39 protein-coding genes are annotated in these 51,044 nt (G+C 44.8%); 19 read left to right on the top strand and 20 right to left on the bottom strand.

The window, feature by feature from the left end:
* The first annotated feature begins 180 nt into the window (after positions 1-180).
* Positions 181-2,241 carry a gliding motility-associated C-terminal domain-containing protein gene (locus WD077_00440; GenBank protein ID MEX0965678.1) on the top strand — a complete coding sequence of 687 codons (2,061 nt, stop codon included), beginning with the start codon at positions 181-183 and terminating at the stop codon, positions 2,239-2,241.
* A gap of 71 nt (positions 2,242-2,312) precedes the next feature.
* Here the strand turns inward: WD077_00440 and WD077_00445 are convergent, their stop codons facing one another.
* Entirely contained in the window at positions 2,313-3,737 is a 1,425-nt protein-coding gene (locus WD077_00445) for a hypothetical protein (GenBank protein MEX0965679.1), read from the bottom strand.
* Between the two features lie 210 nt (positions 3,738-3,947).
* Here WD077_00445 and WD077_00450 point away from each other — a divergent pair, with 210 nt between their 5' ends.
* Both WD077_00450 and WD077_00455 read left to right on the top strand, forming a co-directional pair.
* The gene (locus WD077_00450) at positions 3,948-4,970 is read left to right on the top strand and encodes a histidine kinase (GenBank protein MEX0965680.1); all 1,023 of its coding nucleotides are present in this window, start codon (positions 3,948-3,950) and stop codon (positions 4,968-4,970) included.
* Positions 4,967-5,656: a LytTR family DNA-binding domain-containing protein gene (locus tag WD077_00455; protein ID MEX0965681.1), complete on the top strand. Its 690-nt coding sequence runs from the start codon at positions 4,967-4,969 to the stop codon at positions 5,654-5,656. The genes WD077_00450 and WD077_00455 overlap by 4 nt, the downstream gene beginning before the upstream one ends.
* A gap of 109 nt (positions 5,657-5,765) precedes the next feature.
* On the opposite strand, the gene WD077_00460 is transcribed toward WD077_00455, so the two are convergent.
* The gene (locus WD077_00460) at positions 5,766-6,080 is read right to left on the bottom strand and encodes a hypothetical protein (GenBank protein MEX0965682.1); all 315 of its coding nucleotides are present in this window, start codon (positions 6,078-6,080) and stop codon (positions 5,766-5,768) included.
* Positions 6,081-6,198: 118 nt separating this feature from the next.
* Between WD077_00460 and kbl the strand changes: the two genes are divergently transcribed.
* Positions 6,199-7,386 (top strand): glycine C-acetyltransferase, encoded by a 1,188-nt coding sequence (kbl, locus tag WD077_00465; GenBank protein ID MEX0965683.1) that lies wholly within the window; start codon positions 6,199-6,201, stop codon positions 7,384-7,386.
* Between the two features lie 334 nt (positions 7,387-7,720).
* Positions 7,721-8,770, top strand: a complete 1,050-nt coding sequence (locus WD077_00470; protein MEX0965684.1) for a YncE family protein — start codon at positions 7,721-7,723, stop codon at positions 8,768-8,770.
* Between the two features lie 292 nt (positions 8,771-9,062).
* Here WD077_00470 and WD077_00475 read toward each other — a convergent pair whose 3' ends face one another.
* Together WD077_00475 and WD077_00480 are read right to left on the bottom strand one after the other, a co-directional pair.
* Positions 9,063-9,920: a bifunctional class I SAM-dependent methyltransferase/HIT family protein gene (locus WD077_00475; protein ID MEX0965685.1), complete on the bottom strand. Its 858-nt coding sequence runs from the start codon at positions 9,918-9,920 to the stop codon at positions 9,063-9,065.
* On the bottom strand, positions 9,913-10,836 hold the full coding sequence (locus tag WD077_00480; protein ID MEX0965686.1) for an HNH endonuclease: 924 nt from the start codon (positions 10,834-10,836) through the stop codon (positions 9,913-9,915). The genes WD077_00475 and WD077_00480 overlap by 8 nt, the downstream gene beginning before the upstream one ends.
* Before the next feature lie 619 nt (positions 10,837-11,455).
* Here WD077_00480 and WD077_00485 point away from each other — a divergent pair.
* Positions 11,456-12,985, top strand: coding sequence for a trypsin-like peptidase domain-containing protein (locus tag WD077_00485; GenBank protein ID MEX0965687.1), 1,530 nt, complete (start codon positions 11,456-11,458; stop codon positions 12,983-12,985).
* A 691-nt stretch (positions 12,986-13,676) separates the two neighbouring features.
* On the opposite strand, the gene WD077_00490 is transcribed toward WD077_00485, so the two are convergent.
* The 5 genes from WD077_00490 to WD077_00510 form a co-directional block, all read right to left on the bottom strand.
* The gene (locus WD077_00490) at positions 13,677-15,695 is read right to left on the bottom strand and encodes an ATP-binding protein (GenBank protein MEX0965688.1); all 2,019 of its coding nucleotides are present in this window, start codon (positions 15,693-15,695) and stop codon (positions 13,677-13,679) included.
* A 4-nt stretch (positions 15,696-15,699) separates the two neighbouring features.
* The gene (locus WD077_00495) at positions 15,700-16,887 is read right to left on the bottom strand and encodes an AAA-like domain-containing protein (protein ID MEX0965689.1); all 1,188 of its coding nucleotides are present in this window, start codon (positions 16,885-16,887) and stop codon (positions 15,700-15,702) included.
* Between the two features lie 93 nt (positions 16,888-16,980).
* A complete protein-coding gene (acs, locus tag WD077_00500) occupies positions 16,981-18,888 on the bottom strand; it encodes an acetate--CoA ligase (protein MEX0965690.1) in 1,908 nt (635 codons plus the stop codon).
* A 111-nt stretch (positions 18,889-18,999) separates the two neighbouring features.
* Positions 19,000-20,028, bottom strand: a complete 1,029-nt coding sequence (locus WD077_00505; GenBank protein MEX0965691.1) for a GntG family PLP-dependent aldolase — start codon at positions 20,026-20,028, stop codon at positions 19,000-19,002.
* 35 nt (positions 20,029-20,063) lie between these two features.
* Positions 20,064-20,672, bottom strand: a complete 609-nt coding sequence (locus WD077_00510; GenBank protein MEX0965692.1) for a rhomboid family intramembrane serine protease — start codon at positions 20,670-20,672, stop codon at positions 20,064-20,066.
* A gap of 153 nt (positions 20,673-20,825) precedes the next feature.
* On the opposite strand from WD077_00510, the gene WD077_00515 reads away from it, so the two are divergent.
* The gene (locus tag WD077_00515; protein MEX0965693.1) at positions 20,826-21,470 is read left to right on the top strand and encodes a hypothetical protein; all 645 of its coding nucleotides are present in this window, start codon (positions 20,826-20,828) and stop codon (positions 21,468-21,470) included.
* A gap of 49 nt (positions 21,471-21,519) precedes the next feature.
* Here WD077_00515 and WD077_00520 read toward each other — a convergent pair whose 3' ends face one another.
* From WD077_00520 to WD077_00565, 10 genes are all read right to left on the bottom strand, one after another.
* Positions 21,520-22,449 carry an aspartate carbamoyltransferase catalytic subunit gene (locus tag WD077_00520; GenBank protein MEX0965694.1) on the bottom strand — a complete coding sequence of 310 codons (930 nt, stop codon included), beginning with the start codon at positions 22,447-22,449 and terminating at the stop codon, positions 21,520-21,522.
* A 149-nt stretch (positions 22,450-22,598) separates the two neighbouring features.
* Complete coding sequence (locus WD077_00525; protein MEX0965695.1) at positions 22,599-24,164, bottom strand: LysM peptidoglycan-binding domain-containing protein; 1,566 nt, start codon at positions 24,162-24,164, stop codon at positions 22,599-22,601.
* A gap of 2 nt (positions 24,165-24,166) precedes the next feature.
* Positions 24,167-25,594: an Asp-tRNA(Asn)/Glu-tRNA(Gln) amidotransferase subunit GatA gene (gene gatA, locus WD077_00530; protein ID MEX0965696.1), complete on the bottom strand. Its 1,428-nt coding sequence runs from the start codon at positions 25,592-25,594 to the stop codon at positions 24,167-24,169.
* A gap of 2 nt (positions 25,595-25,596) precedes the next feature.
* Positions 25,597-25,842, bottom strand: a complete 246-nt coding sequence (locus tag WD077_00535; protein ID MEX0965697.1) for a twin-arginine translocase TatA/TatE family subunit — start codon at positions 25,840-25,842, stop codon at positions 25,597-25,599.
* A gap of 78 nt (positions 25,843-25,920) precedes the next feature.
* Complete coding sequence (locus tag WD077_00540; GenBank protein ID MEX0965698.1) at positions 25,921-26,286, bottom strand: rhodanese-like domain-containing protein; 366 nt, start codon at positions 26,284-26,286, stop codon at positions 25,921-25,923.
* A 257-nt stretch (positions 26,287-26,543) separates the two neighbouring features.
* Complete coding sequence (locus tag WD077_00545; GenBank protein ID MEX0965699.1) at positions 26,544-26,945, bottom strand: thioesterase family protein; 402 nt, start codon at positions 26,943-26,945, stop codon at positions 26,544-26,546.
* The gene (locus tag WD077_00550) at positions 26,942-28,621 is read right to left on the bottom strand and encodes a T9SS type A sorting domain-containing protein (GenBank protein ID MEX0965700.1); all 1,680 of its coding nucleotides are present in this window, start codon (positions 28,619-28,621) and stop codon (positions 26,942-26,944) included. Before WD077_00550 ends, WD077_00545 begins: the two co-directional genes overlap by 4 nt.
* Before the next feature lie 72 nt (positions 28,622-28,693).
* Positions 28,694-31,633 carry a glycoside hydrolase family 3 N-terminal domain-containing protein gene (locus WD077_00555; protein ID MEX0965701.1) on the bottom strand — a complete coding sequence of 980 codons (2,940 nt, stop codon included), beginning with the start codon at positions 31,631-31,633 and terminating at the stop codon, positions 28,694-28,696.
* Positions 31,634-31,810: 177 nt separating this feature from the next.
* Positions 31,811-32,572, bottom strand: coding sequence for a phosphosulfolactate synthase (locus WD077_00560; GenBank protein ID MEX0965702.1), 762 nt, complete (start codon positions 32,570-32,572; stop codon positions 31,811-31,813).
* Positions 32,573-32,582: 10 nt separating this feature from the next.
* A complete protein-coding gene (locus WD077_00565) occupies positions 32,583-33,983 on the bottom strand; it encodes a tetratricopeptide repeat protein (protein ID MEX0965703.1) in 1,401 nt (466 codons plus the stop codon).
* Between the two features lie 80 nt (positions 33,984-34,063).
* Here WD077_00565 and WD077_00570 point away from each other — a divergent pair, with 80 nt between their 5' ends.
* From WD077_00570 to WD077_00605, 8 genes are all read left to right on the top strand, one after another.
* Positions 34,064-37,027 carry a M1 family metallopeptidase gene (locus WD077_00570; GenBank protein ID MEX0965704.1) on the top strand — a complete coding sequence of 988 codons (2,964 nt, stop codon included), beginning with the start codon at positions 34,064-34,066 and terminating at the stop codon, positions 37,025-37,027.
* A 118-nt stretch (positions 37,028-37,145) separates the two neighbouring features.
* Positions 37,146-38,918, top strand: a complete 1,773-nt coding sequence (locus WD077_00575; protein MEX0965705.1) for a DUF885 domain-containing protein — start codon at positions 37,146-37,148, stop codon at positions 38,916-38,918.
* 195 nt (positions 38,919-39,113) lie between these two features.
* Positions 39,114-39,854, top strand: a complete 741-nt coding sequence (locus WD077_00580) for a TIGR04255 family protein (protein MEX0965706.1) — start codon at positions 39,114-39,116, stop codon at positions 39,852-39,854.
* The gene (locus WD077_00585; protein MEX0965707.1) at positions 39,790-40,308 is read left to right on the top strand and encodes a hypothetical protein; all 519 of its coding nucleotides are present in this window, start codon (positions 39,790-39,792) and stop codon (positions 40,306-40,308) included. The genes WD077_00580 and WD077_00585 overlap by 65 nt, the downstream gene beginning before the upstream one ends.
* Positions 40,305-40,661, top strand: coding sequence for a hypothetical protein (locus tag WD077_00590; protein ID MEX0965708.1), 357 nt, complete (start codon positions 40,305-40,307; stop codon positions 40,659-40,661). The genes WD077_00585 and WD077_00590 overlap by 4 nt, the downstream gene beginning before the upstream one ends.
* 519 nt (positions 40,662-41,180) lie before the next feature.
* Positions 41,181-41,555: a hypothetical protein gene (locus tag WD077_00595; GenBank protein ID MEX0965709.1), complete on the top strand. Its 375-nt coding sequence runs from the start codon at positions 41,181-41,183 to the stop codon at positions 41,553-41,555.
* A gap of 283 nt (positions 41,556-41,838) precedes the next feature.
* On the top strand, positions 41,839-42,264 hold the full coding sequence (locus WD077_00600; GenBank protein MEX0965710.1) for a DUF1801 domain-containing protein: 426 nt from the start codon (positions 41,839-41,841) through the stop codon (positions 42,262-42,264).
* A gap of 585 nt (positions 42,265-42,849) precedes the next feature.
* Positions 42,850-47,958, top strand: coding sequence for a YCF48-related protein (locus tag WD077_00605; GenBank protein MEX0965711.1), 5,109 nt, complete (start codon positions 42,850-42,852; stop codon positions 47,956-47,958).
* 72 nt (positions 47,959-48,030) lie between these two features.
* Here WD077_00605 and WD077_00610 read toward each other — a convergent pair whose 3' ends face one another.
* Positions 48,031-48,315: a type IX secretion system membrane protein PorP/SprF gene (locus WD077_00610; protein MEX0965712.1), complete on the bottom strand. Its 285-nt coding sequence runs from the start codon at positions 48,313-48,315 to the stop codon at positions 48,031-48,033.
* 427 nt (positions 48,316-48,742) lie between these two features.
* Between WD077_00610 and WD077_00615 the strand changes: the two genes are divergently transcribed.
* From WD077_00615 to WD077_00630, 4 genes are all read left to right on the top strand, one after another.
* Positions 48,743-49,222 (top strand): response regulator transcription factor, encoded by a 480-nt coding sequence (locus tag WD077_00615; protein ID MEX0965713.1) that lies wholly within the window; start codon positions 48,743-48,745, stop codon positions 49,220-49,222.
* A 116-nt stretch (positions 49,223-49,338) separates the two neighbouring features.
* Positions 49,339-49,851 (top strand): DUF4199 domain-containing protein, encoded by a 513-nt coding sequence (locus tag WD077_00620; protein ID MEX0965714.1) that lies wholly within the window; start codon positions 49,339-49,341, stop codon positions 49,849-49,851.
* Positions 49,852-49,935: 84 nt separating this feature from the next.
* Positions 49,936-50,361 carry an SRPBCC domain-containing protein gene (locus WD077_00625; protein MEX0965715.1) on the top strand — a complete coding sequence of 142 codons (426 nt, stop codon included), beginning with the start codon at positions 49,936-49,938 and terminating at the stop codon, positions 50,359-50,361.
* Positions 50,362-50,660: 299 nt separating this feature from the next.
* Positions 50,661-50,960 (top strand): antibiotic biosynthesis monooxygenase, encoded by a 300-nt coding sequence (locus tag WD077_00630; protein ID MEX0965716.1) that lies wholly within the window; start codon positions 50,661-50,663, stop codon positions 50,958-50,960.
* Positions 50,961-51,044: the final 84 nt, after the last annotated feature.

Here is a 51,044-nt window from a genome sequence, read left to right on the forward strand (position 1 = left end):
AAACAATACCTTTAACAAAATAAATGTAACTTTTTTCTAATCTGTTAAAGTAGAAATAATATGCATTTTTAAAATTTAATAGTGAAGATGCTTAAAGGCCAAAGTATGTATTCTGTCCCTTTTGGAAATTTTCATTTGGGAGACGCAACCCCATTTTCATCACGTACGTCAAATAGGTGTATGCGAAACTTCTTTCTTTATATCTTATTCCTGATGCCGGTGGCCGGAATATGCCAGCAGGTGGATATGAAGCAGTTCAGGCCGGAGGGTTATACGCTTACTCACCACGCTTATCTTCAGAAGCAGGACGACCAAAACCTGTTGATCGCTGCTACGGCCATACGCCATTCGGCCCTTGCTGATGAATGGCAACAGCCGGTGCTTATGAGCGTAAGCCAAAATGGTGAGGTAAACTGGGCCTGGTCTTACGAATATTATGGTGACAATTTCCAGGTAAGCGATCTGGAGGTGGGAGCCGATGGCACCATTTATATTGCAGGTGCAGGCAATCTTATCCGCGCCACTCCTCCTACTCCATTTTTAATTGCCACGACCGCCCAGGGAAAACTGAAGTGGTGCCGTTTTTACCTGGACCGGTTTAGCGAGGTGGAGGTGCGCGTGGAGAGCGCGGCCAATGGAAACCTTTACATGGGCATGGATGGGTCATTGGAATTGGCCAGGATCAACCCCGCCACTGGAAACCCGATATGGGTGAAGGATTATCCCTGTAACAGCGGAACGGTGGATATGAAGGAGTTTCTTGTGGGCAAGGATGGTTCCCTGATAGTCCTCGCTGAACTCGAAGATCCCAACCATCTTTTTCTGAAGCATCTCGTGATGAAAGTAAACCCTGATGGCTCCGTTTCAAAAGCCAGGATAATTTCAGTTGGCGATTATAATCATGCCCTGGACCTTACGATTACGCAGGACATGAAGGTGGTGATAACGGGGCAAGGCCAGGACTGGACCGAGTACTTGATGGCCCTGGATTGGGATCTTGAGGAAGTTTGGGTATCCAAACCTTTCGGCAACCAAACTTACTTTTCAAGCTATGTTGCCGCAACTATAGAAACCAGTGAAGGTGAACTTGTCACTTCAGGAACGATTCCTTACGATTTTGCACCTCATCCTCCGGGATTAACATTTTATTCGGTAAAGGAAGGAGAATTTCAACCGGGCAAGCAGAAGAGCAGTCGGTTGGGCAGTACTTACTTCGACCACCTTGGCGCAGAAATGGTGGCTGCGGAGGATGAGGTATTCCTGGCTGTGCTCTCCAAACCAAATTATATGAGCGAATGGGCCATCAGCCTCGGCAGTTTTTCCAATGACTTTCGCTTTTGCAGCGCAACCGATCCACTGTTGGTGCCACTGGAAGGATTAACCACCGCATGGACTGACTGCATCATGAATATTAATGACTTACCGGCTACAGCCGGTACTGAACTGATTCTGAATGAATTTGCGGTGACTGTGGTAGATTCGGCAATATGCGACTCATCACAGTTTCCCTGTGCTGTTGAAATTTCATTAGGCCCCGATACGACTATATGCGGGGGCAAAAGCCATTTGCTGAATCCCGTCTTGCCTGCTGGCTACAAGGCGTTGTGGAGCACAGGTGCCACTACTGATTCTATTCTTGTTACCGCTTCCGGAACCTACTCGGTAATGACGTGGGTGGACAATGCCTATGGCTGCGATACCCTTTATGACACAATTACGGTGATAATGCCGCCACTCCCGGAAGCCCGCTATAGTTTCACGCCCGAAATGCCGGAGCCTGGCGAGATAGTTCTGTTTACAGACGGTACAGCAGGGGCTGTCAGCCGCAAGTGGTATTTCGGGGATGGAGGCACCTCCATTGACAGCCTTGCCCGCTACTCCTATCCATTAGCCGGGGAATACAGGGTGAAGCTGGTGGTTGCCGACAGCTTTGGTTGCCATGACAGTGTGCTTTTTAAAATCCGTCCCTACGCATTCTCCTGGTTTATGCCCACTGCTTTTTCCCCCGACAATAATGAGGTGAATGAGGGCTTTGCACCGGTTGGTATTGGCATCAGCCGCTATGAACTTGAAATATTTAACCGGTGGGGCCAGCAGGTATTTTACGGCAATAACACTGCATTTGACGGTACGTCAGGGGATAATCCCCTGCCCGAAGGCGTTTACCTTTACAGGGTAAGAGTATGGGATGTATTTAATAAATGGGAAACCGCTTCGGGCAACGTCACGCTGGTGAGGTAAGCGCTTTTAATATTTTCTCTTACGTACGGGAGCGTGCCTTTCTGTACTTTGGAACTGGCGGGATCGAAAAGCTAATTTTCTAACGGAATCCATTTTCCTGTAACCGTTTCGCCATTTTTCAGGGTTACTTCCACCAATAGCAAACCTTGTGAATTTAAAGGGGCTTTAAACATTGTCTTGCCCTGCGGAATATCCTCCTTGTGCAGCATTTGGCCCTGAAGGTTGTAAACCCTCAACTGCCCTTTTGAAGGGGTATGAATCATTAAATGGTTAGCAAACTGCCGGATGACCTGATCATGCATTTCGTCAGCCAATCCAGAAGTTGCATCAGATACCTTCACCATCATAATGTCGAAATTATTAGTCTGAGACCAGCCGCCCCTGCCTGCGCCAATTACCGAGCCTTCGGTGGTAGCGGTTACTGCATGGCAGTGATTCACGGTCTGAAAGTCGCCAACCCCTTTTGTCCAGAGCGTATCTCCATTCTCATTCGTTTTGATGAAAAGGAATTCAAACCTCGTGGATGTTAGCCGATAGCCACCAATGATGTAATTTCCATCAGCCGTGCTCTTAATATCATTGCCTGACATCCCCTGTCCAAGGCCGAAGGATTTGTCCCAAATTAGTTCCCCGTCCGGATTCACTTTTATAAAAAATAATCCCTGGGGCCTCGGATCCAGATTGATGTAATTATTTACTCCGGTTAATACATAATTGCCATCATTGGTGGGTTCAATTGACCAGAACCAGTCCTGATCTTCAGATGAGCCGTACACCTGCCGCCACTGCTCTTTACCGTCCTTATCTACTTTTACAATCCATCCATCATCCAGCGAACCAGTTGCAAAAGACCAGGTTCCACCCGTAAATATATAACCGCCATCTGCGGCTTCAACAGCATCCCATGCATCATCCAGTTCAGTACCACCAAAGGTTTCATCCCACAGCAGGTTTCCAGCAGTATCAACCTTCAGCAGCCATGCATCCAGATTCCCTGCGCCTTTGCTGTCTGTAATTCCGGTGATCAGCAAATTGCCGTCACTAAGCTTGAGCAAGTGATGCCCTTCATCCCTGCCGGTGCCCCCAAAGTTTTTCCTCCAAAGCTCGTTTCCATTCTTGTCAGTCTTTATCAGCAATACATCCTGAGAGCCGTTGGCAGAATAACTTTGAGTATAGCCGGTTGCCATGTATGCGTCATCATATTCCACCACGGAGATCAGGACGTCATTCATTCCTCCGCCATATTGTTTTGTCCAGATGATCTCTCCATCCTTATCAGCCAACGTTAGAAATCCATTGTAGATGTAATTATTAGTGGTGTTCCGGACACTCAACCCTCCGGCAATCAACATATTCCCTTCTTTGGTTTCAATAATATCCTGGGCTGCGTCCATTCCGTCATCACCCCATTGAATATTAAAGGAGATATGCTGAGCTGCAGTGATTGAAGTACCAAAAATGCTGAGGGCCAATAAAAGCAGTACGTATGATCTCATGATTTATCTGATTTAATTATTAAAATGAATTGCAGATTTATAGCAATGAGAATTTACCTCAAAATATATTAGACCAGGCAGCTTAATTCATAGACAAACTGAATGAAAACACGCGCTTTTGCCGGTTGTCTACTGAAACCGGCCACTTGTCTATTGTAGACTGCGTTGCTCCATTTCTCAGCAGGATAATGCTAATTTGGCCGGGCAGCAATGAAACATTTATACTCCGGTAATTCACGATTTATTTGGCATGGCCTGGTGTGGAGCATTTATCTTGTGCCCATCGCAAACTGGCTGTTCAATCTGCTTCACTGGCAGGCGGCAGCCCTTGCCCTCGCGGGGCACGTCCTTCCTATAATGCTGCTGATTTACTTCAACCTTTATCAATTGCTTCCTAAATACCTGATTCATGAAAACCGGACAACTGCATATATCGTAAGGATTGTCCCTTTTCTCCTGCTTGTCTCGGCATTCGTCACTTTTTGGCAAATTTGGTCAATAAGCAATTATACATTTTCTGAAAATAGCGTTGCAGTTCTTTTTATTAAATGGGGCAAATCCTTGGTGGCTTTAACGGTTATGGTTGCTTTAACTTCAGGACTAAAGCTTGGGAAACAGTGGTGGCTTCAAAGAAAGCGGTTGAAGAATATAGAACTGGAAAAGGCCAAAGCCGAGGTAAAATTTCTGAGGGCACAGCTCAATCCTCATTTTCTTTTTAATACGCTAAATAATCTTTACGCCCTGGCGTTACAGCAGTCGGCCAAAACCCCGGACATGATCCTGAAGCTGGCCGGACTGATGGAATACATCATGTACAGCAGCCAACAAGAAAGTGTGTCACTTGAAAAAGAGATCAGTTTCCTTGAAAATTACATTGCACTGGAAAAGCTGAGATTGCCTGTTGATTCAAAAATCCGCTTCAACATTCAGGGAAAGATCAATGGGCAAGGCATTGCTCCGCTGTTATTTCTTCCTTTCGTGGAGAATGGCTTTAAGCACGGATTCACCGGCAACCGTGCAGGAAATTATTTGAAGATTGACATCCGGGTACAAGCAAAGAACCTGGAGTTCAGCATGGAAAACAAACTCCGCACTAACCTTAAAAATGGAAGTGGAATTGGTTTGGAGAATTCCACCAATCGTTTAAAGCTGATGTATCCGGAAAAGCATCATTTAAATATTAACCAGGAAAAAGAAACTTATAGGGTGGAGTTAAAACTAGAATTACGATGAAATGCCTGATCGTGGATGATGAGCCATTGGCTCGTGAAGTGGTCAAATCTTATATCGGCAAACTGCCGTTCCTGGAGTTTGTGGCAGAGTTTGCAACTGCTACCCATGCTATGGTTTACCTGCACCGTCATGAAGTTGACCTGATTTTCCTGGACATCCAAATGCCCGACATGAGCGGACTACAATTCCTGAACGCACTGCAAAAAAGACCCAAAGTAATCATGACCACGGCTTACCGGGAGTATGCTTTGGATGGCTTTAATTTAGGTGTGGTAGATTACCTGCTGAAGCCTATTCCCTTTGAAAGGTTTGCCAAAGCCGTAGAGAGAGCCGTGGCAAATACTGCGGTACCTGCACCTGTGCATGAAGCACCCAAAGTGCTGATGGTGCAAACCGGTAAAAAACTGGTGAAGCTGGAGCAGGAAGCCATTATCTATATTGAAGGAATGAAGGATTATGCCCGCCTTCATTTGCGCGACAAGCGGGTGATCACCAAACAAACGTTGATCAGTTTTGAGAGGGAACTTCCCATCCAATTTTGCAGGATACATAAATCCTACATTGCTAATCTTAACTTACTGGAAGAGATGGAAGGACGCCAATTAAAAGTTGCTGGCATAAATCTGCCTATTGGTAAAAGCTACCAGAAAGCACTTAAGGAAAAGATTGAGGGGCTGATGATTTGAGAATTCCGGGAATTAGTTAGAAAGTAAAGATCTCGCGGCTCTTGTGCTTATTCTAATTCGATCTGCCATTCCAATAGGTTCATCAGACCATATTTCTGTGCCAATACTGTCATTGTGCTTTCCGATTTAATGAACGAATTAAATTTCTCCCTTTCTCAGTTAAACGATATTGTTGATTACTGCTTTGGGGCTTATCTGGGATGGTTAGTTCGATGTATCCATCATCAATAGCAGGTTGCAAATATGTTGACCGAAAATGCTCCCTGTCTGAAAGTCCGGTTCTTTCTTGCAATTCTTGACGTTTATGCTCACGATCAAACACTTTCAATAGCACAATGACTTGCTGGGTGACTTGCGGGGTGACTTGCTGGGTGACCTTCTTGCCGATGGAGTTGCGTGTACGGGTAGCAAGTTTGTCTATCATCTGCTGCGGCTTAGGTATGCCCTCTTACTCTGAAAGCCAGCCAGGCATTCCACCGCGCTGCAAGGGTTGCGATAAATAATATCTTTGACGCCTCAATACAACCAAACAAACACGAGCTATGGCTGACATCAGGCAACGACTACAAAAGGAACTGGACGAGATAAAGGAAGCCGGACTATACAAATTCGAGCGCATCATCACTTCGGCACAAGGGGCGGAAATTTCGCTGACCGGTGGCAACAAGGTGATAAACTTCTGCGCCAACAACTACCTGGGCCTTAGCTCGCACGATGAAACACTGAATGGCGCGCACAAAACGCTGGATACCCGCGGGTTCGGCATGTCTTCCGTCCGGTTTATTTGTGGTACCCAGGACATACATAAAGAACTGGAGCAGAAGATTGCCGAATTTATGGGCACTGAGGATTCCATACTTTATGCTGCGGCTTTCGATGCAAATGGGGGCGTGTTCGAACCGCTTTTTGGAGAGGAGGACGCAATTATTTCGGACACGCTGAACCACGCCTCGATTATTGATGGCGTGCGGCTTTGCAAGGCTGCGCGTTTCCGCTACAAGCACAACGACATGGCCGACCTGGAAGAGCAGCTTAAGCAGGCTGCCAATGCCCGCCACCGCATTATCGTTACGGATGGCGTGTTCTCAATGGACGGCACCATTGCCCAGCTCGACAAGATTTGCGACCTGGCCAATAAATACGATTCGCTGGTGATGATTGACGAATGCCACGCCTCCGGCTTTATGGGAAAAACCGGTCGCGGCACGCACGAACACCGTGGGGTGGTTGGCCGCATTGACATTATTACCGGAACACTGGGCAAAGCACTTGGCGGTGCATCGGGCGGGTTTACCGCTGCCTCAAAGGAGATTGTGGAGATGCTGCGCCAGAAGTCGCGCCCATACCTCTTCAGCAACTCCCTAGCACCCTCCATCGTAGGCGCGTCCATTGCCGTGCTCGACATGCTGAGCAAAACCACTGACCTCCGCGACAAGCTCATGGAAAGCACCACCTACTTCCGCAAAGCAATGACCGATGCCGGTTTCGACATCAAGCCGGGCGAGCACCCCATCGTACCCGTCATGCTCTATGAGGCGCCCCTTGCACAAAAAATGGCCACCCGGCTACTGGAAGAAGGAATCTATGTCATCGGCTTCTTCTACCCCGTAGTGCCCAAAGGCCAGGCGCGCATCCGTGTACAACTTTCTGCCGCCCACGAGCAGGCACACCTGGACAAGGCGATCAAGGCTTTTACTAAGGTGGGGAAGGAGCTTGGGGTGATTAAGTAAATATTTCCCATTCCCGCTTTTTTCCTGACCAAGGATTCATCTAAAACCCCAGCCTATCACGCTGGGGTTTGCATTTAAGCCCCATTTCAAAAGCGGGTACTGCCAAGCTATAATACACCAATCTATTTCGGTGCAGTTAAAAGGTATCGCCACTGTTCTGGCACAACTCATCTTACCATTAATCCTCACAAAATCGTCACGCCCCGGTAACTTAATTATAACTTATTATAACGAATCTATCATATTGTAAATTAGTGTGTTATGTGGAGAACTAATATTGCCAGCGGATCCTTATGCTCGTATTATCAATTCAATTCACTTAAAAAGATTAACAATGAAAACTATCTTAAACGCAATGTTTCTGATGTGCCTGATGGCGCTCACAAGCTGCTCAGATGAAATGGTGCTGGACAATACTGCTGCAGACCCGGCCGACAAGAAAACGATGAAAGAGCGCGTGGTTGTGGCCAACCGTGCTTCCGGTGATATTTCCGTGATTGATGCCACGACCAATACCGTGATTGGAACCTACGCCATGCCTGACGGTGGCGAACCCATGTATGCCGTGCACATTCCACAGGCAAAGGCCGTTTTTGTGGGCGACCGTGCAAACGATCGGGTCGTGGCTTTTGATGAGGACGATTATTCCGTGAAAGGCACTGTGGATGCCGGGAGTGGCGTCTTTCACATGTGGGCCTCGCCAAACGGCAGCCAACTTTGGGTGAACAACGATATCGACAACACCACTACGATCATCAATCCGGCCTCCATGCGTGTAAAAGGCACGACACAAACCCCGGCAGATTTGGTGGACTTGGGCGGAAAGCCGCATGATGTGTTTGTGGATCCCGATAAAAAGCACGCCTACGTGAGCGTATTGGGCGTGAACGGCAGCAATGATTACATTGTGAAGTACAACACCAACCAATACCAAGAGGTAGACCGTGTGGCCGTGGGCAAAGACCCGCACCTCTTTGCCGATAATGTGAACAACCTGCTCTATGTGCCCTGCCAGGGAAGCAACTCCATTTACGTAATTGACCGCAGCAGCATGAGCGTGGTGCAAACGCTGCCCTTCAATGGTGCCCATGGCATCTTCATGCCCGGCAGTGGCCAGTACATCTATGTTGGTGATATTGGGGCCAGCCGCATTGGGACGTTCGAAACCAGCAGCCATACCCAAGTGGGAACCCCGGCCAACGCGCCTTTCCCCACGGCACATAATCTCACCGTCAATGCTGCCGAAGACAAGCTGTTTGTTACCCACTCTGGCGGAATGGCTGACCAAGTAACCATCTGGGCGCTCAACCACACCGCATCCTTTACAACCAGTGTTACCGTGGGCACCAATCCTTTCGGGCTGGTCTACTACCGGTACAGATAAATCACATCTTAATTTCTGCTTTTTTATTCCAACCCGTGGGCCAAGAGGTTCTCTGGGTTGGAATTTTTTTGTGATTAAAGGTTAAGGATTTCCCGTTAAGCCTTCTTGCTTTTTCTTGCTTTCCTCTTGCGCTGGTAAGTGTTAGTCTTCTCATCCAAATGGATAAAGTTAACCCCATCAATGCTGACCGTAGAGATTGTGCCAGCCTCAATCAATCTGTATACGTGCATACGGGAAAGCTCCTGTTCCTTAGCAAAATTGGTAATCGTACGAAGCTTGGTGGTCTCAATTTTCATTTCTTCAAATAATTTCCCTTGCCAGGAAATAAATTTCTAACTCCACCTATAGGATTTTCCACATCTCCTGCGTAGCGGGGAATTAAATGAATATGCGCATGAGGAATCGTTTGTCCAGCAGTTTCACCAATATTTATTCCTACATTAAACCCCTCTGGCGAAAAACATTCTTGTAAAATTTGCTTCGTTCTATTTAAAGCTAAATTACAGGCAAAATGCGTGTGGGTTGAAAGCTGAAAGTAATCTGGTTTGTGTTGCTTTGGAATAATAAGCGCATGACCTGTGGATACAGGATACTTATCAAGAATTGCATAAGCAGTGGCTGACTCCGTTATCAGCTCCCGTGAAGCCTCTGGGGCACAAAATGGACATTCATTATTTCTTTGAAATTGATTAAAATGCCTGTATTCATAAATTTCACAAAAATCATTAATTAGAATGCTTTTATAGGGAAGCTTTACGAGGCATTGATAAGTCGGCTTTTTATGCTCCTTGTGAATCCTGATTCCTTCATGTCTGATATCCCGCCTAACGGTTAAATATGCCCTTCCGGTGGGTTTCAGCAATTCCGAAATCTGCATCAGAATCTGGGATTGTTCCTTCGGTTCCACAACGTTTAATACATAATGACAAATTATTGTATCAAATTTAACTTTGGGTATTTCGGGTTGATAATAATTGTCATATTCCTGAACATTAAAGCCTTTGCTTTTTAGAAATTTTCCATCAGCGCCATAGCCGGAACCGAAATCAAGAATTTCCCCATTTAACAATTTTTCCCGAAACAGATGCTTGGTAGGCCAGGAAGGAGAAGTGCGTTCTTTGGCCGTGAGATGTGGAAAATGCTTAGCCATTTATTTTATGAAATTTCTCCTGATGCATTTCCAAATATTGTTTTTCAGGCCAAAACTCCTTTGCTGCTGGTAGTTTGATTTTAATATTATGGAATTGTTGGAGGTTAAATACAGAGGATGAATTCTCCCTAATATGGGGCGAAACTTTGACTCTGTAATCATTTTCAATAGTGATGAAGTGATTGTCATACGCACGGTGGAGATTGGGTGCCAGCGCTATTCCGTTCGTAACGATGTCTTTCTCAGATTTACTGAATTGAAAAATGTGGCAGGCTTCAAGGAGGCAAATATTGCCGATGGATAGCGCCATGCCTGATACCGGACAGGCATAATTATAAAGCTTAAGCACCTCTTTCCTAAACATGGAATTGCGGATGGGTACCAGCCTGGGATTTTTGTTTACTACGCCATATTTAACTTCTCTTTCTAAATCAATGATAAGCTGTTTGGACATATCATCGGGAGTAAAATATTGCGCACTTTCCGCCTCGAAGTAGCATTGCAAAATCCGGTGTTTCAGATATAAGAGATTAATTTCTGATTTAAGCAGATCAAAAAGTTCATCGTTTAAATAGGCATATTCAATATGCTGATTAAGATTCTTTATGCTCGTATTTCTTTTAACATTTTCTGCATCCGCATTTTTGATCCATTTCAGATAATAAAAAGGTTCGTTACTCAGATGATAGAAGGGTTTGCCAATATCGCCCTGGTTGCTCCTGACGCGAAACCGCTTATAGTATTCCTTGAATTTCTGAATGAGGGCTTCATTCAAGGGGATTTTATTTTCCGTTATTGATCCGTCATAGATGAGATCAAAAATAGCCAAGACCAGGATTGGCTTATGGGGAGCCATGTGTGAATCTCCTCTTTGGAGATTGAACAGTTCGGTTTCAAATTTTATCAGGTCATCCATTTCGGAGGTAAATATAGAAGTTTGCTGTGATTTAAGCCATGCGAATATCCCATCTCACTTCCTTTACCTATTCACTCTTTCCGAAACAGCTTGCCTGGCTGGCGGATTTTCAGGAACCAACAGCCGAAGAAGTGCTGACCAAGATTGACCCGTGAATAGCCTTTCTTTACCGATACGATAAAGCAAATGATGCTGACAACAGGGCGTTTGATGACGTGCGCCAGAAAACGGAGATCACAAAGCCATTGGCGGTATGACCGCGTCATTTTCACAGACGGTGACGATGAATCCTGCTATAATATTTATCAGAATCAGGAAACAGCACAATATTGAAGGTGTTAACACTCCCCAATACGTTTTCCGGGCCATCTTTATGAAAGCAGATGGGTTTATAGCTTCGAAAGATAGTTCGCAGCTATACTGGAAAGTTGCTTCTGAACGAGACAGAAAGCATGCGCGGGTTGTGACGGAGGTGAAGCTACCAGGGCATCCTCTCATTAGCGGGGAGAGTAAAAGCTGGAAGGCTGTAAAAAAGTTATCAAGAGATCTGTAAAATCTTTTGGAGAAATGTTTAGATTTGCCACATTCATGCAATAATATCTTTCAAAAAAACAGAATTATGAAGAGTTTAAACTTGACCCTTATTTGTGTTTTATCCGTAATAATTTCAGGCTGTGCTTCTATCCTGAATCCTAAGATGCAAACTGTAACGGTTCATACCGGTCATGAAGAGACCAAGGTTTATGTATATGATGAAATGGCAGCTACCGGTGATGAGGTTCTCATTAAGCTGGAGCGGAACGCAGCGCCCAAGCAGTTAAAATTTGAACGGGACGGCTACAAGCCTGAGTATTTTGTAGTTCATCAAAATAAGAAATCACCCTTGTATCTCCTGTCCGTAGTTCCTTTTGGGGTGCTTATATATCCCATGTTCTACGATATAGGTCGCAAAGCTTTTAACTATGATAAATTAATTGCTCCTACGTATACACCCGTAGAGATCAGGAAGAGACAGGAAAACGAAAAATATATTTACCTAAGTACCACTGCCTTAAATGTGCCGAAAGAAAAATTCAGAATTGAGAATGTTGGTTACCGTCAATACATCAAAAATAAATCTGCCAGATCAAGTGATTATGGTACCGAGGATATAAGCATGGAGAACTCCATTTTTTCTGATATGCTCAATGATATACTGAAGTCTAATGGATACGTGGATACTGTTGAAAGTATTTACAGGGGCAAAAACAATACATTGTATGTAAATGCAGAGGTCACCGACATTACCTTCAGAAAGATTCGGACTTACACCGGTTCCCACTATTTCAATTTCTTTATTGTTACAGAAGCCACGACAACCTGGGAGGTACTGGACGTATACAAGCAGCCTCAGTACAAGACCGCCATCACAACAAGCTCCGGGGAGTTCAGCAGCAACTATGGAAAAAAAGACAATGAATTTATTGTAAAATCAATGGAAGATGCTATTACAGCCTCATTTTTTCAATTGCTTCAGGACGCTGAAGTAAGGGAAATCCTAAAGGTTGGGGACGCCAATATAGAAATGGAAAATATTTCATTAAAGAGGCCTTCCACAACACAAACGCTTCAGGATGCTATGGCTGCAACGGTCACCATTGTTCATGATGATGGGCATGGTAGCGGCTGTGTGATAACTAGTGATGGTTATGTTTTGACAAACTATCACGTGGTTGCAGGCCATGATAAAGCTAAGGTTGTACTGAATGATGGCAGTGAAGTGGACTATGAGCTGATCCGTTATAATGACCAGGCAGATCTTGCTCTAATCAAAATCGACAAAAAGTTTTCCCGGGCTTTTGATCTTTCGAATAATAGCTCATATTTAATCGGTAACGAAATATACGCAATTGGCACCCCTAATTCTGTTGAGCTCGGTCAGACGCTGAGTAAGGGGATCATTTCCGGTATTCGTAAAAAGGAAGGAGTGGAATGGATTCAAACAGATGCCAGTGTGAATCCTGGAAACAGCGGTGGTCCCCTTGTAACAAAGGATGGAAGACTTATCGGAGTAGTGAATTCCAAGTTGGTGGGATTTGGAATAGAAGGAATAGCCTTTAGCATTCCGGCTAAACAGGTTTCTGAATACCTGTTCCTGGATTTTAAATAAAAAAGTAATTTTTAATATATTAAGAACCGATTTTGTTTAAGGGATTGCAAAATGCCCTTGATATATACAATGGGTTGATAATGTCCAAGTAAACATGTAATAGTTCCCATGCAACATCAGGAGCATATTATTTGATGAATGCTCAAATTAATGTTTAATTGATTTTTTAATACTGCCAGTACCGGATGAACTGCACTTGGAGAATGCTGTGCGGGAATATCATATTCCTATTTCAAGTATAGTTAGGAATTAAGGCAGGTAAGATAGGTTGTAATGCATTGGTCCCCAGTGTCAATAGCGACTATTGCACATGGCTCAAAACCAGGTGTTGGGAATTGAGGTTTATTGGGCTCAAAGGTTCTCAAACCTGCCGGAAGTTCACACTAAAACAAATTACCCGTGATGAAAAATGTATCTTTGGAGATATAGGAATTAAAATATGTTTGGTTATTATTTCTTTGTTGCCAAGAACTTTTAAAATTCTTTTACGAGTAGCCTCTTCTCTATTTGAGCAACTCAATCTGGGTGCTCTTTCCACTTCCGTCTACGCCTTCGATTATGATAATGAGAGATTTATCTGTCATTTTGCAAACTTAAATCAGGATTTCTGATCGGTGCTAAAAACATTCATTGTCAAAATAAACATTTGTATTTTAACAAAGAACAGTTTTCCTGAAGGTGAAAATTGTAATTATCCGTAATACACCTTCTGCCTTTCCTTCACATACTTAACAATATCATCCACGTTCTCGGCAATTTCCGGGGGCATTTTCAGGAGGTTGGGCTGGTTGCCGCCCATCAGTTTTAGTAGCGCATAGTACACTGGCGATATTTGATCCTTCAATTGAACCATGAATTCACCTTGTTCAAAATGGGCTTTGAGAAGGTTATACTGGTTGTGTACCAATAGCTCGGTGGTATAATCTTGAAGGAGCCGAATGTTGTCATCCAATAATTTAGTGAGGATTAGATCGTGATTCTTCCGAAACGCTTCCATGCTCCCTTGCCAAAGCAGGATGAGGTTTTCTTTGTAATCGAATAAGACGCTTTCCGGAAGATTTCTAATCGCGTTGGAAATGAGCTTTATTGCCTTGTCTCCTTTAATATTCTTGGAATAGTAGTGGTTAGCCAAGATGTACATGGAATGGGGGTGTTTTCGTTTCACTGCTTTAAGGTACATTGTCTCCGCTTCCTCAAATTTGTCTTGCTGCATGTGAGCCTCCCCAAGAGCAGTAAATTTATGGGTTCCGTCTTGCTCTACGGAAAGCAGTAGATTTTCCATTTCCTGCCATTTACCTTCTACTGCCAATGCATTGCATCGTTCAAGAATTTTCAGAAAAGACGCTGGTAATTCCTGCAACCAATCCGCATTCAGGTTCAGATCCTGTGCTCTCGCTAAAAGCTCTTCCCGCTCTTTTAAAGAAATTTGCTTGTTATGGATTGACGCCTTTGTCATGCTTGCTGCGTAATCCCCTTTCACTGTTCTTGTTTTCAGCGTGTTCATGAACTCCCGATAAACATGCTTTATCTCATCCTGATCGTACCAATTTTCCACGAATTCGGTAAGATATTTCACCTCCCGCTTCTGCCGTGGCCCGCCCTGGGTCATGAGCAGCCACAGGTTGAAGAACCTTTCTTCCAACCGATAGAGTAGGTTTTTGGATCCGGTCTGCACTTTTTCCACTATCCGCGATTTTACCAACTGGCTGAGTTGGGCCGAGACGGTTTTACCGGGCATTTTGCATACTTCAATCAGCTTTTCAATAGGCGCGGCTTCCCAGAAAAAGGAGAGTTCCAGCAAGATTTTTTGCTGTTGTTGGGAGAGTTGAAGTAGCCGTTCCTGATAAACAGGCGTGGCGTGATCAATTATTTTCCGCATGTAATCGTAGCCATTTTGCCTGGGGCGGTTCAGCAGCATCTCCACAAAAAGGAGCATGGTTCGGGGTGTCCCGTCCGTCAACATGCGAATGGCCTGTAACTTTCCGGGGTTTTTCTTCACGAAGGCATTGATATCGGGTAGGTTTTTTTGTTGACCCCAATGGTTCAGCAGGTTTTTAATTTCCTCAATAGTCAATGGCTCCAGTCGCTTTATGGAGAAAAATTGGTAGAAAGGCATATCATGTCGCCAGTAATCTTCTGACATCACAGTACTGCCGCCAATAATACGGACCAAATTATAATTCATCAATTGTTCACGAAGCAAGCTTGTATCTCCGCCCTTTCCGGCTGTAATCGTTTTAAAAATGCGGTCAATATTGTCCACTAAAAGTATCAGGCGTTTTCCTACCTTATCGAGGCATTGCTGGATTTCACCATAAAGCACCCTCGTGTACGCTTTCATGTCATCTTCGTATTCCAACCACGAAGGAGTTTCAATTTCCAACCCCTGCGCTTGCAAGTCCCGGATTACGTAGTCCCAAAAGTCATAGAGCTTATAAATCCCAGCCTGTTCTTCACTGAGGTTTGTTACGAGGTAATCCTGTTTAAACTTGGGGGTGGTAGAGATTTCTGCCTGTATCCTCCTTAAGAGGGTGGACTTTCCGCTTCCCCTTCGCCCGATAAAAACATAATGCTGGAATGAGTCGCCACTGGTGGTGGAACGGATGTCCTCCATAACCCGCTGGAATTCTTTGGTTCTGACTACAAAGTTGTTGATCACTTCCTCATCGGAGAGGTTGGCCGACTGGTATTGCGCCTGATACTGAATCATGAGATCAGGATTTAGGATTAATGAGCGGATGGCGGTTTTTCCACCAGTCCTGTAATAACGGGGAAATAAACTTTAGACTATTGCCTTCCTGAAGCAGGTAGCCATCGTTAATGAGCACATCGTCAATTTTGGCTTTGTAGCTAATTTCTTTTCTGTGTTTCAGGCCGATATCGTAAGCCTCCTGAATGCTTAGGGAGCCATTGTGGGCACATTTAGAAAGTATTTCTACATAGAAAGAATAGTCCTCATCAAAAAATACCCGTAGCCGGTAGTCCCAGTCATCAAAATGCTCATGTTGCGTGAGTAGATAGTCCCACGCTTTATCAATATCTGAGGGCTCCAGGTTTAGGCGACCTTCTTTGTGTAACATATCGTTGCACTGCTCAATGATCAATTGAATAAAGTATGGGAGCGGACGGTTCAGCTTTTTGATCAGGTAATCCCTTGTGTTCTGGTTCATTTGCAAAGTAGCCCCTTTCAACAAGAAAGAAATGAACTCATTGGGTTCCTCTCCTTCCAGCGGGGTGACATCAATTTTGCGGTACACATTAATCACCACCGTGCGATCCACCTTCTTTACGATATGGTCGAGGCCGATGGATCCTGCCAGCACCAAGGTAAAATGACCCTTGAAGTCATCATTGTGGGTCAGGCTCCTCAAAGTCTGAAGAACATCCCTTGCCACTTCGGAACCTTCTCTTTGTGTTATGCCGTGGATCACATCCGGGAATTCATCCAGGAGCAGTACGATCTTCACCTCACTCTCTTTAAGTTCTGGCAGAAGGGCTAAAAACCTTTGTTTATTGTCACCGTCCTTCTGACTAATTTTAAGACCGGTGGTTCCAACCTCGGAAATTCCATGTTCGGTAATCCAATTGGTGAACTTCGCTTTGAAAGCCTGCATCCCACTAAGTTCCTTAAGGAGAAGGTGCAATAACCTTCCATAGAATTCCTGGGCCTTATCATCCGAACTTATGTTTTGATAGATGCACCGATAACCCTTTTGCGGATGTCGGGCAATCGCCTTCATTACGGAGGTTTTTCCTAACCGCCTTGGCGCATTAAAACGGATATGATTACCTTTATCAATCTCCCGCCAAATAGCTTCTTCAATGGATTTTCGGGGGAAATACCGACCGCCTTCCGCTGTACCTCCTGTGATGGTTCTTGGGTGCTTCCAGTTGTGCGACATGACTATAAATTTTTTGTCAAAGATATATAACAATATTTTTATAGTCAATAATAGTTCACAATTTTTTCATTGTCAAACTTGTTTCGTCCCGTCTCAATCTTCCAGCGTACTCGTATCCCCCACCTCTGTTCCCATTTCCTTTGCTTTTAGGACTCTGCGCATGATCTTGCCGCTGCGGGTTTTGGGCAGTTTGTCTACGAATTCAATTTCATCGGGGATGGCGATGCTGCCGAGTTCCTTGCGCACGGCATCCTTTATCGCCTGGACGAGGTTATCGCTGGTTTCATAGCCGTCTTTGATGATAATGAAGGCTTTGATGCTTTGGCCTTTAACATCGTGTGGCTTGGGGATTACTGCACCTTCGGCCACGGCTTTGTGGGTGATGAGCGCACTTTCCACTTCTGCCGTTCCTATCCTGTGGCCTGAGACATTGATCACGTCATCTGCCCGGCCCAGGATCATAATGTTGCCTTCGCGGTCTTTGGTCGCCAGGTCGCCCGGCATGTACATGCCTTCAATCTGGTTCCAGTAGAAGCGAAACCGTTCAGGTTCTCCCCAGCAGGTGCGGAGGGCGGAGGGCCAGGGCTCGCGGATGGCAAGCAATCCCACCGTATCAGGTTCCACCGGTTCTCCTTTGCGGTTTACAACATCAGCCTGCACGCCAAAGAATGGCTTGCCTGCTTTCCCGGGAATCTGCGTCATGCTTGGCAGGGTGACGATCATGTGGCCGCCTGTTTCGGTTTGCCACCAGGTATCAACCACAGCGCATTTCTTTCTTCCTATATGGTCATGGTACCATATCCAGGCTTCTGGGTTGATGGGTTCGCCCACGCTGCCCAACACTCTCAGCGATGATAGGTCATATTTTGCAGGCCATTCATTGCCAAGCTTCATAAACAGGCGAATGGCAGTGGGTGCAGTATAAAATGCCGTCACTTTGTATTTATCTACAAGGCTCCACCAGCGCCCTGAATCAGGATAGGTAGGCGCTCCTTCGGCAATCACAGAGGTGGTGCCGACTGAAAGCGGCCCGTAAATAATATAGCTGTGGCCGGTAATCCAGCCGGCATCGGCCGTACACCAGAAAATATCATCATCATGCAGGTTAAAGGAAATCTGGGTGGTATAATGCGTAAAGAGGTTGTATCCACCGGTAGTATGCAATACTCCTTTGGGCTTGCCGGTAGTGCCGCTGGTATAGAGAATGAAGAGCGGGTCTTCTGAATCCATTGGCTCGGCAGGGCAATCCGCTGATTGCTTTTTGAGCAGGTTGTTGAAATCCACTTCGCGGGCTTTCATTTCAAGGTTGTCTCCCGTGCGCTGGGCCACCACAATATTTTTCACGATGTCCAATCCATCCACGGCCTCATCCACAATTTCCTTGAGGTCAAGCTTTTTGCCTCTGCGCTTTGTATATGTTGCACAAATCACTGTTTCACAATCAGCATCTTCAATACGGAGGCGAAGCGCCTGGGCACTGAAACCCGCATAAACCACAGAGTGGATCGCACCTATTCTCGCACAAGCAAGGATCGCCACCACCTGCTCCACCATCATTGGCATGTAAATGCTCACCCGATCGCCCTTTTTTACGCCCAGAGATTTCAGTCCGTTGGCGCAGCGGCTCACTTGCTCTAGCAGTTGGGCGTAGGTAATGGTTTCTTCCTCATTATCTTCATTTATATAATGAAATGCGATCCGGTGGCCACGTCCATTATTCACGTGCCGGTCAAGGCAGTTGTAGGTAATATTCAGCTTGCCGTTGATGAACCATTTGTACTCGTATTTTTCCCGGTTCCATTCGCGCACCTTGTCCCATTTTTGAAACCAATGAAGTTCCTGTTCAGCAATTTCTCCCCAAAAGCCTTCAGGATCTTTGATGGAACGAGCATACATTTTTTGGTAATCCTCTGCGCTTATCCAAGCATTATCCTTCACCCGGGCAGGAGGATCGAAACTTTGACTAGCTTTTGATAGTATCTGATCTTCGTTTGATGACATGGGTCTTTTATTTTTTAATTGGTGGTGAGCAAATCTAAATAAATGAATCGCGGGATAAAACCCTGAAGCAAGATTTGAAGGTAAAACCGGAGATAGTCAGAATGCAAAGTATCAGATTTTTATGCCTTGCAAAGTGGTAATGGTTTCATCCAGCATTTCATCCGATATATCCAGGTGAGTAACGAATCGCACCAACTGTTTTCCAAACCCGGCAGCTTTGACGCCTGTCTTTTCCAGGTTTTCCAGGTAGGTTTCTACCGGAATATTTTCATCCAGGCGCATCACTACAATATTTGTTTGTTGCGGATATACTTCCACAACATAAGGCAATGCGGCAGCGGCCTCCGCAAGCTTGTGCGCTCGGGCATGATCCTCCTCGAGGCGGCTGACATTATGATCCAGGGCAAAAATTCCGGCAGCAGCCAAAAAACCGGCCTGTCGCATTCCTCCGCCCATCACTTTGCGCCTGCGCTTTGCTTCATGGATAAATTTCGCGGACCCGAGGATAAGAGATCCTGCCGGTGCGCCCAGTCCTTTGCTAAGGCAAATGGATATGCTGTCAAACAGGCTTCCGTACAATTGAGGCTCCTCCTCTGTAACTGCCAACGCGTTAAATATTCGCGCTCCATCCAGATGCAATTTGAGCCCGTGAGCATCGCAAACGTTTCTAATCCCTTTGATTTCATTTAAAGCCCAAATGCAGCCCCCGCCTTTATTCGCTGTGTTTTCAATCGTAACAAGACGCGTTCGGGAGAAATGGACATTTTCAGCATTTATGGCTTCCGTGAGTTGATTTGCCGTAAACCTGCCGCGGTCACCTTGTAGCAACCGGACAGAACAACCAGAATTAAAGGCGATTCCGCCACCTTCAAAGAGATAAACGTGAGCCGACTGATCGCACACTACTTCTTCGCCCGGCCGTGTATGTACATTGATGCTGATCTGATTGGTCATCGTGCCGCTGGGGCAAAATAGTCCTGCCTCTTTGCCGAAGAGAGTAGCGGCTTTTTCCTGCAACCGCTTCACTGTAGGGTCCTCATCAAATACATCATCCCCAACTACTGCACGCATCATCGCCTCCAGCATCTCAGCAGAAGGAACTGTAACCGTATCGCTTCGGAGATCAATTGTTTGCTTCATCGGGTTTTAATATTAAAAATTCGATTTTTCGTTTTTCAAAAAAGACCCCGGAACTTGTTGATAAAGTCCAGCCCGATCTGTGGTTCCAGCACAATGGTGAATACAATTCCGAATACCGCCCCGTAAAAATGCGCGTCATGGTTTATGTTATCTCCGCCTCTTTTGCTCATATGCCATGAATAAGCAAGGTATGCGGCACCAAACAGAATTCCCGGCAGGCACAGGAGCCCATAAAGACACAGATCAGCAAAGGGTTGAAACAGGATGCTGGCAAATACCACTGCGGAAACTGCACCTGATGCACCCAAGCTGTTGTAATGAGGGTCGTCTTTGTGTTTAAAAAATGTGAAAATACTGCTGCAAACGATGGCAAGCAGGTACAACAAGATGTAGAGTAAATTTCCTTTTTCATCGAAATGCCGGAAAAACTCGAACTCTACATTTGCGCCAAACCAGTATAGCACGAGCATATTGAAAATAAGGTGCATCCAGTTAGCATGCAAAAATCCGGATGTGAGAAAGCGGTAATATTCATTACGCTGCTGAATCTGGTAAGGATTGAAAATTAATTTATACATAAGTGCTCCATTAGAGAAAGCAGGAATGGAGAGCAGGCAGGTGAGAACGATTATAATCAGAGTCATATATGCAAAAGGCTAAATCGGTTGCAATATTAATGAATTGAAAATACGGCAGAAGAATTCGGCTCAGGCCCCGCCTGTAAAATTTAGTCCAGCATAAAGCCGCTGTTGCAGGTAATTTGAAGTAGTAAGGTTATCGATTCCAAATCTGAAATTTTGAAGCTTATTCCCATATTGTTCATTTTAATCGCGGCAGCATTGGGACAGTCTTGTAGCAGCACAACTATGCTGGAACTTTCACTGAACGAAGATCGCAGGGACAGCCTTGAGAAGGCGGCTGTTATGCACATCCGGCAGTTGAAGCAAGGAACCCTGCTTGTGAGGTTGCCTGCAGGTTCCACCAGCGTAAAAGCGCTGAAATCTCTGACAGGACAGCGGGGTCGAATTGATGCAAAAGAAATGGCAGAGATCAATAAACGCGTGATAGATATTTTCCATGAAAACTATGATTTCAGCTCCGTTCTCTTTTTTCAGAGCGGAAGGAGCCGTGATTTTCTTTCAGGAAATTATGAGAATCTGTTTCTGAAACGTACACTAGAGCCAGTGGATACTCCGCCAGTCTTATCAGGACCTGTGTATATCCTGGACATTGACTACGTTCGTTTACAGGGCCTGGAGAGGACGGTGGACGGGATGCAGATGATGGATGGTAACTTCCGGATTCTTTCCGCACCTTTTCCCTATTTTGTAAAATACAATACACCTTCCCTTAAAAGCGGAGAGCCGGCATGGCGCTCATTTGCAGAGACAGTACAAAAGCTGGATCAGAACCTGACGGAGTTCTACTCGCAGCAGGATTAACCATTGCAATCTTTTGAATTCGGGCCGATGGTTCTTTATCCGGAACTTCCTAATTTTCAACCTTGGAGGCCAAAAGGTAGAGCACAGCCATCCGGATTGCCACGCCATTTTCCACCTGTTCCAGTATAATGGAGTGTTCGGAATCGGCTACATCACTGTCTATCTCAATGCCGCGGTTTATAGGTCCGGGATGCATGATCGTAATAGGCTTTTCAAGCTGTGCGAGGCGCTTGCGGTTTATGCCATAGGCCATTGCGTATTCGCGCAAGCTGGGGAAATATGCTTCCTTCTGCCTTTCAAGCTGAATGCGTAATACGTTGGCCACATCGCACCATTGCAGGCCCCGCTGAAGATCGTATTCCACACGGACGCCCAGTGTATGGATAAACTTCGGCAGAAGCGTAGGCGGGCCGCAGACCATTACTTCCGCACCCAGCACTTTAAGGCAAAAGATGTTGCTGAGGGCTACGCGTGAGTGCAGTATATCCCCCACGATCAATACTTTTTTTCCTTCAAGGGTTCCCAGTTTATTTCGCAGTGAAAATGCATCCAGAAGGGCTTGGGTAGGATGTTCGTGTGTGCCGTCTCCGGCATTCACTATGTTCGCCTTTATATGGCGGGCCAGCAGCGCGGGCGTGCCGGCATATGCATGGCGGATCACTACCATATCCACCTTCATTGCGAGGATGTTATTCACCGTATCCAGCAGCGTTTCTCCTTTGCTCAGCGAAGAGCCGGACGCATTGAAGTTGATCACATCAGCCGAGAGCCGTTTCTCCGCCAGTTCAAAGGAAAGCCGCGTACGTGTGGAGCTTTCAAAAAATACGTTGGCAATGGTAATGTCCCGGAGAGACGGTACTTTCTTGATAGGCCGGTTAAGGATGTTCTTAAATTGATCAGCCGTAGTAAATATCTTCTCAATGTCATCGCGGGAGATGTACTTAATTCCGAGAAGGTGCCGGACGCTCAGAGATGACATGAAAAAAGTGCGCTTCTGTGGACCGCGAAATTATGAGAATTTATCAAGTCGGGAATTCCGGAGTTTTGTTTTGTATGAAAATTCTTAAATGATTTGCTAAAAGCCGGGGCTGCAGTTTTATTTAATTAAAATCATGTGGAAACTTCCCTTTAGCTGCTGATCTCAATTTTCAGTTTTTGACCCGGTTTCAATGATTTGATATTGTGGATATTATTGCTGCGCTTAATATCTTCAGCAGAAACCCCTGGATATTTCCTGGCAATTTCCCAGAGTGTATCTCCATTCTTAATTATGTAATACTGTACCTCGTTACCGGAAGTGCTACTACTGGCAGCCGCCTGGTATTTATGCTCAGCGCGCTGCTTCTGGGCAAATGTGAGATGCTCTACCTTCTTGTATTTTTCAGATTGACTTGTCTTTACATAGACCTGAAGTTTCTGGCCGGGACGGATGGTATTTCCGGAGATGCCATTCCACCGCCTAAGGTCAGAAGCCGATACATCATACCATTCGGCTATATACCCAAGGTTATCTCCGGATTTTACGGTGTAATATAATTTGGTGTTTTCCGATGATGCGGTGGTGTTCGAATTAGTTTGATTCTGAACCAAAGAAACAGCCGCAGACCCGGCAGGCGCGGCCACCACTGGTAATGCATCCAGCGCATATATTGAATCCTGAAAATCACAGAAGGCAAGACAGCTTTTCATTGGAAGCCTCAATAGGTAGGGTTCTGCCCGCGCGGGAATCACATCCTTTTTGTAATGAGGATTTAAATCGCGAATGATTTCAATATCCACATTCAATACTTCCGCAATTTTCTCGAAATTAACCTCATTCTCAATTACCACGGTGTCTACAGCCAGTGGCATCGTAACCTCCAGGGGATACAGGTTATGTTCTCTGTGGTAAGTAAAAACATACGTTGCTGCAATGAAAGCGGGGACATATCCCCTTGTTTCGCGTGGCAGGTAGGGATAAATTTCCCAGAAATCAGTTTTACCTCCGCTTCTCCTTATTGCCTTGTTCACATTTCCCGGCCCGCAGTTATACGCTGCGATCACGTAAAGGTAGTTGCCATAAATTTTATAAAGATCCTTAATAAATCGGGCTGCGGCATCGGTAGCCATATAAGGATCTCTGCGTTCATCCACATAGGATGTTACCTGCAAACCATACATTTTGCCGGTAGAATACATGAATTGCCAGCTTCCTGTTGCACCGGCCCGACTCACCGCCTTGGGATTCAATGCCGATTCGATGACGGGTAAATACTTAAATTCAAGGGGCAGGTCATACTTGTCAAGTGTTTCTTCAAATAGCGGGAAATAGTAGTGCGCCAAACCCAGCATCGCCTGCACGTTATCCCGCCTGCGTAGTGCATACAAATCAATGAAACTCTTTACGGCACTATTAAATGTCATAGGAATTGGCGTCTCAATGAGGGAGAGCCGGTATTCATAAACTGAATCAGGATAAACGGGAATATCTTCCTCCTTAAAACCGTAAATGTTCATTTCTTCCCGGTTCAGGTTGGGTTTCAGATTGCTCTTCATCCACTCGGTGAGCAAGTCATCCAGCGGGTTTAGGATGGGTTCCTCTTCCACTTCTATATTTCCCGAGACAGATTCGGTGGTGTCTGTTTCCTGCGCTTGTAAAACCGCAACTCCAAAAAAGAGATGCAGCAACAACATTAAAGTCAGCAATTTTTTCATCTCTAAATTTTTTTCATAATGTATTGTGAAAATGCAAGAAGCCGGTGCTCCTCAAAATTTCTTCCGATAATTTGCAATCCCCAGGGAAGGCCGTTTTTAAGCTTTCCTGCCGGAATGGAGATAGCAGGCAATCCTGCTAATGAAGCCTGAACGGTAAAAATATCCGCCAGGTACATAGCCACAGGATCTAAAGTTTTGTCGCCTAACCTGAACGGTGGGCCGGGAGATGTTGGTAATACAATGAATTCACTATCCTGAAGCAGGCTTTCTGCATGGTCGCGGATCAGCCTCCTTACTTTTTGTGCCTGGCCGTAGTACGCATCATAGTAGCCTTCGCTAAGCACGAAAGTACCAACCATGATCCGTCTCTGTACTTCCTTCCCAAATCCTTCCGAACGGGATCGAACAATGGTTTCCTCCAGATTAGAGGCGCCTTCGGCCTGGTAGCCATAAATCATCCCTGCATACCGCGCCAGGTTCGAGGAAGCTTCGGCCGTGCTGAGAACATAATAAGCCGGAACTACCTGTTCAAGATAAGGAAAGGTCTCGCTGGTGGCGGTATTCCCATCAGCTTTTAACATTTCTACCAGCTGAGTAAATGCTTCCTTAATTTCAGGATCCAGCCCTTCAGCTTCCATGCATTCCTGTAGCAATGCAAGATCAACCTTGCCCTGCCATTCCAGTTCGTTAATATATTCTGGTACAGGATGGGAGGAAGCCGTACTGTCTTTATTATCGGGACCGGCCATCACTTCCATCAAAAGTGCAGCATCTTCAATGTTATTTGTAAAAGGGCCGATCTGATCAAATGAAGAGGCAAAGGCAATAAGGCCATAGCGTGAAACTCTGCCGTAAGATGGTTTGAAACCTACCACATCTGAAAATGCTGCCGGCTGCCGTATGGAGCCTCCGGTATCGGAACCCAGGGCTGCGGTGCAAAGATTGGCTGCAACGGCCGCTGCGGAACCTCCTGAAGATCCGCCCGGAACGAGGGTTGTGTCTATTGGATTTTTAACGGGGCCGTAAGCCGAGTTCTCATTGGATGAACCCATTGCAAATTCATCGCAGTTGGTGCGGCCAATTATAATGGCATCTTCCCTGATAAGCCGTTCTACAACGGTGGCGGAGTACAAAGACTGGAATCCTTCCAGAATTCTGGATGAAGCAGAACATTTATGGCCCTGATAGCAAATATTGTCCTTAATGGCGATAACCATTCCCGCAAGTTTGCCGGCAGTGCCATCTGCTATTTTTCTGTCAATTAAAGCAGCCCGCTCCCTCGCTTCTGCACCAAATACTTCCAGAAAGCAGTTGAGATTCCGGTGCTCTTCTATTCTTTCAAGATATTGCTTTACGATTTCGAGCGTGGTAGACTGGCCACTGAAGAGCGCCTGCCGAATTTGCTTATAGGACCGGGTTTCCTTCACCATTATTATTTAGTCCCTTCCTGAACAGGCGGGGGATAAATTCCGGCCTCTTTCTTTTTTTCCTCTTTCATTCCATCTTCAAGGCCTTCCTTTACTTTTTCTTTAGCATCATTAAACTCTCTTATGCCTTTACCAATTCCGCGCATCAGTTCCGGAATTTTCCGGCCACCAAATAGGAGAATAATTGCAAGAAAGATCAGGAACCATTCAGACCCGCCAGGGAATGAAAATAACAGGATAGAGTGTAGCATAGCGTATGTTTGATGAGAATGAGCAGATGTGTCAAGTTCTGAACCAAATCTTCACTTAAAGGACGGGAGGGCAAAAAATTAGTCCTTCTTCAATTCTCCCTCATAGAAGGTGGTTCCTCCACGGAGGTCGTAGATATGCTCAAAGCCATGCTGGGCTAAAATTTCGCAGGCCATAGCACTTCTCTGGCCGCTTCTGCAGTAAATGAAGTAGGTTTTGTTTTTTTCAAGCTTCTGAATCTGCTTCAGGAACTCCGGGGAATGCAATGCGATATTGACTGCTCCGGGTATATGCTCTTCTTTGAATTCATCCGGATTCCGAACATCAAGTAAAACTGCGCTTCCATTCTTCATTTTGATGGATGAGTGGAGTTCGGAAGCTGAAAGAGTCCGGTACTTTACCTGATCATCCCTCCTGTATACAATATCAACAAGTTTTTTCCACATGCTTATCGCTTGAACTTTTTCTTTTCTAATAAATTTTTTTTACATGTGCTGGATTATTCAACACTCCCCAACTTCACAATTCCGATCCAATACATTCTAACACCTCGTTGGTGGTTACGTTTAAACCGCCATAATCAAAAGCCTTGCGAAACTACGGCCACATGGGCAGTAAAGCCTACTATTTATGGATAATATTTAGGTTTTCTTTCACGTGTTTATACTTAATCTATTGAACGTAAACCACCAAGAGCAAGAAATCACTTCAGAAGTAACGACTTCAGTTTCTCGTCCACCGGCACTGCTTTCTGCGTTTTCATATCAAGTAAGACAAAGGTAATTTTAGCCTCAGCTACTTTTTTATCGGTGGAATTTAATGAAATATCCTGAAAAAGTTGCGCGCTTTTATGGCCAATGCTTCTAAGGTTTGTTTTAATAATCAACACATCACCCATAGTACTTGGGTGCAAATAATCAATATTAAGATTTACAATTACGAAACCCAGCCCAAGTTTTTTCATCTTCGCTAAAACTTGCGTTCCGCCAAAGTGTGCCCAGCGGGCTTCCTCAAGAAATTCGATATAGCGGGCATGGTTTACGTGCTGGTAGAGATCCAGGTGATTTCCCCAGATTGCAATTTTGTAGCTGCTTTGCCTGATCATTCTATTTTAAATACCTTGGAATACCCTGTTTGGTCACCCTCCCTGAACCGGAGGAAATAAAACCCTGCTTTCTCAGATGAGAGATCAAGGAAGATCCTGTTTTCAGAGAACGGTGGACGAACCTGCTTTAAGATTTGACCGCTTGCGTTGATTATCGTTAGCTCCAGCGGTTTGCTGCTATGCGGCCATTCCACGGTGAATCCTTCTCTAAACGGATTGGGATATGTGCTGAATTTTAAGGAAACGCCAGGATTACTATTGATGCCTGTGGGAGAATAGTTTATCACCTCCCCGTCTGCTAGGATTATGTTCATGGTCGTGGGAACATCATAAGCTTCATGAAACATCCCCGAAAACAGCACAACCCCTACATGGCCGGAGAGTGCCGTAAAATCTCCGGAAAAAGAGGAAAGCACCAAAGGGCTATCAACGAGTTGGAATGTATGTGTTTCAGCCGGAATTGAGAAATAGCCATCGAATTGCCTGTAGCCTAAAGGGCCGGTAATCGCCAATTGATCATCCGCAATTACCCGTGCGGCTGGAGCATCTGGAATGGCGTTATACGTTTGAAATTCAAATTCCGAGATCGTATCACCGGTCTCTTTCAATCCTTTTTCCAGCGCCAGTTGAATGTGTGTGCTTTTGCCCTCCGGATTAGAAACCGTATCATTTGGAGGCAACAGGCCGGTAATCACTGCAAAATAAGTTTCACCACTGTCCAGCAAGATATCGCGGGTATAAATAACGGTTTGCGATCCCGGAACGGTTAGGTCAACTGTGAGGTCCGAATCACCGGGGAAGGTGAGGAATGGAGTAGCGCTGAGATAAGAGAAACCTTCGAAGTAAAGGCGACCCTGGACGTATACGTCCAGCGAATCGAGTGAGGGGTCTGGTGCGGCATTGAAAAATTGTATGCGCGCGGAAACAGGCTCCTGCAGTTGTACAACACTTCCATCCGAAAAGGCAGCAAATACTGCGAAGCTCTCTCCCTGGCGATTATTTTCCGGGTTCATAAATCCGGAAGTAAAAATAATGGCAGTTTCGCCTCTGTAACCCAAAAAATTTATTTCGTAATTTCCTGACTCCGGAGCTATGTTAAAGATCAGGGGTTCTGGTTCGGAGCTGAAGTATCCGGTTCTCTCTCCATACGCAAGCTGATTTCCGAATACAATGCCACTTGTGCCGGTGATATCCAGGGGCGGTGCATCCGTTACTCCATTGTAAAACATGAATTCCACCTTGCTGCTGTCCAATGCCGCCTCTCTTGCTTCTGTATTTAGGAATATATTGAAATCAATTCCTTTTCCTGCCGGATTCACATCAAAGCTGTCAGTGTTCCACACGCCTCCAATGAAGATATTGTAGAGTTCTCCATCCTCAAAATGCAAAACGAAATTTCTGATCGTATCATTTATGCTGCTGCTGTTGGCAGGGGCAACTCCGAAATTGACATCAATGCCGGCCAATACCGTCTGATACTGAGTAGCACTCCTGAAGTTGAAATCATCTATTACGAGCGCTCCCTCGAAATACAGGTCAAGCGTCTCTAGTTCCGGGTCAGGGCTGTTGTGAATAATCTGAACCTGACCCACCTGGCCAGATAGCGGAAACTGCGAAAATATTAATACAATAAATAAAGATATAAAGCGAGGCATGTATTGTCGTTCTTGGTTCATTAAAGGAACAGGGCTTATAACGCAATTGTTGATAAACACCGCACACTGCGGCATTTTCCACGCTCGCAGTATTTAATTAGAACCTGCCTTATTTTGATCAAGAAAACTCTGGTAAATAACCTTTTCTATCTCCGTCCTGATATTCATGGAGATAAGTTTACGATTAGCTGCCGTGGGATATACGCGGTTGGACAGAAAAATATAGATCATGTCATTTTCAGGGTCGGCCCACATGGATGTGCCCGTAAAGCCGGTATGGCCGAAATTGCCTGGTGAAGCAAGGCTGGAGGTGGGCCCGGTTTTCCTGTGGTCCATTTCCGGTTTGTCAAAACCCAGTCCTTTTCGATTGTTTTTATATTGCTTACGGGTATATAATTCAATTGTATTGGGTTCAAAAAATTGCTCTCCACCATACGTCCCTTTATTGAGCAGCATCTGCATAAGGATAGCCAGATCGTTGGCATTGGAGAAAAGTCCTGCATGTCCTGCCACCCCGCCCAGCATGGCAGCGGCAGGGTCGTGTACAAATCCGTGGATGAGTTCCTTCCGGAAGTAATTATCGTTTTCAGTAGGTACAATTCTCTCCATCGGATACCACACGGAAGGATTGAATCCTGTTTGTCCCATGCCAAGCCGTTCGTAAAAATTGTCTTCCAGGTATCCGCGAAAAGACGAGCCGGTAAGGCTGTCAACAATTCGCTTCATAAAGAAAAACCCGATGTCGCTATACACATAATCTCCACGGCTGCCCAGCGGTGAATTATAGATCTGTTCCCACATTTTTGCTCCATAATCACGATATATGTACAGGTTGCGTGCTACTTGTAAGGTAAAATCATTCGGTTCATAGCAGTAGTTGCTGTCGCATATTCCACCGGCCGTGAGTGTATATTTATAAAAAGGGATCCATGCCTCCAGCCCGGCCTGATGCGTTAAAATTTCTTTTATGGTTAAATTTCCTTTAGGATTTCCCCGGAGATCAGGCAGGAATTTTTCGAGTTGATCAGCGGGTCTTAAGGCGCGGATTTCATGCAAGTTCATTATGGCCAAAGTCGTGGCTGCTACTTTGGTAATGGAGGCCAGATCATATATATCCGTATTCTTTACCGGAAACTCGTTCTCATAGGTATGATACCCAAATGATTTATGATAGATCACTTTACCACTCTTCGCAACGAGGATCTGGCAGCCGGGCGTTGCACCTTCCTTTATGGCATATTGGGCAATGGAATCAATTCCCTTCAGTTTTGATGAGGCAATCCCTGCGCCTTCAGGCAGTGTATAAGCGAGTCTTAAAACTTCGGATTGCTGAATGCCTGAATGCAGGGCGAAAGTGGTATCAATCCTTACCGGCAGCCTTCCTTTAACCGGCAGTCCGCCAAAGATCATTTGCGCGGCTACAGATTCTATCAGGCTGTCATCCTCATAGGCCAGCATCAGGTTGTGTACCTCTCTGAATCGTGAAAGACTATAGGGCGTTCCGAAATCCACCAGCAACATATTCTGGCGCTGGTTCAGTGCATGTACAAAATTGATGGCATCAGTGGTGATCCCAAATGTCCGGACGTTGTAGCGACTCACGTTGTGCAGTCCGACTATTACCCGGTCAAATTCCTGCAATGACCCAAGCAACTCGTCATAAGCAGCCTTTTTGGCTGTTGCCTTAATTGAAAATAGAGATACCGGAGCATATCGTGAAATCATCTCCTGAAAAGAATTTCCTTGTTCCGCTCCCATAGAAACAACTGCGATCCGCTGATGGAGAAGCTTTCGTTGCGGCACAAAATCCGAATCATTCCTCACCAGTGTAATTGCGGCTTCAACGATCTGCTGTTTCAGGTTAATAAATGCAGGGGCGTTCAGCTCTTCGAGCAGGCCTTCGGTTTCCACCTTGCTAAAGGTATCCAGCCCCAGCCAGTTTTTAGCTTTCAGAATTTTAGCAACATGAAAATCAATTACGCTTTCGGTAATGATGCTGTCAGCAAGCGCTTGCTTTATTTTCCCGGCAGCGGTGGGCACATCTTCAGGATAAAGGATTATATCATTGCCGGCCATCAGCGCCTTTAATGCCGCCTCTCCGGGACCGAAGTATTTTGCCACGCCCTTCATGTTCAGGGCATCACTGAAGATCAGTCCCCGGAAGTTCATCTGGACCTGGAGTAAATAATCAATTATTGCCGGGGAGAGGGATGAAGGCACATTCACAGTGCTGTCAAGCGAAGGAACTGAAAGATGGGCTGCCATAACGCCACCTACGCCCTTGCGTATCAGCCTCCGAAACGGATAAAGCTCTAATGAATCCAGGCGCTTTTTGGTAAATGGAATGAGAGGCAGATCGTAGTGTGAGTCGGTTTGTGTGTCGCCATGTCCGGGGAAATGTTTGGCCACGGCCAATAGTTGCTCGTCCTGCATTCCACGGGTATAAGCCAGGCCCTTTTCGGCCACCTCCACCATGTCTTCACCAAAAGAACGGGTGTGGATAACAGGGTTCAGGGGGTTATTATTAATATCCACAACGGGAGCCAAATTTACCGTTACCCCGAGCCGCTTTAGCTGTTTTGCCACGGCACGGCCCATGTCATAAATAAGGCTGTCGTTTTCTATTGCACCGAGCATCATCTGGCGTGGCCAGCTCATCACGCTGTCCAGCCGCATGGCAGGTCCCCATTCAGCATCCATTGAAATGAGCAAAGGAACTTTTGAGGAATCCTGGAATAAGTTCACCAGCCTCACATGTTCCGCAGGAGTTCCCTGAAACATGCAAAGTCCTCCCAGATGGTAATCCCGGATAAGCGACAGTATCTCTTCAGTATGCTTCTGATCTTTATTGGAATATGCCGCTACCATGAATAACTGGCCGATCTTTTCATCAACCGTCATGGTCTGAATCAGGGAATCGGCCCAGGAAGAAGGGCCGTAAATAGCATAGGATTTTTCCTGGTGGAGAGGGTGTTGTGCAAAAAGTGCAACAGGAAATATTGCAATAAGCAACCAGGAAAAAATTTTATACATAAAGGAAGGGCTATTGTTAGGTCAGGAGCGTGGGATACGGCAAAAACCTCACCGGGGCCTTACGTTGAGCATAAGCCGGAAAAATATTTAAAAGTGCTTTAATTTTTACCGGAAATTTAAGTTAAAACTCAAATCCTGGAGTCCACTTGTGATTCTGTATTTGTGACTTCAACGCTTTTATTTGTCAAGAAAATCATCAAACGTATCGGCTCTTAATCCTAGGCGCAGCGTTTCCAGCGGAATAGCTTCATGAGGTGCGATATTTCCAAGGTTCACATTTTGACCCAGCAATTTGATGAACCATACCTGTTGAGATTTTTGCGGAGCTTCCCACAATATCTTATCGGCCGGAATTTGCGTGAGGATCTCATCTACAAGTCCTGAGCGCACCTCGCCTGTTCCACGGAATATTCCCACGTTTCCGCTTTCTCTGGCCTCTGCCACTACCTTCCAGCTTCCGGCTGCCATTTCTTCTTTGATGAGTTGTATCCAGCGATAAGGAGGAATAATTTTCTCCGCATCCTTGGAACCCACCTCGCTTAACACCGCGAAATTTTTAGCCAGATCAGAGATGTATTCGCACTTCTGCTCGTGCTCTAGGGTAATGCTGCCGTCTGAAACCTCTACATGGCCCATTCCAAACCGATCCAGCACACGCTTGTATTCCTCAAACTGATTTCTTGCAATAAATGCCTCGAAGAGTGTACCCCCAAAGTATACCGGGATACCGGCCTGTTTGTAGATGTCCAGTTTTTCGCGGAGCCGGGGCGTAACGAACGAGGTTCCAAAACCCAGTTTTACCAGATCAGCATATTGGCCTGCCACAGAGATAAAGTCCTCCGATTCCCGCAAGCTCATGCCTTTGTCCATAACCATAGTGAGGCCCGCCTCCCGTGGTTTTTGTGTTCTTTCAGGAAGTTGATTTAAATCAAAATTCATAGGGGATCATTCAAATTTTGTATTGCTCAAGCAGGCTAAGAACCATGCTGTTTTCCAAAAGCTGAGGAAAATAATCGAAGAGCAATTTGTGATTATTTGGGTTGAGGGTAAGTGCGTTTTCGAGATAAAACAGGCCTTTCATGGTTTTTCCTGTGGCCATCATCATTCCGCCCATCAGATAATAAAAATCATCGCATTGTGGCAGTGTGTTGATCGCTTCCCGGAGCAAATCGAAAGCTTCAGGCTGTAACCCTTCTTCATACAAGAGCACTGCGAAATCTATCCAGCCTTCCTTGCTTTCAGGCTCCAGTTCTATGACGCGCTGATAGGCCTCGATTGCTTTTTTTACATCTCCGGTGCAAACGTAGCAGTCGGCCAGGGTGTACCAGTAAATTTCGCGGTTTTTATTAAGCTCAATGGCCCGCATAAAGAAGGTGATTGCCTTGCGGTATTCTTCTTCTGCTTCGTATGTTAATCCAATACCAAACCATGCATCCGCATAATCGCTCTCAATGCTAATGGCTTTGCGATAATATTTCCTTGCGGCATGTTGGTCCTCCAGAAAACGGCAGGCATCTCCCAACTGGCAAAAAGTATAGGCATCCCCGCCAGAGAGCTTAATGCAAATTTGGAAAGAGGAAATAGCCTGGGTAAATTCCTCAAGCTGCATATACATCTTCGCCATGTTAGCATGGGCAGCAGGGAAATCCGGTTTTATAAGAGTGGAATATTCATAAGCCTGAAGTGCTTTTTCATAATGATTCTGGCCTTCATACACCAATCCGAGTTGGTACCAAATATTGTAAGCATAAGGATCGCGGTTCAGTAATTCTTCGTAATAGCCTATGCTCTTCTCCGGCTGATTCAGATAATCAAAACAAAACGCCAGTTCCTGCATCGCTTCGGCATTTCCCGGGTTTTCGTCAAGGGCCTGCTCCAGACACTTTACCGCCTCTAAGTATTTGTCCCAGTTCTGGTAGGTGAATGCCTGCATCAGGTATACTTCATCTTTTTCAGAACTAAATGTCAGTGCTTTTTCATAGGACTGAATGGCTGCCGGAAAGTCATTCATTTCATCGTACTGGTTGGCAAGCTGCAGGAGCAGTTCATAATTGGCCGGCTCAAACAAGACGGCCTTTTCCAGCAGGCGGAGCGCTTCGTCATGCTTGTTTTCCTGAGAAAGAAGCTGTGCCTTTCGCGACAGAATGGCAACTGCATGAGGATGTTGTTCCAGCGCACGATCCGTTACCGACTGTGCCCGCTCCGTTTTGTTCTTGAAAAGATAGTAATCTATGATACTCTCGAACTCATCAGATTCGAAGTAAAGGTGATCCGCCTCACGGAGCATCTTTTCATATCTCCTAACCAGGTAACGGGTTTCGTTATCAAAATGATCCTTATAATCGTTCATTCAGATTTTTCTTGAGATTTGCGCAAAAATATCAAATTATCAGGCCAATAGTTACCTTTTCACCCGTACTTGCCAAACCCATGCTGAACATCAAAACGTTAGTTCTTTCCGCTTCATTACTATTTCTCTCACCTGCCACCTATGGCCAGGAGCATTGGCAGCAGCGGGCAGACTACAGGATACAAGTTACGCTGGATGATGTGACACACATCCTTACGGCTGAAGAGACAATTACATACTACAACAATTCTCCTGACACATTGCGTGAGATGTTCTTGCATCTCTGGCCGAATGCATACCACAGCCGCAATACGCCATTTGCTGAACAGCAACTGAATAATGGCAACCTGAAGTTTCAGTTTGCAGCAGAGGCTGACCTGGGTTATATGGATTTTCTTGACTTCAGGGTGGATGAGGCTCCCGTGAAGTGGGAATTTACTGACCACTCCAAAGAAATTGTCCGGCTAATTCCTCCGCGACCTTTATTACCGCGTTCATCCATTGAGATATCCACGCCCTTCAGCGTTAAGCTGCCCGCAGATTTTTCCCGGCTTGGCAGGAGCAAAGGCGGATTCCAGGTTACACAATGGTACCCAAAAATGGCCGTCTATGACCGTAATGGCTGGAACACGATGCACTACCTGGACCAGGGAGAATTTTACAGCGATTTCGGAAACTACGATGTCACCATCACCCTGCCGGTAGATTTTGCTGTAGCGGCAACCGGGCAATTGCAAACCCCGTCCGAGATCCAGTGGCTTAAGCAGCGGGAGCGGACTTCCCGTATTATTAACTGGCAGGAGCGCGATGAGGTATTTCTGCGCGATACTACGTTTTCCACCAAAACCATCCGGTATGCAATTGATAATGCGATTGATTTTGCGTGGTTCGCTGACCGGGATTACCTGGTGAATAGTGAGAAATTTATAGTTCCCGGAAGAAATGACAGCATCACAGCCTGGGCATTTTATACTTTAGAAGCCGGCAGAGCAGAAGGAAAACCCTGGGAAAGTGCTGTAGAAAATGTGATCAGCGCTGTCCGGTTCTATTCCGGGAAAGTTGGCGTTTATCCCTATGATAATGTAACGGCTGTTTCGGGCGCATTATCTGCCGGAGGTGGCATGGAATATCCTACCATCACCGTGATCAGTGTGCTGCACGATCTGCCAACGGTGATCCTGCATGAAGTAGGACACAACTGGTTCCAGGCCGTTCTTGCCACCAATGAACGGGAGCATCCCTGGATGGACGAGGGAATCAATTCATACTATGAAAACCGGTATACAGGAAATCAGTGGAAACCGGGCAGTATCGAACTTACTCCGCGGATGGATTTCAGAGAAGCTCCAATGCTCAGTGACCCGCTCCATTTCGTTTATATGATTTATGCCCGGCAGCATCTGGACCAGCCGGAAAACCTGCACTCGGCAGATTTTACGTATCCCAGTTATGGATTAGTCGTTTACGGAAAAGCAGCGAGAGATTTCAAAATGTTGGCAGCCTACCTCGGTTTCGAAGAGTTTGACCGCATCATGCAGCGCTATTACCAGGAATGGAAATTCAGGCACCCTCAACCTGAAGATCTTGCGCAGATATTTAAAGCAAATGCTTCTAAAAATGTGGACTGGTTTTTTGATGAAATGCTCACGACCAGGAACAACCTGGATTATGCCATAAAAAAGACAAAGCAAAGAGGTGATTCCCTGCAAGTAACGATAGCGAAAAAAGGAGCGCAATATGCCCCCGTTCTGCTGAACGTTTTGCGAAACGACAGCCTGATCTATCAGCGATGGGTGGAGGGCGTCAGAGACAGGACTACTATTGCGCTGCCCGTGGGCGATTACGATGTGGTGCAGATAAATCCGGCTCAGTGGGTTCCGGATGTGAATGTTAAAAACAACCTGAAGGCAGGCGGTATTCCATTCCGGATACGCCCGGTATTTTCGCTGGAAAAGCCCGGCAAGGAAACCATGCTTATCGCTCCGGCAGTGGGATATAATGTGTACGACAGGTTTATGCTGGGCCTCGCATTTTACAATACACCACTGCCACCTTCACGGCTTCAATATGCCTTAGCACCGGTTTATGGTTTTGGCAGTGGGAAGTTCTCCGGGCTCGGAGAGATAAGATACAACAGTTACGATAGCGATGGCCAGGCATGGAAAAAACTGCAAACAGGCTTGCAGGTTAAATCTTTCCACCTCGATGAATTCGGAAACGACCATCTCCGCTACATCCGGTTATCGCCATTTGTGGAAGGAACGATCAGGCCGAAACCCCTGAACAAGCCGGGAGAATTCAAAACCCGGCTGAGAGCGGTATGGATATCTGAAGACGCCTACCGGCCCGGACCCTGGCCTGAGCGAGACGGCATACAGACAACCCTTCTCGAATTAAGATCAGCATACAGCCATGCCCACGCGCTCCGGCCATCGAATGTTAATGTCAGCGTTCAATATTCACCGGACGACCAGTTTGTGAAAGCCTTCGGTGAGTTTACCCGCAAATGGATTTATAATGAAAAGAAAAAGGGCATAAAACTCCGGTTGTTTGCCGGTGCATTCGCCTATGGAAAGGCCAGCAGCGGGATTTATAATTTTCGTGTAGGCTCCAGGACAGGGAGGTTCGATTATGCGTACGATCATCTTTACTTTGACCGAAGTGCTTTTCCTTTCCAAAATTTCTGGTCGCAACAGATAGTGCTGGATGATGGCGCATTTAAATATGCAGGCAACCTCGGCAATGCAAATAAATGGCTCGCGGCCGCCAACCTCCGGGCAGACTGGCCGTGGGTGCTCCCGATAAAGCCGTATGCCAGCATCGCCACTTTTAATGATTCAGAGGAGCTTTATTATGAAGCCGGGATCGTTCTCGTATTTATTGAAGAAATCGCTGAACTTTATCTGCCGCTGTTTTACAATTCCGCCATTCGCGAATCCATAAACCTGATTTCCGATACCTACTGGACACAGATCACCTGGATGCTCAATTTGCACAAACTCAATCCGCTGGATGCCCCAAAACTCGTCAATCGTTTATTTTAATTCCTTTCAAAAATCTTTTCTATAAATTTTAATCATTTCACAAAAAATAAATTGAAGTTTTTTAAATGCTGATTTTACTATTTTAAACTTTAATAGCTTTGGCAAATAATAAATGAAAATGAAAAAGATATATCTGTACAACTTGCTGCTGCTCCTGTTTTTCAATGCCTGCGATAGCGAACCCGAGAAAGTGGAAGGCGTTCCGAACCAGGATCCTGAATTTGAAGTCTTTAAAGATTATTTTATAAATGAACTCTGGAAAATTTCACCACAGCAAGCCGTGTATGCAGGTTATTATGATTATGCTGCCGAGCTTCCCGCTCCCTCAGATTCGCTCAGAGAGGCACAAATAGCTTTTGCCAACCGGATGTTGGATTCGTTGCACCAATACGATCCCGCTTCCCTCTCGCCTGACAACAGCATTAATTATAAAATGATAGAAAATGAACTGGAATCGCAGCGCTGGTACATTACTACTTACCAGGGATGGAAATGGAATCCCGCTACCTACAATGTAGCTGGCGTATTCGACCGGATTATAAAAAGTGACTTTGCTCCCCTTGCACAAAAGCTGGAAATTGTATTTGAAAAAATGGAGCATGTGCCCCAATATTATGCACAGGCGCGTGAGAATATTGACCGGCCTTCCGTACCGCACACTCGCCTGGCGATAGACCAGATTCGCGGGGGAACCTATATTTTTGAGAACGTCATTCTTGATTCGCTGAATGCAGCAGGCATCAGCGGTGAACAACAAAAAGAAATGCTAGCCACGATTAACGAAACCGTGGAATCCATCAATGCTTTTGCGAATTACCTTGAACTGGAAGTGCTGCCGGAATTAAACGGAGAGAATAGCCGCAATTTCCGCCTTGGGGAAAACCTTTATGAAGAAAAATTCAAATATGATATTGTCTCCACTTACACGGCCAAAGAAATATATGAAAAAGCCAGGGCGCACAAAGATTCGCTGCACAGGGAGATGACCCGGATAAGCCAGCGGCTGTGGTCAAAATATTTTCCGGGACAAGCACAACCGCTGGGATTGCAGGTGGTCCATCACATGCTGGACACGCTGAGTTCACAGCACTCGCACCGCGACAGCTTTATGCAGGATATTGAAAAGCAAATACCCCGGCTGGCGGAATTTGTACGCGAAAAAGACCTCTTGTACCTAGACCCTTCCAAGCCGCTGACAGTGCGCGAAACGCCAATGTACATGCGCGGCATTGCCGGGGCATCCATCTCTGCACCCGGACCTTATGACAAGGACAAAGAGACTTTCTACAACGTTTCGCCCCTCAATTCACCGCAATACACCACAGCATCGGCAGAGAGCTTTTTGCGCGAGTACAACGATTACATCCTGCAAATCCTCAACATCCACGAGGCCATTCCCGGCCATTATGCGCAGTTGGTATATAGCAACGAGAATCCTGACATGATCCGCAGCATCCTCGGCAACGGGGCCACCATAGAGGGCTGGGCCGTCTATGGAGAGCGAATGATGCTGGAAGCAGGATATGGCAAGAATGCCGCTGAAATGTGGCTGATGTACTACAAATGGAACCTCCGCACCACCTGCAACACCATCCTCGACTACAGCGTGCATGTACTGAACATGACAGAGGAACAGGCGCTAAACCTGCTGATGAACGAAGCCTTTCAGGAAGAGGCCGAAGCCCGTGGCAAATGGCGCAGGGTACAACTATCACAAGTGCAACTCACCAGCTACTTCACCGGTTACATGGACATCGTAAAACTCCGCCAGGACTACCAGGAAAAAATGGGCGAAGAATATTCCCTGAAGAATTTCAACGAGACGTTTTTGAAATATGGGAGCGCACCGGTGAAGTATATTCGGGAGGCGATGTTGGGGGAGCGGGAATAGGAGGATATATGAGACTGCTGTTTGGTATGATAAGGAGACGCATGTACTTGGCATTGATGTCATCAGATGGAGAGCACATCAAAAATTTGATAGAAATAAGAAATGGGGCTCGAACTTGGATATTTTTCCAGCCTCAGTATTTCAGTAAGTTAATCGGGAATAATTTATGATGATTGAAGTTAATTTAATAGCATCATGAACAAATTACCAAAAGCACCTTTACAGGAAGCCATTTTCGAGTTACGCTGGCCACTACAACCGGATTCCACAGGCAGACAGCTTATTGATGCCGAATATCTGTTTGCCTTGGGCAAATTTCAGGAGGCGCTAAAAAACAAATTTCCTCATCATGTGGCGAAGTTTCCAAGCGATTTTCCTCATCAGCTTCTGAACTACCAAGCCGTCCACCAGTTTTGGAAAGAGGAAGATACCTGGCCAGTAATACAGTTGGGTCCGGGCATCGCCACTGTAAATGACACAGAGAAAAATTATGTATGGGATAAAACCTATCTTCCCAATATAAAAACCGCCCTTGAAGCTTTGAAAAAAAGTTATGGACAGTTAGGGTTTAATTCACTCTCGCTGCGTTACATTGATGTGGTCCGGGTTGCAGACTACGGAAAAGAAAGCTGGGAAGCTTTTGTGGAGGAATATATCAATTTCAGTTTCATCAATCGGTTTCATACTCGTGGGAAATTACAGCGCTTTCATTTTGAGCAAAGCTTTGAAATGGCTGGTTCTGGCCTTTTGAACGTTACCTTCTCAACGGGTTTAAATAACAAGAAAGAAGATATTTTTATTTGGCAGACCGCTGTAAATCGCCACGAGAAAACATCGAATGATGAGGTGATAAGCTGGCTTAAAAATGCCCATGAATGTTCGTCTGCAATATTTAAAGAAATTTGTAAAAAAGAATTCTATGCAAGCTTTAGTTAGTGAGCCTACTGCCACCTATGGCGAAACAACCACACCTTCATTGCGTGAAGAATTTCCAACTCAGAAGGGTAAGTCATCCAGCATTTACTTCAGCCGGCTAAATAGATTTCCTGAAAATATAGCTGAGATGTTTCAGAAATTGAATCGCCTCTCCCATTTATCAGAAAACTGGGACAGCTATTCAGCAGAACCACCATCTCCAGCTAGTATAGCAGAAGCCCGTACATTCCTAATTGAAAATCACATGATTGACCTGCCCTTTTATTTTCTCGCACCGGGAGTAAAGGGTGAGGTTATGTTAGAATTTCAAAAGGAAAGTAAAGCAGCAGAACTTTATTTTCTGCCCACTGGCCAAAATGAATTGATACTGTTTAAGGATGATGAGGTGGAGCTTGAAGGTAATCTAAAGGAAAACTTCCGCAAACTCATAGATTTTTTTCAAAGTAATCCATGAACATGGAGGTGATAAATGAATATGACCGATTGCTGCGAAGGGTTCAATTCCTGGATCCCAATTTCATAAAAGATGATGGAAGTCCTGCTTCATCAAGCTTCAGCCTCAGAAAAGAAGAAGATGGTTTATCAGTAGATTTAGAGCGCCTTACTACTTACCCGAAAGCCATCCAGGATAAAACCCGTTTCCGGCTCTTTGCTCTAAAGGCCGGTTTCACGCTATCGTTAGGTTTGGAAAACGTGCATAATCCTCAAGAAGATAATGATGCACATTGCTTAGTAAAGGGGAACATCACACGGGGAGTTGCCCGAAAGCTTGCGAAGGCTGTCGTACGAATTGCATATCCAGACTGATATGTTGGGATATGACCATAAAAATAATGGATAATGTTGAGAATTCCTTCATACCTTTTTAATCCAGAAAGGTATTCAGCGAGAAAAATCTTATCGGCCTTCCTGATAATTACAGCGCTGTACTTTCTTATAGATTGGATACCATGGCAGAATCCATATTACTGATTTTCAGCTATTTCATGATTCTGCTCCTGATTGTTTCATTTATGTTTAAAAAGAAAGCCGATAATGCACCGATGTGGCAGCATCGAATGAAAAAAGTGACAATTGTTGGAGCAATGGGTTTAGGATTATTTATATCGTGTTACCCCAGTTTTTTTCTGGTTCCAAAGTGATCCACGTTTTACAGATCACATTTGTGATGAAACCTTTTATATTTATGATATAGGTTGGTGGGATCCTGAATACGTTATTAAGCGTAAGAATTTTTTATTTGAAGAAACAATTGCAACTGGAACTACAGATCGTGATCCCTGCAACTTCTATCCTTGTTGTCCTCAAAAAGATAAAAGAATACTGTTGGCAGAGCTGGATTGTCATCAACTTCCTACCGTTGTCACGGCACAGGTACCTCCTCAATTTAGTAGTAGCTATAACAATGATTATTATGAATATTTTAGAGAATGTCTGATCATTCCTAAAGACTTTCCCAGAGAAATAATCACTATAGTCGAAGTTAAATTCATCATAGGTTGTGATGGAGAAACAACCTTAACCTATATTCAGGCGAGAGGTTCATCCCACCACGGACTAATTACAGAAATATCGGCAGCAATTAATAATATGCCTCCTTGGAAGCCAGGCCGCAATAAAGGCCACAACGTCAAAGTTCGAGAGCATCTATCTTTTACTATAGTCGAAGGTAAATTAGTTGAAATTGATGATCACCTTTAATTGTTTAACATTGAGCGCAAAATTATTAGGATTAAATGCTAATATCTTTTCCAGCAATGTTGTACTAGGAAACTCCCCGCTTATTTGAACATTACAAATTGTTTCATCCATGCGTATATTCGCAGCGACAAAGAACATAAAGAGATGTATGAAGACAGACTTTCACGTACTCTTCTGCGGGAAGGCCGGGGTGAAAATCTCCTGGCTGACCCGATTCGCGGAAAGCGTGACACAACAAGACGCTCCCTTAAATAAAGTAATGTCAAATAAATAATAATTACAAATGGCTACAAAAAAATCAAAACGGATTGAAATCAAAACAAAACAAAGTTCTGCAAGTGTTGAAGATTTTATCAATACTATGAAGGATGAACAGAAACGTAATGACAGTTTTATCGTCCTTAATCTAACGCAAACGATAACTGGAGAGGAACCTAAAATGTGGGGAGCATCGCTTATTGGCTTCGGTAAGAGACGATACAAAAGCCCCAAAACAGGTAGAGAGGTTGATTGGTTTCAAATGGGCTTTTCGCCACGGAAAGCAAATTTATCATTGCATCTTGGAGTTGACATACAACAACATTCAGACGCTTTAAAAAAATTGGGCAAACACACAACTGGCGTTGGTTGCTTATACATAAATAAACTGACAGATATAAATCTGGATGTGTTAAAAGATATGATTGAAGCTACGGCAAAAGAAATATAAATGCCTTGCCGGTCACATTGGGGTCTGTAATCTGAACTCTGTCCGGCAGCTAAATTACACTCCGTTCCGAATCCCGCACGTTTCTTAGCCAAGACCATTAAGCGTATTTTGCCTTTTGACATGGAAGGAACATAATTGTAAAGACATGCTAGCCATTTAGAAAATGCTTTTATAAGAAAGGTTTATACTCTTTTCCAGTATCCTGACAGTGGTACGGGACGAGTTTTACCCTCTACACCTCAGTCGCCCGGCTCCAGCCTGGTGTCAACTGCGATCACAGCCTTTGGCCGCAGTCATTCCGGGCATTTGCGTCCCTGCCCTATGCCTCTGGCCATGCATTGCCTCAACGTCAGAGATATTAGTCGGGGCAAAAGCCTCGGTGAATATTTTTATTCTACTTTTGATACTCCTAATTTCATAGTTGCGAAAGATTATTTAATGCTGAACGGTCAATTCAAAAGAAAAGATCAAATAAGATAAATAAAAACAGTGGCAAATGCACTTGCACCCAAGAAGTGGTTGCGTTCTTCGTAGGACAGGAAGGCGGTAAAAATCCTTACCTGCTTCGCAAAAAATCACACCTTCATGCAGTGGATGTTGCAAAAGGGGTTGTACCTTTTCCCCTTCAAACTGAACCATACTAAACTTGTTGCAATGACCAGCGATTTTTTGGCTCGAATAAGGGCTGCCATAGCCAAAACCTTTGTATGTCTTTTCTTGTGCTTGTGCATTCCCGCATGGTTGGGAGCCCAATGGAATAAACTAAATGAATTCACTGCTGATCCATTGTATACCGTGGAATTGGATGCTTATGGAAGGGTGATAATCGGAGGCACTGATTCCATTTACATAGGCACCAACAATGTTTTCAGTGCCATCTATATCGCTGACACACTTGCCATAGGTTATGATCTCATTGCTGTATACGATATTTATTTTACCGATAGCCTGAAGGGCATATTAGTAGGGCCTTCATCAAACCTAAATAATCGCGAACTTATTTTGCAGACTGTGGATGGTGGCGTTACGTGGCACTCACGAAACAGAACCACCCATAATTCTTCGAAGTATTTCATGGCAATAGATACATCCTCTGCAAGTTCTATATACGTAGCTGGCAATATGCCGCGTATTAAAAGTTCGATGAATGGAGGAAATACCTGGAATAATGTTGCTCACAACACCTTTTACGGAATAAGTGATATTGCTTTCCCACAGAAGGACACCGGTATTGCGATTGGGGAAGGCGTGGTTTTAAGATCATATAATAGCGGACAATCATGGACTCCTGATTATTCAGTCGGATATGGTTTTAGGTGCCTTTCATTCGGGGGAACTTACACGGGGTACATAGGAACCGATAACCTGATGCATAAAACAATTGACCGAGGCAACACCTGGGATACCCTACTGACACCATTTTATAATATAAAAGAAGTATTGGCCCTCAATGAAGATACCCTTTTTGTGATAAGCAAACAGGCACCTAATCTTTTGCCAAATGGCATTTTTAGAAGTACTGACGGAGGTTCAAGTTGGGAAGAGTTCCGGGTATTGAGGGACAAGAAAATCATCCAATTTGGATTCAGGGGCTCAAAAGGTTATGCCGTTGGAGAAAACGGACTGATCTATTATACCGATAATCTGGGAGGTACTGCTCATCCTGTCGCAGCTTTTGATACTACCGCTCTTATTCAATGTGGCTATACTGACATTGTGCTCACCAATAGAGGCTCCCCCTCCAATACCCATATTTGGAAATTGGGAGATTCAATAGTCTCAAATAAATTTAATGATACCATTCGGATTGATCTGCTTTCAAGCAAGGATACGCTCAGACTCATTTCATCCAATGGCACTTATACAGATACTGCAGTTATGGAGTTAAACATGCCAATAGTAGAATTTGTGGATGTAGATGCAGGGGACGATATTCATATTTGCGATAACGGAATCGTTCAAATGTCGCCAACAGGATATTCTAACTATACCTGGTGGCCAGCAGATGGCTTAAGCGACTCTACGATCAAAAATCCAGTTGTAAGCATCTCGTCTTCTAAAACTTACTATTTAACCACCTTTAATGATGTCTGTACGGGTACAGATTCTATCACAGTTATATTGGAAGCAAAGGCGGTTTTGCCAGGTTGGGAAAATATTCCCCTTCCTTCCATTTCTTCGTATGGAGACATCAATAATATTCAGTTCACCAGCCCCGCAGTGGGGTATATGATGACTGGTGGCGACATATTTTATCGCACCAATGACAGCGGCAACACCTGGCTCGCTTCCACTCCTTTTTCATGGAATACTTTTTTGTCCAATCTCTATTTTTTAAATGATTCAATGGGCTATGTGGCCAGCAATGCCCTCTATGAAACCAGAGACTCCGGAAAAACCTGGAACAGAAACTATTATATACCGGGAGGTCCATACCGTTCCGTTAGTTTCCCCACGCCTGATACGGGGTATGCAGTGAGCACACGCACGATTATGAGGACGATAGATGGAGGCTTCACATGGAAAAAAATGCACGAAACTCCTAATAACTTTCATGCCTTGAAAGACGTCTACTGCAATAGCGCGGATGAATGCTTCTTTGTTGGAGGGTATGCCTTTTCTTACAGTTTTATCCTTATCTCAAAAGATGCAGGTGAAACCTATACAAATGCGAATCTGGAATTACCAATCTTTGATATTCACAAAATCAAGTTTTATGACAAATATCATGGTGTTGCCACAGGGTTTGGCCCGTATATGATGTTGACCGAAGACCGGGGTTGGAACTGGAAACAAGTGGATATTCCAGTAGACTTTTATCACACCATAAGTGCGGCTGCTTATAGTACGCTAGACACGCTCTATGCAGCCGTTCAAAACATCATTTTCAAATCGCCAAATGGCGGAGCCTGTTGGGATACTTTGCTCAACCGAAATCATGGCTTGGGAGACATCTTCTTTATTAACCCGGTTCGTGGTTTTATTGGGGGAAGCTCCACATTGCACAAAATTGGAGGTGATACGCTATTCCATTTTGATGTTTCCAATATCTGTACAGGGGAAAAATTGACTACCAAAAACCACTCTTCCCATTGTCAGAGGTATGAGTGGTATGTTGACACGACATTATACGCCAGTTCCTACGATACTTCTTTCTGGTTTACTAATTCTGGAACCTACAATATCTCATTATATGGTTACAGGGGATCTGATACTTTGATTCAAACCAGAAAGATAGAGGTTTTTCCGAGGCCAGTGAAGCCAATGCGTCCACTTGGGCCTGCGGATACAGCTTGCGGCACCCCATACCGCACCCAGTTTCATGTTCCCTCATCCACCGGAAAATACCATATATGGTCGTTGATCCCTTCTGAGGCGGGTACTATTCTTAATATGCAAAATGACACCATTACTGTGGAATGGACAAAATACTATACTGGAAAAACTACTTTACGGGTACGGATGATTAACGAAGGCGGATGTGAAGGGCCTTGGTCTGACTCCTCTCATTTCGAGATATTTCCAAGCTGGGTTCCACCACCCCAACCTACTATCAACGACTGGCCAGATCCCTGGCCAGATACGGTATGTTCTAACCAACCTTTTACATTGTTACATGTTACGGGAACACCATTATCTAAATTTCAATGGAGTATAGAAGACAGCCATTCAGCCACCCTTTCCAGTGATGCTGATTCCGTATTGATTTTCTGGGATACCACCTTTACGGGCAATGTTCAAGTATATGTTAGGGAATTGGATCAGTATGGCTGTCCAAGTATCCCTTCCGATACAGTAAACATCTATGTCCAGCAATCTTCAAGGATACCAGTTTCACCCCACGGAGATAGTGTGGTATGTGGAAGTCCTTCTCCCTCAATCTATCGAATCCCAGTCAAAGCTGAGAACTTCTCCAATGTCCAGTGGCACATTGACCCCATAGGAGCTGCTACAGTTAGCAATTACCAAGACTCGATGGTTGCTTCATGGGATACAAGCTTCTCTGGAACTGCAAAAGTTTGGTTTTCTACCAGTACATCAAGATGTGGCGCTCAACAAAGTGATACCATTCAGGTCCATGTCTCAGGTACCATTGCATCTCCAGTCATCTTAGGTGCAGATTCAATTTGCAAAAATGCGCCCGAACCTTTTCCTATCCTTCCATCTGGCAACAATACTTCTGTACGGCTTGCGTGGGATATTTTTCCATCAACGGCTGGGACATCAAACCTAACAAGTGACACATTATGGTTGAAGATCACTCAAAATGTGGATTCAGTGAGAATAAGGGCGTGGGCGATAGATAGTTTTGGTTGCCGTTCAGAAACATCGGCAAGATTAATTAAGATGCTACCCGAGCCTGTTTTTCCTGATTTGATCTTGGGTTCGGATACCTTGTGTTCAGGTAAAAATGCAGTTTTTACCCCTAATAAAACGAGTACAGGAAATAGCTATGCCTGGAAAGTATTACCAAAATCAGCGGGCACCACAAGTTATTCAGGGGATAGTCTTTGGTTCGATGCTCATCCTATCTTTAATGGTCAGGTATCCATCACCCTGTATTCTATGTCAATGCAAGGATGCCCTGGAGATTCAGTTACAAAGTCAATTTTGGTTAAGCCTCTTCCTGCTTCGGTCTCCACTATATCCGGCCCTGATACGATTTGTGAAGGTTCTGCAGTGCTATATTTCATTGACACAGCTCTCTCGAACCTTACCTACCTTTGGAAGGTCAGTCCTGATACCGCTGCAATGGTTTATCATAGTGGCGACAGCGCTGCTTTGGTTTCCTCATTTGGTTATACTGGTGATGTGGTACTATCCGTAACACCCGTATCGCCATTCGGATGCAAAGGCGACTCCACCTTCATTAATATCCATGTGAGCCAGGCACCCGTCAATCAAGTTCCGGACACACCTCAGGGAACTTTGCAAGTTTGCGTTAACGAAAACACCACAACATCAACGCAATATATTACAAACGCCCCGCCCAATTCGAGGCTTGAGTGGACGCTGCTGCCACCAGCGGCCGGGACCATTGACAAAGATTCAGGGTTAGTAAGCTGGAATTATTATGAAGGCAAAGCCTACATTGCCGTTGCTACGATTTTGCCTTGTGGCCGGAGTGGATTTTCCGTTCCGATAGAAGTGCAGGTGGCAAAAGCTGTGAAACTGGGCTACTTGCCTTTGGACACTAGCATAAATACAAACATGCCGCTGGAGTTAAATGCAAATGCCACCGGAACTTTGCCGATCAACTATACTTGGTTTAAGAATAGTGTGCCCCTCCTTGGTCAAACCGATTCAGTATTAAGACTACTACAAGTAGATTCAACCGATGGTGGAAGCTATCAGGTGAATGCAAAAAATATCTGTGGAACGGACACGAGCCATATAATACAAGTGAATATAATGACCGTTAGTTCCGTATTCAATCCGACTACAGAGGTTATGAGAATAGTCCCCAATCCGACAACCGGTATCGCTTATCTTAAAAATAAACCCTATGGCCCAGCCATAATAACCATTGCTGATTTTTCGGGTAAAGTTGTAAGGCAGGTTGTGGCGCCACCCCAAGCGCATGAAATTCCCCTCCAAATGCAAGGACTTTCAGATGGGATATACTTTATTACTCTTCAGTCCGACCGTACCATATTGAAGGGTAAAATCGTACTTGTTAATAGCCTTCGATAGGTTCTGTATATGAAGTTCAGCACGGACATGCGTCAATATAAATAATCATTTCTTATGTAACAATCCGGCAGTTCAAAAAAATGCTCCGGCTCCCATTGTCAACAAGCCTGGCGGAGGCACACCACCCGCCAGCGCGTTGCATTGTTGGTCATAGCTAACGTTGTAGGTCTGGTAGCCACTTGATATCGAAGACCATTGGTTCCGATAGGCTGTGCTGATCCGGGCCTTCTGCGCTGTTCCGGCAAATGCAGGATTGTAGTAGACCGGGGCAGCCATGGGTTGGGTAAAATGTGGATCTTGAGCAGATAGGGATAGGACGATCAGCGAGAAGAACAAGGATAGGGTGAATGGTTTCATATTCTGAGGTGTTTTTCAGCTATAAATGTAATACAATTGATACAACCAAAACAAGAATGGAAACTGAAAGATTGTCATTAAGAGAAAGAAAATCAACCCCTCAATCCCATCGGCTGATATCCGTTGAGAAACTCTGGGACGTAAAGTAGTTCCACGTTTAGTCATCGCTACCAATATAATAATGATTGGCTGAGAATTTTGCTTATTTTAATAGCAGTATTATTTATTAACAGAATTATTTTAGAAAGAAGCAGGCGATTACAATTGCCTGGTAAAAAGAAAAATTCGTTGGAATCGATCCAACAATGATCCGAAGCTCCGTTTCCGCGGGATTTCATACTCGTTGCTACCTTTGCGATACACGAACAAGTAACTGCCTTGAAGCGTGGTGCTTCATACAAAACCAGCGATACTGCAAATCAGGACAATGACTTTTTTGATTAAGATATTTCTCAAGATCAGACATGTAATTCTATATGGAATTTTCCTGGCAATTCTCGTATTCATCCTCAAATGGCTGCAATGGAAGTTCTTGATCGTTGATAATTCCCTGGATATTTATATTGGGCTCATTGCGGTCTTTTTTACCACTCTTGGCGTTTGGGTAGCCACACAATTGACCAAACCCAAAGTTGAGAAGGTGATCGTTGAAAAGGAGGTGCTTGTTCCCCAGCCGGAAAAATTTACGATCAATGAGGAGGAGATGAGCAAGCTAAAACTCACCAACCGGGAATACGAAATATTACAGCTTGTGGCAAAAGGGCATAGCAATTCCGGCATCGCAGACATTTTGTTTCTCTCACTGAGCACGGTCAAAACTCACATCTCTAATCTCTATGTAAAGATGGACGTAAAAAGGCGTGCCCAGGCAATTGAGAAAGCCAAAAGGCTGAGAATAGTTGAATAACTGCGCTCGTACTTTAGTATGATTTCATACCGGAATACATAGAATTGGTACTAAAGTATGAGTGGTCCCAAGCCGGGGAACTGCAGCTTTGCAGCATAAATTTAAAGCAAATCAAAATGAAAAAGAACGTACTCATCTTCGGTTTGGTGCTAGGGGCAATTCAATGCACCCTTACTCTCATAATGATCAACATGATGTACACCGATCCAGAGTTCAAAAGCAATGACGTACTGGGATATGCCATAATGGTGGTTGTGTACTCCTTGATTTTCTTCGGTATACGGAACTATCGAAATAAGGTGCTGGGCGGGATCATTTCATTTGGCAGGGCTTTTAAAAGCGGCCTGTATATTACTCTATTAGCCTCTTCGCTGTATGTCGTGGCCTGGCTGTTTTACTATTACTTGTTTGTGCCGGATTTTATAGAGGTCTACACAGATCATGTGTTACATCAATGCACCACTGAAGCAGAATTGGCCGCTAAAACGGAGGAGATGGAGAATTTCAGCAAAATGTATGAAAACCCGCTATTCGTTGTGCTGATTACGTATGCGGAAGTTCTGCCGATAGGATTGGCGGTGACACTCGTAAGTTCTCTCATCCTGAAAAAGAAAATCAAGGATAAATAGAATGAACTGTTTGTCATTCGTGTTCCGCAGGTTATTTAATCTTTTGGAAATTCAAGTTACCATAAATTTAAAACATCAATTAAAATGGAAAGCAACACAGTAAATGCAAGCATTAAAATTAATGCAACCCCCTCTCAGGTGTGGGAAGTATTAACAAATCCTGAGAAGATTGCCTTATACACAGGCTCCAAAGTGGAAACCGATTGGAAAGCAGGTTCTCCCATTTCCTGGACAGGCGAAATGCAGGGTGCCCCCTATAAAAACAAAGGAGAGGTTTTGGAAATCAGGCCAGCAAGCCTTTTGCGACACACCTTTTGGACAGGCATGGGCGGTGATGCAGACCAGCCTGAAAACTATTCGGAAGTTGCCTACACAATAAATGAGGTGCCTGATAATGCGGTGGAATTGACATATTCCCGAACAAAAATTGCCACTGAAACGGAGGTTCAAATATTCCAGGCTCACATCCGGACCATGCTTGAAGAAATAAAAAGGCTTTCGGAAGAATAATTTGCAAATGTGTGCCTGAAGGCTATGATATTAAAAGGAGTAATCAGCAAACTTGAATCGATTCGGAAAGCGTACATCGCGGATCTTTAATTGAAGTACATTGTTGCCATACCTGGAACGAACAGCGCACATAACTTATGGCAGGGTGGGAGTAAATCGCAGTTTTGGACTTTTTAGTAAGTTTGTCTCAAGGAGCAGAAATGAACTTTGAAAACCGTCACAAGCCAAATGCAAGGCCATTCCAGGGTATCTTTGTCCAAATATGAAGTATTCATTCGTCAATAAATAAAAAGCATATTATGATAAATATTAAGATTGATTTTGTAATTAAGCAAGACGAATCACTTCATGTCGTTCGTGATATTATCAATAACTTTATTGATAATATTCGATTGAATGAACCCGAAACGGTTGAATATAGGTCATTTCAGCATTCTGATGATGAAAGGCATTTTTTTCATCTGATGTCTTTCAAAGATGAGCATGCGCAATTGAAGCATCGAAATTCAGCCTATTGCAACCATTTTGTGTCAAAGCTTTATCCGTTATGCGATGGGGAGCCTAAAGCAGTGGACCTGACAAAAGTAAGAGAGAAATAATATCATTGTGGAAATATTGGCTGAAATAATTAGAGTCTGTCTATAAACACAGGAGTGTTGATAACTAAGGGTTTCATGCGACCA

It is taken from the genome of Bacteroidia bacterium (assembly GCA_040880525.1).
Taxonomy (GTDB): Bacteria; Bacteroidota; Bacteroidia; order CAILMK01; family JBBDIG01; genus JBBDIG01.

Excerpts from the sequence above, each read along its gene's own strand:
- WD077_00440 (MEX0965678.1), top strand. The coding sequence starts at position 181 with ATGCGAAACTTCTTTCTTTATATCTTATTCCTGATGCCGGTGGCCGGA.
- WD077_00445 (MEX0965679.1), bottom strand. The coding sequence starts at position 3,737 with ATGAGATCATACGTACTGCTTTTATTGGCCCTCAGCATTTTTGGTACT.
- WD077_00450 (MEX0965680.1), top strand. The coding sequence starts at position 3,948 with ATGAAACATTTATACTCCGGTAATTCACGATTTATTTGGCATGGCCTG.
- WD077_00455 (MEX0965681.1), top strand. The coding sequence starts at position 4,967 with ATGAAATGCCTGATCGTGGATGATGAGCCATTGGCTCGTGAAGTGGTC.
- WD077_00460 (MEX0965682.1), bottom strand. The coding sequence starts at position 6,080 with ATGATAGACAAACTTGCTACCCGTACACGCAACTCCATCGGCAAGAAG.
- kbl (MEX0965683.1), top strand. The coding sequence starts at position 6,199 with ATGGCTGACATCAGGCAACGACTACAAAAGGAACTGGACGAGATAAAG.
- WD077_00470 (MEX0965684.1), top strand. The coding sequence starts at position 7,721 with ATGAAAACTATCTTAAACGCAATGTTTCTGATGTGCCTGATGGCGCTC.
- WD077_00475 (MEX0965685.1), bottom strand. The coding sequence starts at position 9,920 with ATGGCTAAGCATTTTCCACATCTCACGGCCAAAGAACGCACTTCTCCT.
- WD077_00480 (MEX0965686.1), bottom strand. The coding sequence starts at position 10,836 with ATGGATGACCTGATAAAATTTGAAACCGAACTGTTCAATCTCCAAAGA.
- WD077_00485 (MEX0965687.1), top strand. The coding sequence starts at position 11,456 with ATGAAGAGTTTAAACTTGACCCTTATTTGTGTTTTATCCGTAATAATT.
- WD077_00490 (MEX0965688.1), bottom strand. The coding sequence starts at position 15,695 with ATGATTCAGTATCAGGCGCAATACCAGTCGGCCAACCTCTCCGATGAG.
- WD077_00495 (MEX0965689.1), bottom strand. The coding sequence starts at position 16,887 with ATGTCGCACAACTGGAAGCACCCAAGAACCATCACAGGAGGTACAGCG.
- acs (MEX0965690.1), bottom strand. The coding sequence starts at position 18,888 with ATGTCATCAAACGAAGATCAGATACTATCAAAAGCTAGTCAAAGTTTC.
- WD077_00505 (MEX0965691.1), bottom strand. The coding sequence starts at position 20,028 with ATGAAGCAAACAATTGATCTCCGAAGCGATACGGTTACAGTTCCTTCT.
- WD077_00510 (MEX0965692.1), bottom strand. The coding sequence starts at position 20,672 with ATGACTCTGATTATAATCGTTCTCACCTGCCTGCTCTCCATTCCTGCT.
- WD077_00520 (MEX0965694.1), bottom strand. The coding sequence starts at position 22,449 with ATGTCATCTCTGAGCGTCCGGCACCTTCTCGGAATTAAGTACATCTCC.
- WD077_00525 (MEX0965695.1), bottom strand. The coding sequence starts at position 24,164 with ATGAAAAAATTGCTGACTTTAATGTTGTTGCTGCATCTCTTTTTTGGA.
- gatA (MEX0965696.1), bottom strand. The coding sequence starts at position 25,594 with ATGGTGAAGGAAACCCGGTCCTATAAGCAAATTCGGCAGGCGCTCTTC.
- WD077_00535 (MEX0965697.1), bottom strand. The coding sequence starts at position 25,842 with ATGCTACACTCTATCCTGTTATTTTCATTCCCTGGCGGGTCTGAATGG.
- WD077_00540 (MEX0965698.1), bottom strand. The coding sequence starts at position 26,286 with ATGTGGAAAAAACTTGTTGATATTGTATACAGGAGGGATGATCAGGTA.
- WD077_00545 (MEX0965699.1), bottom strand. The coding sequence starts at position 26,945 with ATGATCAGGCAAAGCAGCTACAAAATTGCAATCTGGGGAAATCACCTG.
- WD077_00550 (MEX0965700.1), bottom strand. The coding sequence starts at position 28,621 with ATGAACCAAGAACGACAATACATGCCTCGCTTTATATCTTTATTTATT.
- WD077_00555 (MEX0965701.1), bottom strand. The coding sequence starts at position 31,633 with ATGTATAAAATTTTTTCCTGGTTGCTTATTGCAATATTTCCTGTTGCA.
- WD077_00560 (MEX0965702.1), bottom strand. The coding sequence starts at position 32,572 with ATGAATTTTGATTTAAATCAACTTCCTGAAAGAACACAAAAACCACGG.
- WD077_00565 (MEX0965703.1), bottom strand. The coding sequence starts at position 33,983 with ATGAACGATTATAAGGATCATTTTGATAACGAAACCCGTTACCTGGTT.
- WD077_00570 (MEX0965704.1), top strand. The coding sequence starts at position 34,064 with ATGCTGAACATCAAAACGTTAGTTCTTTCCGCTTCATTACTATTTCTC.
- WD077_00575 (MEX0965705.1), top strand. The coding sequence starts at position 37,146 with ATGAAAAAGATATATCTGTACAACTTGCTGCTGCTCCTGTTTTTCAAT.
- WD077_00580 (MEX0965706.1), top strand. The coding sequence starts at position 39,114 with ATGAACAAATTACCAAAAGCACCTTTACAGGAAGCCATTTTCGAGTTA.
- WD077_00585 (MEX0965707.1), top strand. The coding sequence starts at position 39,790 with ATGAATGTTCGTCTGCAATATTTAAAGAAATTTGTAAAAAAGAATTCT.
- WD077_00590 (MEX0965708.1), top strand. The coding sequence starts at position 40,305 with ATGAACATGGAGGTGATAAATGAATATGACCGATTGCTGCGAAGGGTT.
- WD077_00600 (MEX0965710.1), top strand. The coding sequence starts at position 41,839 with ATGGCTACAAAAAAATCAAAACGGATTGAAATCAAAACAAAACAAAGT.
- WD077_00605 (MEX0965711.1), top strand. The coding sequence starts at position 42,850 with ATGCAGTGGATGTTGCAAAAGGGGTTGTACCTTTTCCCCTTCAAACTG.
- WD077_00610 (MEX0965712.1), bottom strand. The coding sequence starts at position 48,315 with ATGAAACCATTCACCCTATCCTTGTTCTTCTCGCTGATCGTCCTATCC.
- WD077_00615 (MEX0965713.1), top strand. The coding sequence starts at position 48,743 with ATGACTTTTTTGATTAAGATATTTCTCAAGATCAGACATGTAATTCTA.
- WD077_00620 (MEX0965714.1), top strand. The coding sequence starts at position 49,339 with ATGAAAAAGAACGTACTCATCTTCGGTTTGGTGCTAGGGGCAATTCAA.
- WD077_00625 (MEX0965715.1), top strand. The coding sequence starts at position 49,936 with ATGGAAAGCAACACAGTAAATGCAAGCATTAAAATTAATGCAACCCCC.
- WD077_00630 (MEX0965716.1), top strand. The coding sequence starts at position 50,661 with ATGATAAATATTAAGATTGATTTTGTAATTAAGCAAGACGAATCACTT.